Raw genomic sequence first — 54716 nt, 5'->3', positions numbered from 1 at the left:
CGACCAGCACCACGTGGGCGCCGAGGGCTGCCAGTTCGTGGGCGGTGCAACGGCCGATACCGCTGCCGCCGCCGGTGACGATGATGGTCTGGCCGTCGAACAGGCCGGGTTTGAAGATCGAGTCGTAGCTCATTGTTGTTCTGACTCCGAGGTATCTCATAGGGCGGATGAAGCGGAACGCTTCATCCGCCGTTTGCGATTGGCGGATAACGCTGGTGGCGTTATGCGCCCTACGTTTCTGTTCTTTGTAGGAATTGATCGGCGATGGCTTGCGGCACCGCCACCGGGAATTCCAGCAACTGCTGGGCGAAGGCCTTGCCCTGCGGGTCGATACGCAGGCTCGCCACACCGCCACCACCCAGGGCGTTTTCCAGCAGGAAGTTCAGGCTGTGGCTGCCCGGTAGGTGCCAGCGGCTGACGCGGCCAAGCTGCGGGTCGAGCACGTGCTGCATCCACTCGGCCACCGCGCCTTCGCTCAGCGCCTCGGCGATCCACGGCAGGTATTCGGGCCGGCGCGCCATCACGCCGATATTGCTGTGGTTGCCCTTGTCGCCGGAGCGCGCCACGGCCAGCTTCACCAGCGGCACGCTGGCCTGGGCCGGGCCTTTGGCGGTCGGCACGGGAATATCGTCGGCCAGCGCGGCCGGGTTGAAGTGGTCGATGGCGGGCAGGGCGACTGGCCGGCGCTGGCCGTCGATCTCCACGGCCAGCTCGCAGGCACCCTTGTCGATCAGGAAGGAGAACAGGCGGATTACCGGGTACACGGTGGGGCGGCCGCCGACGATGCCGGTCAGGCCCGGTGCCATACCGGTGGCGGCCTGGGCGATCTCGCGGGAGAACAGCACCAGGGCTTCCTTGCGGCTGTGGCGCACGGCGAGTTTCACCACGATTTCGCGGCTGTCGCCACGGCGCCCATGCGGGCCGTAGGTGGCTTCGCTGCCGAGCAGTTCCACGCTGACCTCGCGGTACGGGCCCCAGCCGCGTTCCATGAGGATTTCCTCGGTCTTGGCGATGATCGCCTGGCTGACCCGCTCGGCTTTCTTCACCGCGTCGATGCCGGCGATCAGGCAACTGGCGGTGCAGCGGAAGCCGTCCGGGTAGGTGGCGCTGACCTTGTATTGTCCGGTGGGTGGCAGGCCGCGCGCGCCGCTGACGGCCACACGGTTTTCGCCAACCTGGGTCAGCTGGACCTGGGTGAAATCGCAGATCACGTCCGGCAGCAGGTAGGCGTGCGGGTCGCCGATCTCGTAGAGCATCTGCTCGCCCACCGACAACGGCGAGACCAGACCGCCGGTGCCCTGCGGCTTGGTCACGAAAAATGCGCCATCAGCCTGCACTTCGACGATAGGGAAACCGATGTGCTCGTAGTCCGGCACGCTTTCCCAGTCGGTGAAGTTGCCGCCGGTGCACTGCGCGCCGCATTCGATGATGTGCCCGGCCAGGGCGGCCTGGGCCAGCTTGTCGTAGTCGTTCCAGGCCCAGCCGAACTCGTGGACCAGGGCCGCGCTGACCACCGCGCTGTCCACCACGCGGCCGGTGATGACGATATCGGCGCCGGCTTGCAGCGCTTCGACGATGCCGGGAGCACCGAGGTAGGCGTTGATCGAGACGCACATCGGCGGCATCGGCGCGTCGCTGAACATCTCGCGGACGCCGGCCTTGGTCAGCTCGCCCAGGCGCGGCTGCAGGTTGTCGCCGTGCACCACTGCAATTTTCAGCGCCACGCCGGCCTTCTCGCAGACGGCGGCCAGGGCGCTGGCGCAGGCATTGGGATTCACCCCGCCGGCGTTGCTGATCACGCGGACCTTCTTCGCTGCGATGTCGCCCAGCAGGGGTGTCATCACTTCGACGAAATCGGTGGCGTAGCCTGCCTCGGGGCTCTTCAGGCGGGCGCCGGCCATGATCGACATGGTGATTTCGGCCAGGTAGTCGAATACCAGGTAATCCAGTTCCGCGCCCCGCACCAGTTGGGCGGCGGCGGTGGAGGTGTCGCCCCAGAAGGCGGAGGCGCAGCCGATACGTACGGTTCTAGTCATTGTTCTGCCCGTGACGCTGAGTGATGGAATGACATTACCAAGCAAGCGCTTGGTTGAAAAGCCCCGGCAGAACGACAACCCCAACCATTGGATGGCCAAGCGCTTGCTTGGTTGGTCCTCGCGGGCTTACATTTCGTCAGACAACACAAGTACTTGCAGGGCGTTTCGATGAATCGCCCTGAGCAGATCGGCCGATGGGACCAATGGGGAGAGAACAGCGTGGATGACCGCAAAGCCCGCGAAGTAATGCTGGAGCTGGTCGGGACCGGGCAGATCACCGACCCGGAAAGCGCCCGCGGCAAGCTGCTGCAAACCGCCGCGCATCTGTTCCGCAGCAAGGGCTACGAACGCACGACGGTGCGCGACCTGGCCGGCGCGGTGGGGATTCAGTCCGGCAGCATCTTCCACCACTTCAAGAGCAAGGACGAAATCCTCCGCTCGGTGATGGAGGAAACCATCCTCTACAACACCGCCCTGATGCGCGCCGCCCTGGCCGATGCGACCACCCTGCGCGAGCGCCTGCTGGCGCTGATCCGCTGCGAGCTGCAGTCGATCACCGGTGGTACCGGCGAGGCGATGGCGGTGCTGGTCTATGAATGGCGCTCGCTGTCGGAAGAGGGCCAGGCCTACATCCTCAGCCTGCGCGACATCTACGAGCAGATGTGGCTGGAAGTGCTGGAAGAGGCGCGCCTGGCCGGCTTCAGCCAGGGCGACCCGTTCATCCTGCGGCGCTTCCTCACCGGGGCGTTGTCCTGGTCGATCACCTGGTTCCGCCCCGAGGGCAGCCTGACGCTGGACGAACTCGCCGAGCAGGCGTTGCTGCTGGTGATGCGCGAGTAGGTTCGGAGCGGGCGGGATGCCAATCGCGGACGGAGTCCGCTCCTACGCGCGCCGGAGATATTTGCATTGCGGCGCCCCCCGCACGGCGTTGAGCTCTGGGTAGGAGCGGACTCCGTCCGCGATCGCTCAACGCGGGCACCGAGCTAATCAGATAATCCGCAACGGATAACTGAACAGCAGCAGGTGCAGGCAGTTCACCGCGGCATGCAGCAGGACGGGGACTGCGAGGCGGCCGCTGAAGTGGAAAGCCAGGCCGTAGCCCAGGCCCGCAATACCCGCGACCACTGCGAACAACGGATTGATCGGCCAGTGCACCAGGCCGAACAGCACGCTGGCGGCCGTCACTCCGGCGAAGGCGCCGAAGCGGCGCACCAGTTCGCTTTGCAGCAGACCGCGGAAGAAAGCCTCTTCGGTCAGCGAGATCACGCAGACGTTGACCAGCATCCACAGCCAGAAGCCGGGCGGCCATTTCGGGTTCCACACCACCAGGCCGCCCGCTACGGCCACCAGCGGCACGGCGAACAGCGTGGTGACGATGACGATGGCGGCGAAGTCCGGGGAGCGTTTCTCCATCGGCACCGGATCGCGGCGCAGCCACCAGGCGAGCAGGGTGATACCCACCAGGGCCTTGTCCCAGGACAGGTGCAGGGCGTAGACCGGAGCGTCCGGGCTGAGCTGGCGCACTGGCCAGAGCGTCCACGAGGTAGTGCCCGGCAACAGGTGCGCGGCCAGGGCGATACTGAGCACCAGGCACACCAGCCACCAGAGCAGCCGCGGCAGGCGAGCCTCGCCGTAGAGGGTCCAGGCGATGTAGACAGCGCCGATCAGCAACCCCACTGGCTGGACGAATCCGAGCCCGAAACCGCAGAGCAACAACACGACTGGCAGCAGCGGCAGGAGTTTCCTGAGCATTCTTTCCTCCATCGAAGGAGGCGAGTCTAGGCAATTTCAACCGCTGCTGACCATCGTTACGGCCAGTTTTTGACTGAAGCGTCAGTCAGTTAGGCGATTATCAGCGCTTGTCTTCGGCTTCCTTGGCGTCCATCTCGGCGTTGCGCTCGTGGATGCGCTTGAGCTGCTCCTCGGTCAGCGGGAGCTTTTTCGCCGTATCGCGCAGCATCATCAGCGCGCCGACGATGGAGCCCATGGCTAGGGCGATGATCAACCAGGCATACCAGGGCATGGTCCCGTCTCCGACAGTGGCAGTGGAATATCACGATACGCTGTGATTCAGACCTTGTCAGGCGCACGCCGGTTCAGACTGATCGCTTCGGGCAGGTCGCTGTCATCCTTGAGTTTCACGCCGCTGACGCGCATGCGCAGCGACTGTTGCAGCAGATGGGCGAGCTTGTGGGCAGCCTGCGCGTAGGGCAGGCCCTCGGGGCGCACGTTGGAGATGCAGTTGCGCTCGCTGTCCATGCGCCCCACCTGCGGCTGCCAGGTGAGGTAGAGGCCCAGGCTGTCCGGTGAGCTGAGGCCGGGGCGTTCACCGATCAGCACCAGGGCGAGCTTCGCTCCCAGTGCCGCGCCGATGCCGTCGCCGATGGCCACGCGGCCCTGCTCGGCGAGTACCACGGGGGTGTGCTGCCAGTCAGTGGCGAAGCGCTCGCGCAGCGCGCTCAGCAGTGGCAGTGCGTGTTGCTGGACAGCGAAGGAGGAAAGCCCGTCGGCAATCACGACGACCAGTTCCGCGGCGATCTTCTCGCCCTTGAGTTGCCACAGGCTGTCCGGATGCAGGGCGCGACCCAGGTCCGGGCGCAGCAGGTAGGTCTGGCGGTCCGGCGCCTCGCTGCGCGCGCGCAGGACGCGGAAGCCCTCATCGACCAGCGATTGCTGCAGCACCGCGAAGTCCAGCGGATGGTGCACCGCGTCGCGGGCCTGGGCATGGGCCAGGCCGAACTTCAGTACCTCGCGGGTCGGCAGGCTGGAGCCGACGCGGCCCAGTGCGATGCGCGCGGAGGTGTGAGCGCGCAGTTCGTCCCACGGGTCGCTGTGGATCAGGTCCATGCTTTCAGTTCCTCAGAAGGCCCGTAGCAGGTCGTGGCCGCGGCCGATTGGCCGCAACTGGCCGGAGGCTTCGGTAATCGCCATTTTCACCAGCCAGGCGTCGAACTCCGGCGCACGCTGCAGGCCCAGGGTGCTGCGCAGGTAGAGGGCGTCGTGGAAGGAGGTGCTCTGGTAGTTGAGCATGATGTCGTCGGCGCCGGGGATGCCCATGATGAAGGTGACGCCCGCCGCGCCGAGCAGGGTCAGCAGGTTGTCCATGTCGTCCTGGTCGGCCTCGGCGTGGTTGGTGTAGCAGACGTCGCAGCCCATGGGCACGCCCAGCAGCTTGGCGCAGAAGTGATCCTCCAGCCCCGCGCGGATGATCTGCTTGCCGTCGTAGAGGTATTCCGGACCGATGAAGCCGACCACGGTGTTGGTCAGCAGCGGGCGGAACTCGCGGGCCACGGCATAGGCGCGGGCCTCGCAGGTCTGCTGGTCGACGCCATGGTGGCCGCCGGCGGACAGCGCGCTGCCCTGGCCGGTCTCGAAGTACATGACGTTGTCGCCCAGCGTGCCGCGCTTGAGCGACAGCGCCGCCTCGTGGGCCTCGCGCAGCAGGGCGAGGTTGATGCCGAAGCTGTCGTTGGTCGTCTGCGTGCCGGCGATGGACTGGAACACCAGGTCGATCGGCGCGCCGGCCTCGATGGCCTGGATCTGCGAGGTGACGTGGGTGAGCACGCAGCTCTGCAGGGGAATCTCGAAGCGCTGGCGCAACTCGTCCATCATTCGCCACAGCTGCATCAGGGTGGCTGGCGAGTCGCTCGCCGGGTTGATGCCCACCACCGCATCGCCGGAGCCGTAGAGCAGGCCGTCGAGCATGCTGGCGGCGATGCCGCGCACGTCGTCCGTGGGGTGGTTGGGCTGCAGGCGCACCGAAAGGTGGCCGGGCAGGCCGATGGTATTGCGGAAGCGGGTGACCACGCGGCACTTCTTCGCCGCCAGGATCAGGTCCTGGTTGCGCATCAGCTTGCTTACCGCGGCGGCCATCTCCGGCGTGATACCGCGCGCCGTGGCGGTCAGCGTGGCGCTGTCGGTGCTGTCCAGCAGCAGCCAGTCGCGGAAGTCGCCGACGGTGAGATGGCTGATCGGTGCGAAGGCGGCATCGTGGCTGTCGATGATCAGCCGGGTGACTTCGTCGGCTTCGTAGGGGATCAGCGCTTCATCGAGGAAGCGTTTGAGCGGCACCTCGGCGAGGGCGATCTTCGCCGCCATGCGTTCTTCGTAGCTGTCCGCGGCAAGGCCCGCCAGCGAGTCGCCGGAGCGCGCCGGGCTGGCCTTGGCGAGCAGCGTCTTCAGGTCGGCGAAGCGGTAGGTCAGGCTACCGACAGTGGTCTGGTAGGTCATGCGAACGTTCCGGTTGTTCCGCGCCCGGCCCAGGGGGCAGGGCGCGGATGGCGATCAGGCTCCCGTCAGCATAGCGTCCGCCGGGGCGCTGGCGCGATGGGCGGCGGTGAGCTGGAAGTAGACGAAGCCCGCCGCCATGAAGGCCAGGAAGATGCCGGCGATCTGCAGGTTGAACCAGACCATCGCCGCCAGGCACAGCACCGCCAGCGCCAGGGCGATGCCCGGCACCACCGGGAAGCCCGGCGCGCGGAAGCTGCGTTCCAGATTTGGTTCGCTGCGGCGCAGCTTGAACAGGCTGAGCATGCTCATGATGTACATGACGATGGCGCCGAACACGCTCATGGTGATCATCGCCGCGGTCAGGCTCATGCCCTGCAGGGCGATCAGGCCGTCGCTGTAGATCGCCGCGATGCCCACCAGGCCGCCGGCGATGATCGCCCGGTGCGGGGTCTGGAAGCGCGACAGCCTGGCCAGGCCGCGCGGCAGGTAGCCGGCGCGGGCGAGGGCGAAGAACTGTCGCGAGTAACCGAGGATGATGCCGTGGAAGCTGGCGACCAGGCCGAACAGGCCGATCCACACCAGCATGTGCAGCCAGCCGGAGTTCTCGCCGACCACCATCTTCATCGCCTGCGGCAGCGGGTCGTTGATCCCCGACAGCGCCTTCCAGTCGCCGGCGCCGCCGGCAAACAGCATCACGCCGATGGCCAGCACCACCAGGGTGAGGATGCCGCTGACGTAGGCCTTGGGAATCGTGCGCTTCGGGTCCTTGGCTTCCTCGGCAGCCATGGCCGCGCCCTCGATGGCGAGGAAGAACCAGATGGCAAAGGGAATCGCCGCGAAGATGCCGCTGATCGCTGCGCCGCCGAAGCTGTCGGAGCCGGCCCAGCCATTGAGCACGAAGTTGCTGAAGCTGAAGCCCGGCGCGACCACGCCCATGAACACTAGCAGTTCGCCCACTGCGAGGATGGTGACGATCAGCTCGAAGGTCGCCGCGATGCTGACCCCGAGGATATTCAGGGTCATGAAGATCAGGTACGCGCCAACCGCCGCGTGCTTCGGATCGAGCGAGGGGAACTGCACGTTGAGGTAGGCGCCGATGGCCATGGCGATGGCCGGCGGGGCGAAGACGAACTCGATCAGCGTGGCGAGGCCTGCCACCAGCCCGCCTTTTTCGCCAAAGGCACGGCGGCTGTAGGCGAAGGGCCCGCCGGCATGGGGAATGGCGGTGGTCAGTTCGGTGAAACTGAAGATGAAACAGGTGTACATGGTCGCCACCAGCAGCGTGGTGACCAGGAAGCCGAGGGTGCCGGCCACGCCCCAGCCGTAGCTCCAGCCGAAGTACTCACCGGAAATCACCAGGCCCACGGCGATGCCCCACAGGTGCAGGGTGCCGAGGGTGGGTTTGAGTTGCGTGCTCATGCGACGTCTCCTGAAGAGAAAGTCAGAGAAGAGAAAGTCCGAACGAGGATGAAAAACACGACCCGCTGATTCGTGCAGTGGCCGTGCCATGCCCGGAGATCAGGTCGCAAAGCGAGGTCTCGCGTCGTTTCGTGAACATTCGCGGCACATGGCGTGCCTCGATTGGGGGCGCAGCGATTCGTTCAGGTGCGCGTCGCGGCGCTTGTTGCACGGCGATGACCGCGGCGTGACGCTTCGCGGAGCCGCGACGGCTGTCACAGGATGGCAATCTGCCGCTGGTCTACTGGCGCCCATTCCAGCGACCGGAGATTCGCCGATGACCACCCGCGCCCTGCACGAGCTGTTGCGCCAGGTAGCGCCCTTGGCACCGGAACTGAGCATCAGCGATGTTGCCGATCGCTTCCTCGATGCCGAGCACCGCGCCTTCCTCTCACTGCCGGTGGTGGATGCCGCCGGGCTGCCGCTGGGGCTGGTCAGTCGCAATGGCCTGCAGGACATCTTCATGCAGCGCTTCGGCCGCGACCTCTGGGGCCGCCGTCCGGCCAGCGATGTGATGAATGCGCAGCCATTGAAGGTGCGCGCCGACCTGAGCCTCGAGGAGGCCTCGCAACAGGTAACCGCCCAACTGAGTTATCCGATCACCGAGGACTTCATCCTGGTGGACGAGCAGGGACGTTACCTCGGCCTGGGCACGGTGCTCGATCTGCTGAAAGCCATGGAGCAGCGCGTCGCCCAGCGCAACCGCGTGCTCAACAAGACGCTGCAGGACCTGCGCGAGTCCCAGGCGCAGTTGGTGCAGTCGGAGAAGATGGCCTCCCTCGGGCAGATGGTCGCCGGCGTCGCCCACGAGCTGAACACCCCGCTGGGCTATGTGAAGAATAACGTCGCGCTGCTGCGCGAACTGCTGGTGCCACTGCTCGGCCTTACCGAAGCGCAGACCCTGTTCAACGAATGCCTGGACGACCCGGCCTGCGACTCCGAGCAACTGGCTCGCGCCCGCTCAGCCTTCGAACAGGCACGCGAAGAAGCCGCGCTGGAGCAACTGGTGGGCGACCTCGACCAGCTGTTCGGCGACACCGATTTCGGCTTGGCGCAGATCGGCGAGCTGGTCGGCGGCCTGAAGGACTTCGCCCGCCTGGACCGCGCCCGCAGTGAAGAAGTCGACCTCAACGACTGCGTGCGCAGCGCACTGCTGATCGCCCGCAACAGCATCAAGGAAAAGGCCGAGGTCGCCACCCAGCTGGGCGCGCTGCCCAAGGTCGCCTGCGCCGCCAGCCAGATCAACCAGGTGCTGCTCAACCTGCTGACCAACGCCGCCCAGGCCATGGAGAAATTTGGCCTGATCCAGGTGAAATCCTGGGCGGACGAAACCCACGTGCACCTCTCGGTGCAGGACAACGGCAAGGGCATGGACGAGGAGGTGCGTGCGCGCATCTTCGACCCCTTCTTCACCACCAAGCCGGTGGGGCAGGGCACGGGCCTGGGCCTGTCGATCAGCTACAAGATCGTCCAGGACCACGGCGGCCGTATCCGCGTGGCGTCCGAACCGGGGCGCGGCACGCGATTCCTCATCAGCCTGCCACTCGTGCAGGCCAGCGAACTGAAACGGAGCGCCTGAACATGAGCCAGCAGCCTGTCCGCATCCTCTTCGTCGACGACGAGGAACGCATCCTGCGCAGCCTCGCGATGCAGTTCCGCCGTCACTATGACGTGCTGGTGGAAACCGATCCGCACAAGGCTCTGCAGCGCCTGCGCGAGGAGCGTATCGATATTCTCGTCAGCGACCAGCGCATGCCGCAGATGACCGGTGCCGAGTTGCTAGCCCAGGCCCAGGAGATCGCCCCGGACACCCTGCGCATCCTCCTGACTGGTTATTCGGACCTCGACGCCGCGGTGGATGCGCTCAACAGCGGCGGCATCTTCCGCTACCTGACCAAGCCCTGGGACCCGCAGGAAATGGCCTTCACTCTGCGCCAGGCGGCCGAGATCACCCAGCGCCAGGCGCCGGCCGAGCCCATCGATACCAAGGCGATCAGCCGCGTCGTTGCGCCACTCAACGTGCTGCTGCTGGACGAGGACGCCGAGACCCTGGCCTGTGTCGGCGAGTTCTGCAGCGCCGGCACCCACCAGTTGCACCGCGCGCGCAACCTGGCCGAGGCCATCGTGCGACTGAACAGCGAACCCATCGACATCCTGGTCAGCGACCTGAAGCTCGCCGGCGAGGACACCGCGCCGCTGCTCAAGTCCCTGGCCCAGGCTCATCCGCGCCTGCTGAGCATCGTCGTCACGCCGTTCCGCGACACCCAGGACCTGCTGGCGCTGATCAACCAGGCGCAGATCTTCCGCTACCTGCCCAAGCCGATCCGCCGCGGCCTGTTCGAGAAGGGCCTGAAGGCCGCCGCCGAGCAGGCGCTGCTCTGGCGCGCGCAGCCCGAGCAGAACGTCGCGCGCATCGCCGAGGTGCCGCGCGAGGATCGTGAGCGGGAAAAAGTGGGCAGCCTGCTGGGCATGCTCGGCCGTCTGCGCGAGCGGCTGAGTGCATGATCGCCGTCGGCGACGCAGCATTCCTGCCGGGCGGGCTACGGAAGTCGGCGCGTTTCTGCGACAATGCGCGCCGATTTTTTCGATACCCGCGAGAGAGCCCATGTCCGCCTGCCAGACCCCGATCATCGTCGCCCTGGATTTCCCCACCCGCGAAGCCGCGCTGGCGCTGGCTGACCAGCTCGATCCGACGCTGTGCCGGGTGAAGGTGGGCAAGGAACTGTTCACCAGCTGCGCCGCCGGTATCGTCGAGACCCTGAACAGCCGCGGCTTCGAAGTCTTCCTCGACCTGAAATTCCACGACATCCCCAACACCACCGCGATGGCCGTGCGCGCCGCCGCCGAGATGGGCGTGTGGATGGTCAACGTGCATTGCTCCGGCGGCCTGCGCATGATGAGTGCCTGCCGCGAGACCCTGGACGCCTTCAATGGCCCGTCGCCGCTGCTGATCGGCGTGACCGTGCTGACCAGCATGGAGCGCGAGGACCTGGCCGGAATCGGCCTGGACGTCGAGCCCCAGGAGCAGGTGCTGCGGCTGGCGGCCCTGGCTCAGAAGGCCGGCATGGACGGCCTGGTCTGCTCCGCCCAGGAAGCGCCGGCGCTGAAAGCTGCGCATCCGGCGCTGCAACTGGTCACCCCCGGCATCCGCCCGGCCGGCAGCGCCCAGGACGACCAGCGGCGCATCCTCACCCCGCGCCAGGCGCTGGACAATGGCTCCGACTACCTGGTGATCGGCCGCCCGATCAGCCAGGCCGCCGACCCGGCCAAGGCACTCGCCGAGATCGCCGCCAGCCTGGCCTGATCGCGCTCTTTCGGACATGAAAAAGCCCGCAGCGATGCGGGCTTTTTCATTGCTGCTTTTCGTAGGAGCGAGCTTGCTCGCGAACAGATTCCCCGGCAGCGAATGAGCTGGGCGGTTCGCGAGCAAGCTCGCTCCTACAGGGCTCAGCCGTGGACTTGAGCGGTTGACGTCGCCCGGCCGAACCAGCGCTCGCGCAGCACGTCGTACACCCAGTTGAACACCAGCGCGTAGGGCAGGAAGAACAGCACCAGGCCGATGTCGAGGATGAAGGCCTCCAGCAGGCTCACCGACAGCCACCAGGCGGCCAGCGGCACCAGCAGGATGATCAGGCCCAGCTCGAACAGCGAGGCGTGCAGCACCCGCACCGACAGGGTGCGGCTGAAGCCCATGCGGTTCTGCGCGCGGTCGAAGGCGGCGTTGAACAGCATGTTCCACACGGTGGCGATGGCCGAGAACATCAGGGTCATGGCGCCCATGTGGCCCAGCGGTTTGTCCATCAGCCAGGCCAGGGTCGGTGCGCAGATGACGACCGCCAGCAGTTCGAAAAGGCCGGCGTGGAACATCCGCTCTTTCAGGGTTTTAGTGGGTGTCATGGGGTATCTCCAGGCATGCAGCTCTCAATTCACGAGAAGGCCGACTCCGTCGGTCCGGCGCCATTATCATCGGTCGACCGGCTGGATATAAGTTGGATACCATCGGCTTAACCGATGGAAGAGGGCGCCATGATGCAATATTCCCCAGAATCCCTGCAGGCCTTCGCCGAGGCCGCCTGCCTGGGCTCGTTCAGCGCCGCCGCGCGCAAGCTGGGCAAGAGCCAGTCCACCGTCAGCGAGGCTATCGCCCGTCTGGAGATCGACTTCGGGCTGACCCTGTTCGACCGCAGCAGCCGCCAGCCACAGCTCACCGAGGCCGGTCATGCGCTGCTCGGACGGGTGGAGGAAGTGCTGATGGCCAATGATCGCCTCGGTCAACTCGCCCACCAGTTGGTCGGTGGGCTGGAGTCGCGGGTGACCCTGGCGATGTCGGACACCTATCAGTCGGCCGAATTCGAGGCGCGACTGGCGGAGATCGATGCGCGTTATCCGGACCTGGAGTTCGAATGGCTGATCGCCGAAGACAGCGACGTACTCGACCTGGTCGTTCAGGGCCGGGCCAGCCTCGGCCTGCTGGCAGCGCAGGCGGAGTACGCGCCGGACATCGGTTCGGCGACCCTGAGCGAGCAGGCCGAGTTCGGCCTCTTCGTCAGCCGCAACCATCCGCTGGCCAGCCGCGAGCGAATCGAACGCGAGGACCTGCTGGCCTACCGGGCGCTACGCCTGAACACCTACCTTGACGACGCCGCGCCGCTGCTCGGCGGCCGCTGCTGGAGCGCGCCAAACTACCTGTTGTTGCTGGACATGGCGGTATTAGGCTTCGGCTGGATCGAATTGCCCAGCTGGATGGTAGGACGCTTCGCCAGTGGGCGTATGCAGGAGCTGAAGGTCGCCGGCTGGCCGCGGCGAGTGGCGGTGGACGTGATCTGGTCGCGACAGCGCCGGCTGGGGCCCGCCGCAAGTTGGCTGGCGGAACGTCTGCTGGGGCGCTGAGGCGCTCTGGATCACAGCTCTACATCACAGTTTCCGGACTAAATGTGTCGAAGCCTTTGATGCTCTGTCGTGGACCAGTAGGATCGGAGTTTTCCTAGATTGTGAGGTCGGGATGCGCGCCAAGCTGGAGAATTGTCTGAAGGCAGTTGATGAAGTCCTGCTCGGCAAGGAGGTTCAGGTAAGGCTGGCGCTGACCTGCCTGCTCGCCCGCGGTCACCTGCTCATCGAAGACTTGCCCGGCATGGGCAAGACCACCCTCAGCCACGCCCTGGCGCGGGTGCTGGGCCTGGGCTTCCAGCGAATCCAGTTCACCTCCGACCTGTTGCCCGGCGACGTGCTGGGCACCTCGGTGTTCGACAAGGACACCGGGCAGTTCGTCTTCCATCCCGGGCCGATCTTCTCCGAACTGGTGCTGGCCGATGAGATCAACCGCGCCACGCCGAAGAGCCAGAGCGCGCTGCTCGAGGCCATGGAGGAAGGGCAGGTGACCATCGAGGGGGCGACCCGCCCGCTGCCCGAGCCGTTCTTCGTCATCGCCACGCAGAACCCGGTGACCCAGGGTGGCACCTTCGCGCTGCCCGAATCCCAGCTCGACCGTTTCCTCATGCGCCTGTCCCTGGGCTACCCCGGCCGTGCCGCCGAGAAGGCACTGCTGCTGGGCGAGGCGCGCCGCGATCTGTTGCCACGCCTGGAGCCGATGCTCGACCCACGGGAGCTGCAGGCGCTGCAGGGCGAGGTGCTGGCGGTGCGCGCCAGCGACGCCCTGGTGGATTACGTGCTGCGCCTGGTGGAAGCCACGCGCACGCAGCCGGCCTTCGCCCTCGGCCTGTCACCGCGCGGCAGCCTTGCACTGCTGGCGGCGGCCCGCGCCTGGGCGCTGCTGGCCGGGCGCGACTATGTGATCCCCGAGGATGTGCAGGCCGTGCTGCCTTCGGTGGCCGGCCACCGCCTGCGTGACCAGGCCGACCCGGCCGGCCATGGCGGCGGCGCGCTGGTGCAGTGGTTGCTGCGTGAAGTCCCGGCTCTCTGAGGAGTAGGCGATGCTCGTCAGGGTCAGGCCGTTGTGGCAGAGCTGGATAGCCCGGCGTATACCGCCGTCGCCATCGCTGCAGCTCAATCAGCGCCGCATCTTCATCATCCCGACCCGGCAGGGCATGGCCTTCGGCGTTGCCTTGCTGCTGATGCTGCTCACGGCAATCAACTATCAGAACAGCCTGGCCTACGGCCTGACCTTCCTCCTGTTGTCGCTGTTCATCGTCGCCATCCTGCACACCTACCGCAACCTGGGCGGCCTGCGCCTCACGGCGCTCGGCGCGGCGCCAGTGTTCGTCGGCGAACAGGCCTCGTTCCGCGTGCGCCTGGAAGGCGAGGGGCGTGCACGGCAGGCCATCGGCCTGGGCTGGGAGGCGGAGCGCATGCAGTTCGCCGATGTCGCGGCAGAGCACGCCGAGGAATTGCTGCTCAGCCTGAGCGCGGAGCGGCGAGGCTGGCTGCGGCCCGGCCGCCTGCGGGTGGAAAGCCGTTTCCCGCTGGGCCTGCTGGTGGCCTGGAGCTGGGTGGATCTGGCCCAGTCGGTGCTGGTCTATCCGCACCCGCAGCCGGGCGACTTGCCGCTGGAAGCCGCGCCGGCCGATAACGATGAAGAGGGCGTGAGCCCCAGCGGTCGCGGCGTCGACGATTATCAGGGGCTGCGCCCCTACCAGCCCGGCGATTCGCGCCGGCGCCTGCACTGGAAGGCCTATTCGCGGGGACAGGGGTTGCTGGTGAAGGACTTCTCCGCGCTGGCCGGGCGCAATGTCTGGCTGGATTTCGACAGCCTCGGAGGTGACACCGAAGGGCGTCTGTCACGGCTGTGTTTCTGGGTCCTGCAACTGTCGCTGCGCCAGCAGCCTTTCGGCCTGCGTCTGCCGGATGCGCAGCTTCCGGTTGGCCTGGATGAGGCCCATCGTGATGCCTGCCTGCGCGCCCTGGCGCTGCACGGGACGAAGCGATGAGCAGCCTGGCCGGCACTGCGGCCCAGCCGATTCCCCGGGTAGCGCTGACCTGGCTGCTGGTCGCCCAGGCGGTGGTGATCATTCCGCACCTGGAACACCTGCCGGCCTGGATCGTCGCGCTGTGGTTGGGCTGCGCGACGTGGCGCATCCAGGTGTTCCGCATGCGCGCCAACTACCCCAGCGGCATCGCCAAGCTGGCGCTCGTGGTGGCGGCAGGGCTGGGCGTCTGGTTTTCCCGCGGCTCGCTGATTGGCCTGGATGCCGGCGTGGTGCTGCTGATCGCGGCCTTCGTGGTGAAGCTGGTGGAGCTCAAGACTCGCCGCGACGCCTGGGTGCTCATCCTGCTGGGGTTCTTCGCGGTCACCACCAGTTACCTGTTCCAGGACGACATTCTCGCCGCCGCCTTCAGTCTGCTGCCGGTGCTGGCGCTGCTGGCCTCGGCCATCGGCCTGCAGCAGAGCGGCTTTGCCGCGCGCCCGATGCCGACCCTGCGCCTGGCTGCCGCTCTGCTGCTGCAAGCCTTGCCACTGATGCTGCTGATGTTCCTGCTGTTCCCGCGCATGGGGCCGCTGTGGTCGTTGCCGCTGCCGGGCGATAAGGCCATGACCGGGCTGAGCGACAGCATGGCGCCAGGGGACATGGTGGAGCTGAGCCAGTCTCCGGCGCTGGCCTTTCGCGCCAGTTTCGAGGGGCCGCCGCCGCCGCATTCGCAACTGTACTGGCGCGCCCTGACACTGGAACGATTCGACGGCGTACGCTGGACGACGGCGTTCCAGCGCGGTGATGTCGCGCCGCAATGGCGTGAGCGCGGCGAGGCAGTGGAGTACCAGGTGATCATGGAGCCCAACGGCCGCCCCTGGCTGTTCGCCCTCGACGTCGCGCGCAGCTCGTTGGGCGACGCACGGCTGATGAGTGATTTCCACCTGGAGCGTCGCACGCCGGTGCGCCAGGCACTCATGTACCGCGCCACGTCCTGGCCGCAGGCCCTGCTCGAACCCACCGATGGCAGCCGCGCGCTGCGGCTGAACCTGTCGCTGCCAAAGACCGGCAATCCACAGGCCCGCGCCTGGGCGCAGGAACTGCACGAGCGCTACCCCCAGCCCGATGATCTGGTTCAGGCGATGCTGCGGTATTTCCGCGAACAGCCCTTCAGCTACACCCTCAGGCCAGCGGATACCGGAGCGGAGCGCATCGACGGATTCCTCTTCAATACGCGCGCCGGCTTCTGCGAGCACTATGCCGGCGCCATGGCCTTCGTCTTGCGCTCGGCTGGCATCCCGGCACGGGTGGTTACCGGCTATCAGGGGGGCGAGGTGAGCTCGTCTGGCAGCTACCTGAGTGTGCGCCAGTTCGATGCCCATGCCTGGGTCGAGTACTGGCAGGATGGCGCAGGCTGGACACGGGTCGACCCCACCGGCGCGGTGTCACCCGAGCGCATCGAGCAGGGGCTGGAGGCGGCCATGAGCAGCGAGGGCAGTTTTCTCGAGCAGGACCCGTTTTCGCCGCTGCGTTATCGCAATATCTCGATCATCAACGAGCTGCGCGCCGCCTGGGACAACCTCAACTACAGTTGGCAGGCCTCGGTGCTCGGCTACCAGAGCGAACAGCAGGGCGACCTGCTGCGGCGCTGGTTCGGTGGGCTGGATCGAGAGTGGATCGGCGCACTGCTGGTGGGCGGCGGCGGATTGCTGCTGGGCCTGCTGGCGCTGCTGCTGTTCAAGCCCTGGCGGCGCACCGCTGATATGCAGTTGCGCAGCTTCCAGCGCTTCGAGCGAATGCTGGCGCCGCTGGGTGTGCACCGTGAAACCGGCGAGGGTGCGCGGGACTTCTGCCGGCGCGCCAGCAAGCTCCTGCCGGCCCACGCGCAAGCGATCCGCGGTTATCTGGAGGCCTTCGAGAGGCAGCGCTACGGTGGCAGGGCTGCGTCGCCGGCCGAGTTGCGCACGCACCTGGCACGGCTGCGCCGGGAGCTGCCCTGGCGGCTGCGAGCAGGGCGCGGAAAACCGACGTGACATCACGCCCCTTGCCGCTCCGCGGGCCAGGGCTAACCTGATATTTCCCCCACTGGAGTGGAGCCTGCCGTGACTTCCTTCTGCGATTACCTGGTGAGCCATCTGATCGAGCAGGAGGTTGCGCTGTTCTCCGCCGCTTCCCGCCTGAAGGCCCAATCCGATCCTGAGGCGCTGCACGATCTGCGCATCGCCGTGCGCCGGCTGCGCAGCCTGCTGCACCCGGTGCGCGGCATGCCCGGGATCGACGAGCTGGAGCAGGCCCTGGGCGACATGGGGCGGCTCAGCGGGCCGCTGCGTGACCTGGAGGTGCTGCTGCCGGTGCTCGAGGCCGAAGGCTACGAGCGCGCCGCGGCGCTGCGTCGGCCGGCGCTGCTGTCCGGCTATGCCACGCTGCTCGCCAGCCCACAGTGGGAACGTCTGATGATGCGCCTGGATGGCTGGCCGCAACTCTGGCGTACCTCCGAGCGCCACGGTGTGCTCAAGGGGCTGCACGGCAAGGTGGAGAAGCGCCTAGCCAGGGAATGGCAGAAGTTGCGCGACGCGCTCAAGGACCCGAGCCACGACCGCCATCGCCTGCGCCTGCTGATCAAGCGGGTGCGTTATTCGCTGGAGGCCTATCCGCAAGAATCCGCCGTGCCGCAGCGCCTGCTGACACCGCTGAAGGACGCGCAATCGGCGCTGGGCGAGTGGCATGACTACGAGCAGTGGCTGATCCGCAGCGAGCGCGAACTCGACCTGATGCCCCTGCAGCCGCACTGGAACGCTCGCCACGACCTTGCCGAGCGCCTCGCCGACGAAAGCCTGGACGCCCTGCAGAAGGCGCTGCATAGAGCCCGTTGATGGCGGGGCATTTCCTGCGCGGGACAAGGCTTTGGATGGTTTGCCGGAGCGGGTGGTGCCCCTAAGATCGCAGCCAGCTCCCTCTCTCCAGAAGCCCCAAGGAAGTCGATCATGTCCTTCAGCGAAATGCTCCGGGCGGTGCGCGCCGCGCCGCTGTCCATCGTCATCCCCGCCACCTGGGCCCAGGGCCGCGCCAGCTTCGGCGGCCTGGTAGCGGCTTTGGCCTATGAGGCCATGGCGGCGGTGGCCGAGGCCGGACGACCGGTGCGTTCGCTGGCGATCACTTTCGTCGGCCCCATCGAGGTGGAAGTGCCGGTGAGCTTCGAGGCCGAGGTGCTGCGGGAGGGCAAGTCGGTCAGCCAGGTATTCTGCCGCGCGGTGCAGAACGGCCAGGTGGTCCTGCTGGCGCAAGGCAGCTTCGGCGTGGGACGTGAATCCAGTGTGCAGATGGAGGGCCTGCCGCCGCCAGCATTCAAGGCCATCGAGGACTGCCAGGAGTTGCCCTACATCCGCAAGTTGATGCCGGCCTTCACCCAGAACATCGCCATGCGCTGGGCAGTCGGGCACATGCCGTTCTCGGCCAGCCGCGAGCGCGACATGGGTGGCTGGATGCGTTTTCGCGGCGACGACGTGGGCGAGGAGCCGATGGAGATCAGCCACCTGTTGGCGCTGATTGATGCCTGGCCGCCGGCCAACCTGCCGCACCTGAAATCCCCGGCGCCCTCCAGTTCGCTGACCTGGACCGTGGAGTTCGTCCAGCCACTGCCGTCGATGCCGGCCAACGGTTGGTGTCAGTACCTGGCAACCATCGAGCATGCCCGCGACGGCTACGGGCATATCGCGGCGCAGACCTGGTCGGCGGATGGCCAGTTGCTGGCGATCGGTCGGCAGACGGTGACCATCTTCGGTTAGCGGCGCTAGAGGCCGGGCGCGGTTTCCGTACGATTGCGCCCGCCGGCCTTGGCCCGGTACAGGGCCCGGTCGGCGCGGGCGAGCAGGTCTTCCAGACGCAGTTCGCCGGCGTGGCGGGCGGCCACGCCAATGCTCAGGGTCAGGCGCACGCGCTTGCCGTCTTCGCTGGTGAAGGACAGCGCCTGCACGCTGTTGCGCACCCGCTCGGCCACCTGCAAGGCCTGCTGCAGATCGGTTTCCGGAAGGATCGCGGCAAACTCCTCGCCCCCCAGACGGCCGAGCAGGTCCACTTCGCGCAGCCCGTGCATCAGTTCCTTCGCCACGGCTTGCAGCACGGCGTCGCCGAAAGCGTGGCCGTGGGTGTCGTTGATCGGCTTGAAGAAATCGATGTCCAGCATCAGCGCCGCGCACTGGCGGTCATAGCGCTGCGCGCTCTTGAGCAGGGCGACGCCGCGCTTGACGAAGGCGTGGCGGTTCTGCAGGCCGGTCAGCGGATCGGTGGTGGCCAGCAGGCGCAGCTCCTGCTCCATGGTCTTGCGCTGGTTGATGTCGAAGCTCCACACCAGTGAGGCGGGCCGGCCATCCACTTCCATCTTCCGTGCCCAGACAATCGCCCAGTAGGGTGGATTGCCCGCCAGGCGGGTTTCCCAGCTGTCCAGCTGACCGTTGTCGGCTAGGGACTGACGGAAGCGTGCTTCCTCGTCGGGATCGTCGAACAGCCGATGCAGGGTGAAGGGCTCGTGCGGGCGGATGCCGGTGCGCTGCAACAGGCGCGGGCTGACATAGTGGGCGCGGGAGTCTTCGTCGCTGAGCAGCGCCACGTCGCTGGGGCTGGTATCGAGGATGTAGCGCAGTAGCGACTTGCGTTCGCTCAATTCCTGGGTGCGCTGTTCGACGCGTTGCTCCAGCGACTGGTTGAGATCGTGCAGACGCTGGGTGAGCAGGAGCTTGCGCCGCGAGTTGGCGATCACCCGCAAGGCCAGCAGTACGCTGCACAGGCCCAGGCCGAAGAGCACCCAGGCCAGCAGGTTGAAGGCGCGCTGCAGGTCCAGGCGCTCGGCGTCCATGTAGTTGGTCAGGGCGATATTGGTGACCACCACCAGTTCGTGCGCGGGTTCGAGCAGGGGCGGCAGCTCGCGCAGCATCTCGCCGGCCACGAGTTTCGCCGCGGCTGGCTGGCCCCAGGGCGCGCGCTTGAGCCAGGCATCGCTGAGGCCCTGGATTGTCTCCAGGGTCGCCTGCACTTCCGGGCGCGGCTCGACCAGGTAACCGTAGACGGGCGTATTGCGCAGCGGCGGCAGGAGGCTGGCGAGCACTTCGATGCGTGTTGCCAGGGCATCGCTGCTGCTTTTGCCGGCGAGCACCTCGCGGGCACTGTGCAGCGAGCGGCCCAGTTCCGCACGCAACTGGTAGGCCTGCCACAGCTCGCTGTGGGCATCAGGCTGGGCCAGTTGGCGAACGTGCTGGTGCACCATCAGCAGCGCCGCGCCGGCACCGGCGGTCAGTGCCGCGATCAGGCTGCTGAGGATGATGATGGTCAGGCGGCGATAGCGCCGCCTGGGAGGCTGCGGGGGCACGGCGATCACTCCAGGGTAATGCGGCTGACCTGCCAGACGGTGCGGTTGAAGTAGACCTGGGTCCGCAACTCCGGGTGATCGAGCATCGGATAGATGACGAACAGCGGGCCGCGCTCGGCAATGCCGATGATCTGGCCATCGCGGCGGTAGGCGAGGATCGGGTCGAAGGCGTCGAGGTCGCTCAGCGGAATCAGGGCGGAATAGTCGTTCAGCGCCTCGATCCGCAGGCGTTGGGCCGCGCCGCGCTCGAAGCCGTCGAGTAGGGTGCTCAGGCGCACGCCCTGCCAGGTGTAGACATGGGTTTCGTCCGGGAGCATGGAGCGACGTTCGGTCTGCGGCAGCGCCTCGAGGTCGCGCAGGCTGAACTGGCGCAGGAGCTGCGGCTGGTCCTTCACTGTGATCGTCAGCACGTAGCGCTCGGCCACCGATTCCGGGGCCGAGTACGCGGGTGTGACAATAAACAGGCAGGCAAAGGTGCCAATAAAATGGCGAAAAGCCGACATCTCAACAGCTCGTGACGAAATCTCGTCGATTATATCGGCGAACCTGCCGGGTACTTGAATGGCCGAAATGCCGCGCCCTGCTGTTATGGCCGGCTCAGCGCCGGCGATTACGCCAGGCGCGCCACCAGGCGCCGCTCAGGACGAAGCGCGGGAAGGTGATGAACTGCTCGGTCAGCAGCCTGCCTACGGCGTCCTGGCGGTCGCTGAAGGGCTCGGGCGGCTGCTCCTCGAGCTTGTGCCCGCGGCCCTGGATGGCCAGCGAGGCGACCATGCCGATCACCCCCAGGAGAATGGCCGACAGGCTCAGGCTGAACAGCCCGCTGAGCAGCGTCAGGGCGCCGAGGATGAACAGCGGCACGGCGATGATGTGCAGCGCCAGGTTGGTCGGGTTGCGGTGGTTGGCGGCGTAGCCCTGCCACTGCCAGGCGATGAGGTTGGGATGACGTTTGCCCATGGTGCAGCTCCCGAGACTGAAAAGCCCGCGCAGGCGGGCGGAATGTCAGCAGTCTAGGTGCTGCCCCGAAGCCCGCGCCAATGGGCACAGGCTATGCAGGTGATAGGGATTACAGGCGCAACTGGCGGATGGCGCGACTGAGTTCGCCGGCGAGGTCGGCCAGTTGGTGGCTGGTGCCGGCCGACTCGACGGTCTGCTGCACGGTGTGCTCGGTGACGTCGCGAATGCCAACCACCGAACGGGTCATTTCCTCCGCCACCTGGCTCTGTTGCTCGGCGGCCACGGCAATCTGGGTATTGCTCTCGCGCATCAAGGCTACGGCGGAGGCGATGGCCGCCAGGGCTTCACCGGCTTCGCGGGCTTCCTCGACGCAGCCGTCGGCCTTGATCGAGCTCTCCTGCATGAACTCCACGGCGTCGCGGGTACCGGACTGCAACGCGTTGATCATCTGGGTGATCTCGTCGGTGGAGTCCTGCACGCGCTTGGCGAGATTGCGCACTTCATCGGCGACCACGGCAAAGCCGCGGCCCATCTCGCCGGCACGGGCGGCCTCGATGGCGGCGTTGAGGGCGAGCAGGTTGGTCTGCTCGGCGATGCCGTGGATGACGCTGACCACGCTGCTGATCTTGTGACTGTCCTGGGCCAGTTGCTGGATCATTTCGGCGGTCTGCTGCACGCCCTGGGACAGGCCGGCGATCGACTGGCCAACGCGGCCGACGACCTGCTGGCCATTGCCGGCGAGACGGTCGGCTTCCTGCGACTGGTCGCGGGTGTCGGCGGCGTGCTGGGCAATGTGGTGGACGGTGGTGGACATCTCGTTGATCGCGGTGGCGGCCTGATCCGTCTCGCTTTGCTGGCCGAGCATGCCCTGGCGCACCTGGCCCATGCTGCTGGCGAGGCTGCGCGCCCCTTCGTCGAGGCGCCCGGCGGCCTGGGCAACGGTGCCGACCACGCGCTGGTAGCCGGCCTGCATGGCATTGAAGGCGGTGGCCATCTGGCCGACTTCGTCGCGGCTTTCCAGCGGTACGCGGGCGGCCAGGTCGCCGCTCTTCTCCACGTGAAGCATGACGTCGCGCAGGGTCAGCAGGTGCGTGAGGATGAAGCGGATCAGCAGCTGCGAGGCGGCCAGCAGGGCCAGCATCAGCACCAGTACGGCGCCGGCGAAGGGCAGGGCGCGGTCTTCGAAGACGCTCCAGAAGTCGGCTCCGGGAGCCAGCACGGCAACCCGCTGGCCGTTGCCGAGGTCTTGCACATAGGCGCCGGCCAACGTGCCGGCACGCGTCTGGGCGCCTTGCAGATCGACCCAGCCATTGGCACGGGCGAGGATGGAAGCGTCGACTCCACTGATCTGCGGGGCGCTGCCGCTGGCGAAGCCGACGAGGGTCGGCGAGGTCGGTAGGGCCGAGCCTGCCGGCCAGCTCTTGAGTATCTGGGCCTGGGCTTCGGCACCCTGGCGTGCCTGCTGGTTGCGCCCATCGAGTTCCTGGTGCATGGCGAACAGCACCAGCAGCAGCGTGGTGATGAAGGCGACCGCATTGACGGCCCAGAATTTGTACTTGAGGGAAATATCGCGGATCCAGGCGGCCATAAATCTCTTCTTGTCGGTCGAATAGTGGCAAGGTGCCACTATTGTCGTGAAAAGGATGAAGGTGGCCATTGATGGGAATCAAGCCACCTTCCGCTCCCGACTTATCGGCCGACGAAGGGCAATCTTGAGAGCCGGTTCAAATTTCCGGCAGGTCAAAGAAGCGTCGCGCGCACGCGGTGGTATGGGCCGCCAACTGCTCTGCGCTCTCGCTCCGGTGCAGGGCCACACAGGCCAGCACCTCCGGCAGATAGGCCGGCTGGTTGCGGCCGCTCTTGGGCTTTGGCCGCAGGGTGCGCGGCAATAAATAGGGGGCGTCGCTTTCCAGCATCAGCCGGCCTTCGGGGATTTCCCGCACCAGTTCCTGCAGGTGAGTGCCACGACGTTCATCGCAGATCCAGCCGGTGATGCCGATATGCAGATCGAGGTCGAGGTAGGAATACAGTGTGCGGCGCTCACCGGTGAAGCAATGCACCACGGCCGCTGGCAACTGGTCGCGGAAGTCCTTGAGGATCGCCAGCAGGCGCTCAGCGGCGTCGCGCTCGTGGATGAACACCGGCAACTGCAGTTCCACTGCCAGGCCTAGCTGTTCTTCGAAAGCCTTCTCCTGCAGCGGGCGCGGCGAAAAGTCGCGGTTGAAGTCCAGCCCGCATTCGCCCACGGCCTTTACCCGATCCTCCGCCAGCAGGCCGCGCAGCACCCTGGCGCTGCTGCTGTCCCAGTGGCTGGCTTCATGCGGATGGACACCGGCGGTGCAGTAAAGACGCTGTTCTTCGTCCAGTTGCCGGCACAGTTCCAGGGCCTGTTCGCTGTCATCCAGGCTGGTTCCGGTAAGCACCATCTGCACGACGCCGGCCTCCACCGCGCGAGCGAGGACGGCTTCACGTTCCGGCAAAAAGCTCGGGTGGGTGAGGTTGACGCCGATGTCGATCAGTTGCATTTTTCTTCCTTTTGTCCGGAAGCGGAGCATAGCAAATGCCGCTTTTTTGGCGAAAATCCTTACATAACAGCAGGTTGCGGAGTATTCCGAAGAATTATCGGAAGTTTCGGGTTGGTATTGGCCCCCTCCTGTGAGAGTCTTGCGCGCCCTTGGCGGTCGGGAACTTCCGACCGAAACCGCACTCGAATCGGCCCACCGCCGAGTGCGAGCCCCCGGAGAGCTGGATGACCCGACTGTTGCTGCTACTGCTGTGCCTCGTGGCCCTGACGCCACTGCCAGCGGCTGCGCGCCTGACGGCCCAGCCGGAAAACTGGGAGCAGGAGAGCAGCGACGCCCGCGACCTCGCCAGCATTCGCTCCGGCGGTACCCTGCGGGTTCTGGTCAACCAGAGCCGCAACAGCTCCGGCGAAATCAAGGGCGAACCGATCGGCGTCGAATACCGTCGCCTGCGTGCCTTCGAGCAATACCTCAACGACAGCGCCCCCGGGCGCAAGCCGCTCACCATCAAGTTCATTCCCAAGGCCAAGGATCAATTGCTCGGCGCGCTGCAGCGCGGCGAAGGCGATCTGGTTGCGCCCGGGGAAGTCCTGCTGGCCCGCGACGGCCAGAACGTCAGCCCCAGCCTGCCGTGGAAGGCCGACGTGCCGCTGGTACTGGTGACCAGGCAGGGCAACCGCAAGTTCGTGCGCCTGGAGCAACTCGCCGGCCGCACCATCACACTGCCGGCCGGCAGCGCCGCTGGCGAGGCCGTGCGCAAGGTCAACGAGCGCCTGGCGCAGAAGCGCATGGCGCCACTGGTGCTGGAGTGGACCGACTCGTCCCTGGCCGTGGAAGACGTGCTGGAGATGGTCCAGGCCGGCATCTTCAACTACACCGTGGTCGAGCAGCCCATCGCCGAGCGCTGGAGCAAGGTCTTTACCAAGCTGCGTGTCGACCGTCATCTGGTGCTGGACAACAGCGAGCCGATGGCCTGGTACGTGCGCCGTGATGCGCCGATGCTGCGCGCCAGCGTCAACCGCTTCCTCAAGGACTATCGCGCCCCGGCGGACCAGGACGCAGCTTTCCAGCGCCTGTATCGCCGCGCCTACCAGGTGCGTAACCCGCTGCTGGTTCCTGACCGCAAGCGCCTGGAAGCGGTGCGCCCGACCCTGCAGCGCTACGGGGAGCAGAGCAAGGTCGACTGGCTGGCCCTGGCCGCCGTGGGCTTCAAGGAATCCAATCTCAATGCCAGCGCGCGCGGCGCTGGCGGCGCCACCGGGCTGATGCAGATCACCCCGGCGGCGGCCCGCGCCGTGGGCGTGGATACCGTGCACCAGAAGGAGAACAACGTGCAGGCCGCCAGCCGGTACATGGCGATGCTGCGCAAGCGCTTCTTCTCCAGCCCGCGGATCAACGAGCGGGACCGCATGGCCTTCGTTCTGGCTGCCTACAATGCCGGTCCCGAGCGGGTGCAAAGCCTGCGCGCGGAGGCCAAGCGCCAGGGCCTGAATCCCAACCAGTGGTTCTTCCAGGTCGAGCGCGTGGCGGCCGAGCAGCTGGGGATGGGCGTGGTGAACTACGTCAGTAGCGTCAACAAGTACTATCTTGCATATCAGCGGGAACGTGATGGCCTCGAGCCACGTGAGAGTGTGGCGGCAATCAAGAAGTAATCGGTTTATTCGATAGTTATAAGCGCGAATTTGCGCTTTTTATATCGTAAAAACTGGTTATATTGGTCGCCAAGCAACCACGGTTGTCACCAACTTCCTACGCAACCCTTCGCTCCCACCCGAGCTAGCATAAGGACGCACCATGAACTCGCTGATCAAATCCATCCTGACCACCAACGCTGGCGCCGGCATCGCCGTGCTGCGCATCACCACCGGCCTGACCTTCATGGCTCACGGCTCGCAGAAGCTCTTCGGCGCCTTTGGTGGCCCGGGTCTGCAAGGCATGGCGGGCTGGCTGGAATCTCTCGGCGTGACTCCTGGCTACCTGATGGCTGCCCTGGCCGGCAGCGCCGAATTCTTCGGCGGCCTGGCCCTGGTCCTCGGCCTGCTGGTGCGCCTGGCGAGCATTCCGTTGATCGTCGCCATGCTGGTCGCGGTATTCAGCGTGCACCTGGCCAATGGCTTCTTCATTACCGCCAACGGCTTCGAATACGCCTTCACCCTGATCATGATCAGCGTCGCGCTGCTGATCAGCGGCGCCGGCCCGTTCTCGCTGGACCGCAAGCTGTCCAGCTGAGTGCCGAGGCGGTAACAAAAAAGGGCGGACACCTCAGGTGTCCGCCCTTTTTGTTTGTCCGCGTGAATCAGTGGAAATCAGTGGAGCGCGATTCAGTGGAAGAGATATTGCACGCCGCCATTGATCAGGCCGCCGCCCACCAGCAGGAAGACAAACAACCCGGCGCCCAGCAGCAGCGGCTTGGGGCCTTCCTTGCGCAGGTCGCCCAGGCGGGTGGCCAGGCCCAGGGCGGCCATCGCCATGCCGAGCATCACGTCATCCAGTTGTTGCAGCGGCGCCAGCCAGCTTTCCGGTACCCAGCCCAGCGAGCGCAGGCCGGTCACCAGCAGGAAGAACACGGCGAAACCGGGAATGTGCAGTTTGCGGCGCGCGCCGGGCTCGGCGGCTTCGGCGCAGCCGACGCGACCGAGGATCAGCAGGGCCGGGGCCAGCAGCAGGACCCGCAACATCTTGCTGATCAGCGCGGCGTCCGCGGCGGCCGGGTCCATGGCGCGGCCGGCGGCGACCACCTGGGCGACCTCGTGGATGGTCGAGCCGGTGAACACGCCGAAGGCCTGCTCGCTGCCAAACAGATTGGGCAGCGCGGCGTAGATCATCGGGTGCAGGAGCATTGCCAGGGTGCCGAACAGCACTACGGTGGCCACTGCTACGGCAGTGTGCTCGGCACGTGCCTTGAGCACCGGGCTGCTGGCCATGACGGCTGCTGCGCCACAGATGGCGCTGCCGGCGCCGATCAGCAGGGCGCTTTCGCGGGGCAGCTTGAGCCAGCGTTCGCCGATCCACCAGGCGACAGTCAGGGTGCTGGCGACCATCAACACGTCGATGATCAGCGCGGCCGGGCCGAGCGCGGCAATGTCCTGGAAAGTCAGGCGCAGACCGTAGAGCACCACGCCCAGGCGCAGCAGTTGCTGACGAGAGAGGTCGATGCCGGGGCGAATGCTGCCGAAGCGGGCCAGGCCGAGGTTGCCAGCCAGCAGGCCGATGAGGATCGCCAGGGTCAGGCTGCCGAGCCCCAGATGCTGCAGCGCGGGGATTTCCATGAGCTGGCGCGAGCCGAAGGCGATGGCCAGGCAGAGCAGGGCGCCGGGGACGAAGTAAGGCAGGCGACGGAGGGCGTTCATTGCAGGCTCCTTGTGTAAGGTGAAGCCATGGTGCGGCGGCGTCGCTTAGTGTAAAAACGGATTGTTCTTATTGGGTTGACCGGTTTTATCGATATGGGGCCACGCATCACCCTTCGCCAGTTGGCGACCTTCACCGCCATCGCCGAACTGGGCAACGTCACTCAGGCGGCTGCGCGTATCGCGCTTTCACAGTCTGCCGCCAGCCAGGCGCTGCAGGAGCTGGAGCGCGCGCTCGGCACGCGGTTGTTCGACCGCAGTGGCAAGCGCCTGGCGCTGAATGACAACGGCCGTGCCTTCTACCCCAAGGCCAGTGCGCTGCTGGCACAGAGCGCCGAGCTGGAGAGCCTGTTCGAGGCGGCGCCAGTGCAGCTTAGCCTGGGCGCCAGCCGCAGTATCGGCGGCTACCTGCTGCCGCAGGTCATGGCGGGGTTTCTCGCCGAGTTGCCCGAGAGCCGTCTGGAGTTGCAGGTCGCCAACAGCGGCGGAGTGATCGAGGCGCTGGCCGAGTTCCGCCTGGACGTGGCTTTCATCGAAGCGCCGATCCAGCATCCACAGATCCAGCTCACCCCCTGGATGGCCGACGAGCTGTTACTGGTGGTGGCGCCGGATCATCCCCTGGCACTGGCCGGGCGCGTCAGCCTGAAGGATCTGGCAGCCGCACGCTGGGTGCTGCGCGAAGCCGGTTCGGGAACCCGGGTGACCTTCGAGCAGCAGGTATTGCCGCGCCTGGGGAGCGTCAATGCGCCCCTGGAGGTGAGCAACGCCGAAGCGATCAAGCATCTGGTGGGCAGCGGATTCGGCATCGGTTGCCTGTCGCAGCGCGTGGTACAGGCGGAGCTGGCGCGCGGCGAGCTGGTGAGCCTCGATAATCCGCTGGGGCCGCTGCGGCGCACTTTCTTCCGCGCGCTGCACGTCGACAAGTACCCCACGGCGGGCCTGCGTCGTTTCCTCGATTATGCCCAGGGCTGGGCGACCGCTTCAGACGCTGTCTAGTGGCCAATCACCGATGGCGCGGTAGCGCACGCCGGTGGGGCTGTTTTCCGAGCTGAACAGCGTCACGGCCTGGGCGGGCAGGCGAAAGGAAGGTGTGGCGGAGGGCGTGCTGCGGGCATGGCGGGCGAGGGTGATGTGCGGGTGGAACGGTCGGTGTTCGACCTCGAACCCTCCTGCTCGCAGCTCCTCGCGCAGGGCGTGCACCAGTTCGTGCAGGGCCGCCGGCACGCTGCTGGGCGCCAGGTGCAGGATGCCATTGCTCCAGCGCGCGAGGTGGTCCAGCTCCAGGTCGAAGCCCGGGCGCGGCAGGCGTTCGCCGATGGCGCGCAATTCCGCTTTGCGCCCGCGCGGCACGGCGCCAAGAAAAGCCAGTGTCAGATGCAGGTTGGCCTGGGCCACGGGCTGGCCATCGAGCTGCAGGCTGTCGCGCCAGAGGCAGATGCGTGCCGCCAGTTCGGGCGGGCAGGGCAGCGCGAAAAACAGCCGCAGGGGTGGCGTGGTCATCGACTGAAGTCTCCTTGACAGCTTTGCCGGGGCTTCTCTAGGATGCCGCACAGCGCCGATTTAAGTAGCAACTTGCGGGGCGCGGATGCAGCGATGGCTGACATCGAAATACCGCTAAAGCGCTGGTTCGGTGTGCCTCTCGCCGCGTCCAGCAGGACCCCTGAGGCGGAGACGTGACACCATGACCTGTCCCAACCCGCATGTGCGCCTGGCCCCGATCACCACGGGCCTGGTGCGACGCAATCCGAAGATTCTCCTGGGCGGCAATCACCAGCCCACCCTCGTCCGTTACCTCGATGGCTGGCCCAAGCGCTGGAACGGCTCGCGCACCTTCCTGATCCAGTTCGCCGCGACCTTTGCCGACCTCGCGCGTTTCCCTTCCGATAGTTTCGACTTTGCTGTCGTCCAGTCGCCGGTGGCCGAGCAGCTCGAGTCGGCCATCCACGAGCTGACCCGCGTCGCCCGCCAGGGTCTGATCACCCGGCGCCCGCCGTCGCTCTGAGGTCCAGGTTAAGCCTGTAGGAGCGAGCTTGCTCGCGAACGGATTTCCCGGCAGCTCCAGTGCCGGGCGGGTTCGCGAGCAAGCTCGCTCCTACAAGTGCAGTGCCTGCGTTGCTCAGGGGTACTCGATTTCCACCACGAACCACTGCTTCTCGCCGGATGGGCTGCGCACCATTACCTCGGCGTCGAGTTCCTTGCCCACCAGGGCGCGGGCCAGTGGCGAGTCGATGCTGATGTGGTTGTTGCGCAGGTCCAGTTCATCCGGGCCGACGATGCGGTAGCGGGCCTGCTCGCCGTCCTCGTCCTCCAGGGTGACCCAGGCGCCGAAGTAGACCTTGTTCGGATCGGCCGGGCGTTCGCTGACCACCTTGCAGTTCTCCAGGCGCTTGCGCAGGAAGCGCACGCGGCTGTCGATTTCCCGCAGCATCTTCTTGCCGTAGGTGTACTCGGCGTTTTCCGAGCGGTCGCCCTGTGCGGCAGCCTCGCTGACCGACTGGGTCACCTGCGGCCGGCGCACGTTCCACAACTCATGCAGTTCGGCACGCAGGCGCGCTTCGCCTTCGGGAGTGATCAGTGGGGTACCGGCGGGGCGGGGCGGACGATAGCGGCTCATGGCATCCAGTGCGACGAAAGTGATCGGGCCAGTCTACCCGATCAGCTCTCGCGCAGCAGGCGCAACGGGCTCACGTTGAGCGCGCGGCGGGTGCCGAGCAAGCCAGCGCCGCCCACCAGCAGCGCGCCCAGCACCGGCAGCAACAGCAGCCACGGATGCGGGCTCCACGGCAGGTCGAACACCAGCCGGTAGAGCAGGTAGCTGATCAGCTCGCAACCCAGCGCCGCCAACAGGCCGCTGACCGCGCCCAGCAAGGCGAACTCGCTGCGCCGCGTGCGCATCAGCAGGCTGCGCTCAGCGCCCAGTGCACGCAGCAGCGCGCCCTGGCGCAGGCGTTCATCGAGCGTCGCCTGCAGGCCGGCGAAGAGCACCACGAAGCCGGCGGCGAGGACGAACACCAGCACGTACTCCACCGCCAGTGTCACCTGGTCGAGGATGCTGCGCAGTTGCGCGAGCAGCGCGTCCACCGGCAGCAGGGTGACGGTGGGGTAGGCGCGGGCCAGTTCGATCAACTGGCGTTCCTGGCTGGTCGGCAGGTAGAAGCTGGTGAGGTAGGTCACCGGCAGGTCGGTCAGGGTGCCGGGTTCGAAGACCATGAAGAAGTTGGGCTGGAAGTTGTCCCATTTCACCGAGCGCAGGCTACGGACTTGTGCTTCACGGGTTTGCCCGGCGACGGTGAAGCTCAGGTGGTCGCCGACTTTCAGGCCGAGATTGCCGGCCAGCTTTTCTTCCACCGAGACGCCCGGCAGCTCGCTCTTGTCGCCGGCCTTCCACCAGTCGCCAGCGACAATCTGGTTGCCCGCTGGCAGGCGCGCTGACCAGGTCAGGCCGAGATCACGGTGCAGGGCGCGCTCGCTGCGGACGTCTTCGTTCATCGCGTGGACGGGCTTGCCGTTCACTGCCACCAGCCGGCCCGGCACCATCGGGTAGAGGTCTTCGGCGTTGGGCGACAAGGCCTTTACGCGCTGCTCGAAGCCGTCTTTCTCGGCCGGCAGGATGTTCAGCGCGAAGTGGTTCGGGGCGTTGGGTGGCAGTTGTGCATGCCAGGTGTCCAGTAGTTCGCCGCGCAGCAGGGCGATCAGCGCCATGGCCAGCAGGATCAGGCCGAAGGCCAGGCTCTGCCCGGCGGCCGCCAGTGGGTAGCGCAGCAGTTGGCCGAGGCCCAGGCGCCACGACAGGCTGGCGCCCTGCAATGCGCGGCGCAGGCCGCGCAGGGCGAGCAGCAGGATGAAGCCGAGGATCACCGCGGCGATGGCGCCGCCGCCAAGCAGGGCGAGGGTGAGTTTCAGGTCCAGGCTCAGCCGCCACATGATCAGGCCGAGGGCGAGCAGGGCGCAGCCATAGGCGGCCCAGGTACGCATCGGAACCGGCAGCAGGTCGCCGCGCAGCACCCGCAAGGGCGGTACGCGGCCGAGGGCGGCCAGTGGCGGCAGGGCGAAGCCGGCCAGCGCGACCAGTCCGGTCGCCATGCCGGCGAGTGCGGGGACGATACCGGCATTGGGAATTTCCGGCGGCAGCAGGTTGCCCAGCAGGTGCATCAATCCGAGCTGTGCCAGCCAGCCGAGGAAGGCGCCGCAGACGCTGGCGAGCAGGCCCAGCACGAGCAACTGGCTGCCATATAGCAATAGGGCTTCGCGACGCGACAGGCCGAGGCAGCGCAGCAGCGCGCTGGCATCGAAGCGGCGGGTGGCGAAGCGATTGGCCGATAGCGCTACGGCCACGCCGGCGAGCAGCACCGCGGCGAGACTGGCGAGATTCAGGTAGCGCTCGGCGCGGCCCAGGGCATCGCCGATCTGCCGGTTGCCGTGGCGGGCATCCTGCAGTTCCTGGTTGGCGGCAAGGTTGTCCCGGGTTGCCTGCCGGTAGGTTTGCAGCGCGTCGTGCGCACCGCCCCAGAGGTCGCGATAACGTACCCGGCTGCCGGGCTGCACCACGCCGGTGGCGTCCAGGTCATGCAGGCTCATCATCACGCGCGGGGTAAGGCTGTAGAAGTCGCCGGCGCGGTCCGGTTCATAGGTCAGTACGCGGGCAATGCGCAGGGGCTTGCGGCCGATATCGACGCTGTCGCCGATCTTCAGGTCGAGGCTCGCCAGCAGGCGCGACTCGACCCAGATGTCACCTGGGGTCGGGCGACCACCTTCGACTTCCGGCTGCAGCGGCGCCGGTGCGCTTTTCAGTTCGCCGCGCAATGGATAACTGTCGCCGACGGCCTTCACGCTGCTCAGCTGGATGCCGTTGTCGGTGGCGACCACGCTGGAAAACTCGACGCTCTGCGCGTGCTGCAGGCCGAGCTTGAGGCCGCTGTCGATCTGCTCCTGGCGCGCTGGCTGGGTGCCGCTGAGCACCAGGTCCGCGCCGAGAAACTCGGCGGCGCGCACCAGCATCGCGCCGTTCAGGCGTGCGCTGAAATAGCCGATCGCCGAGCTGGCCGCCACCGCCACCAGCAGGGCGAAGAACAGCACGCGCAGTTCGCCGCTGCGCCCTTCGCGCCACAGCTGGCGCAGGGACAGACGGAACAGGTTGGACAGCGACAGTGGCTTCATTGGCTCTCGTCCGTCAGGGTTCGACGTGGTCGATCAGGTGGCCGCTTTCCAGGCGGATCTGGCGTTGGCAGCGGTGGGCGAGGCGTTCGTCGTGGGTCACCAGTACCAGGGTGGTGCCGCGCTCGCGGTTCAGCTCGAAGAGCAGGTCGCTGATGCGCTCGCCCGTGTGGGTGTCGAGGTTGCCGGTGGGTTCGTCGGCGAACAGCACGTCCGGCTCGGCGGCGAAGGCGCGGGCGATGGCGACCCGCTGCTGTTCGCCACCGGAGAGTTGGCGCGGGTAGTGGGTCAGGCGCTGGCCGAGGCCGACGCGCTCCAGCAACTCGCGGGCGCGCTGGCCGGCATCCTTGCGGCCATCCAGCTCCAGCGGCAGCATGACGTTTTCCAGCGCATTGAGGCTGTCGAGCAACTGGAAGGACTGGAAGACGAAACCGACGTGGGCGGCGCGTACCCGTGCGCGCTGGTCTTCATCGAGGTTGCCCAGGGTGTGGCCGAGCAGGACGATTTCGCCGCCGCTGGGCAGGTCCAGCCCGGCGAGCAGGCCGAGCAGGGTGGACTTGCCCGAGCCGGAGCTGCCGACGATGGCGAGGCTGTCGCCGCGAGCGAGGTCGAGGGAAAGGTCGTGGAGGATGGTCAGCTTGCCTTCCGCGCTGGAAACAACCTTGCTAAGGTTCCGCGCGGTAAGAATGCGTTCGCTCATGGAGATTCCGATGCGTGCATGGCTAATGGGCGGCTGCCTGGCGTTGCTTCTGATCACGCAGCAGGCCGCGGCGCAGACGCTGTTGGTCGTCGGCGATAGTATCAGCGCCGGTTTGGGGCTGGATACCAGCCAGGGTTGGGTGAGCCTGCTGGACAAGCGTCTGAAGGAGCAGGGTTTCGGCTACAAGGTGGTGAATGCGTCGATCTCCGGCGACACCACGGCGGGAGGCCTCGCGCGGCTGCCGACGCTGCTTTCGGAGCAGAAACCGGCGCTGGTGGTGATCGAGCTGGGCGGCAACGATGGCCTGCGCGGGATGGCGCCGGCGCAATTGCAACAGAATCTTGCCTCGATGGTGGATCAGTCGCGTCAGGCGGGCGCCAAGGTGATTCTGCTGGGCATGCGTCTGCCACCCAACTACGGGCAGCGTTACACCGATGCTTTTGCCAAGGTCTTCGATAGCGTGGCGAGCGAGCAGAAGATTGCGCTGGTGCCGTTCTTCCTCGAAGGGGTAGGGGGCGTGCAGGATATGATGCAGGCCGACGGCATCCACCCGGCGCAGGTGGCGCAGGCGAAACTGCTCGACAACGTGTGGCCGACGCTCAAGCCGCTGCTGTGATGCGCTACTTCATTGATAAACCAGAGAATCGAGGCTTCCCCGCGCCCGGCCTTTCGGCTATGTTTGCGCACCCTTCTGGAACCCCCTATGTCGCGCCCCACCTGGACCCTTTTCGCCTACCAGTTGATCGAGCCTGATGAGCAGCTCGACCTGTTCGCTTGCCGCGAGGTCCGGGTGCATCTTGTCGCGCGCCAACTGGAGCTGGGCACCCCGGCCGACCGTACGCTCTGCGGCAGCCTGCTGCCGGCGCAGCCACTGTGGCGTGGCGCCGAGAAGCCGCTGCTGCGTGATCGGCGCATCTGCGCGGCCTGCCTGAAACAACTGGAAGAGGAAAAGCGCGGCGCGCGCAGCTCCTGGCTCGTCTGATATCTCCCGTTGACGGGGCTTGCGGTGGTAAACTGATCACCCTTTGCTCATTGCCCACGTCAAGGATCCTCGGATGTTGTCGCGCGTCATTGCCGCCTGCTCGCTGTCCCTCGCCGCGCTGCTCTCGGCCGGCCCCGTTTCCGCCATTGAATTGCCGCTGCCGGCGCCGGGTGACGATATCGTCGGCCAGGTCCAGGTGATCAAGGCCAAATACGAAGACACCTTCGCCGACCTCGGCGAGAAATACGGCCTCGGCTACTCCGAGATGATTGCCGCCAACCCGGGCGTGGATGCGTGGCTGCCGGGTGTGGGCACCGAGATCATCATTCCGACCCGCTTCGTGCTGCCGGCCGGTCCGCGTGAAGGCGTGGTGATCAACCTCGCCGAGTATCGCCTGTACTACTTCCCCAAGGACAAGAACGTCGTTTACACCTACGCCCTGGGCATCGGTCGTGAAGGCTGGGGTTCGCCGGTGGGCAGCACCAGTGTGATCGCCAAGACCAAGGACCCGGCCTGGTATCCGCCGGCGTCAATCCGTGCCGAGCACGCCGCCGATGGTGACCCGCTGCCGTCCGTGGTGCCGCCGGGCCCGGACAACCCGCTTGGCCCGTACAAGATGAGCCTGGGCTTCCACGGCTACCTGATCCATGGTTCGAACAAGAAGTTCGGTATCGGTACCCGTACCAGCCATGGTTGCTTCCGCATGTACAACTGGGACGTAACCCAGCTGTTCTCGATGATTCCGGTAGGCACCAAGGTGCGCATCATCAACGAGCCGTACAAGTTCGGTCGCAGTGAAGGCAAGATCTATCTCGAGGCTCACGCGCCGATCGATGACAACGGTGATCCGTCCGTGGTCGACAAGCACACCGCGGTGATCAACGCCCTGCTCAAGCGCGAAGACATCGCCAGCCAGATGCAGATGGACTGGAACGTGGTGCGTGAAGTGGTTGCCGCCGAAGATGGTCTGCCGGTTGCCATCGCCCAGCCGCAAGTGCAGGGCGCTCCGGTGGCCGCGACTGTCGACCAGGATGCGATGCCGCTGCAGTAACTTCTGCACCAGCGAAAGAGCCCGCCGCGAGCGGGCTTTTTCTTGCCTGTCACTTTCTTGCGGGCATAAAAAAACCGACCCCGAAGGGTCGGTTTTTCGAACAGATCCGAAGATCTATTACTTGCGGCTGGCTTTGTCCAGCATACGCAGGGCGCGCTCGTTAGCCTCGTCAGCGGTCTGCTGGGCTTTCTGAGCGGCGGCCAGAGCTTCGTCAGCCTTGCGATAGGCTTCATCGGCACGGGCTTGAGCGCGAGCAGCGGCGTCTTCAGTAGCGGTCAGACGTGCTTCGGTTTCTTTCGAGTGGCTGCTGCAACCGGTGGCCAGAACAGCAGCCAGAGCCAGAGCAGAGAATTTCAGAACGTTGTTCATCGTGTTCCCCTTAAGGTGGACATTTCCATTAAAAGCAATCTCCCATGACTGGGAAATTAGCCGGACTACATAGTACCCATTACTTGTAGTAAGTAAACTGACCAAGCGCAAGTACGGCACTTTTTTTTCATGTTACGTCGCTCTTCGCAGTTGTCCGAGGCTGATTTGGGCAAAAACTGTCCAATCTGGCAAAGGAGTGTTTCCAACAGGTGTCAGGCGGGGGCTGGGGCTGGTTTCCAGTCTGCGGAACCTGGCTGTCAGATGACTGTCGAGAATGGTCGAACAACTGTTTAATCGCCGTTGTGCATTTGTCCAACTGACAACTTGCAACTAGGGCGCAACAGGTGAAGAAAGTGTGAAGTGCAAAACGAAAAAGCCCGGCTAATTGCTTAGCCGGGCTTTTTCATGAATCTGGCGGTGAGGGAGGGATTCGAACCCTCGATACGATTTCTCGTATACACACTTTCCAGGCGTGCTCCTTCAACCGCTCGGACACCTCACCAGATTTCTCGACAGCGCTGTGTCTGTCGAGGCGCGCACTTTACTCAAAGGTTTCCTCCTTGGCAAATCTTTTTTGAAAATTTTTCTCAAGGGATTCATCGGCTTAAGGAGCATGGCCCGGATCATGGGTACACTGGCGCCTTCTGATCCGTGGGAATGCGCATGGCCAGCTGGGACATCTTCTGCAGCGTAGTCGACAACTATGGCGATATCGGCGTCACCTGGCGGTTGGCCCGTCAGTTGGCAGGTGAGCACAGGCAGCACGTGCGGCTGTGGGTCGACGATCTGGCGGCCTTCGTACGCATCTGCCCGGCAGCCGATGCCACGGCTGCGCTGCAGCAGCAATCCGGCGTGGAGGTTCGCCTGTGGGTGAAGCCCTGGCAGGACACTGCGGCGGCGGATGTGGTGATCGAAGCCTTCGCCTGCGAAATGCCGGCTGCCTATATAGATGCGATGAGTCGGCGCCAGACGCCAACCCTGTGGCTGAATCTGGAGTACCTCAGCGCCGAGAGTTGGGTGGAGTCCTGCCATGGCTTGCCGTCGATGCAGGCCAGCGGACTGCAGAAGTACTTCTATTTCCCCGGCTTCACCAGCGCCACCGGTGGGTTGCTGCGAGAAGCCGATCTGCTCGCGCGACGTGATGCCTTCCAGGCTGATCCGGCGGCCAGCCTGCGTTTCCTGGAAAGCCTCGGTGTGCAGCCGCATGCCCGTGAGCGGCGCATCTCGCTGTTCGCCTATGAGAATGCCGCGCTGGGTGGCTGGCTGGACTCGCTGGCCAGGGGGGGCGCCGCGACCTTGTTGCTGGTGCCCGAGGGCAGGGTGCTTGCCGATGTCGAGCGCTGGGCAGGACAGCGCCTGGCGGCAGGGGAGCAGTACCTGCGTGATGCGCTGCGTGTGCAGGTGCTGCCGTTCGTTCGCCAGGAAGACTATGACCTGCTGTTGTGGAGTTGCGACGTCAACGCTGTACGTGGCGAGGATTCCTTCGTCCGCGCGCAATGGGCCGGGCGGCCTTTCGTCTGGCATATCTATCAGCAGGAGGACGATGTTCACCTGGAGAAGCTGGAGGCTTTCCTGGCTCTGTTCGGCGCAGGGATGGACGAGGCGCTGCGGTCGGATCTGCGGGAGTTCTGGTTGGCCTGGAACGGTTGCGGTGATGCCGGCGATGCCTGGCAAAACCTTGAAAAGCGGCTGCCGGAGTGGTCGGCGTGGATTGGCGATTGGCAGCGGCGCCTGAGCGAACAAACCGATCTTGCCGCGGGGCTGGTGCGTTTTTATACAAATTGGCTATGATATGGCCCCTGATTTTTGTCTCCAATCCAATCGGATAATCGTATGAAAACCGCACAAGAGTTCCGCGCTGGCCAGGTTGCCAACATCAATGGCGCCCCCTGGGTCATCCAGAAGGCCGAGTTCAACAAGTCCGGCCGTAACTCCGCGGTCGTCAAGATGAAGCTGAAGAACCTGCTGACCGGTGCCGGCACCGAGACCGTGTTCAAGGCCGACGACAAGCTGGAGCCGATCATCCTCGATCGCAAGGAAGTGACCTACTCCTACTTCGCGGACCCGCTGTATGTCTTCATGGACACCGAGTTCAACCAGTACGAGATCGAGAAAGGCGATCTGGAAGGCGTGCTGACCTTCATCGAAGACGGCATGACCGACGTCTGCGAAGCAGTCTTCTACAACGAGAAAGTCATCTCCGTTGAACTGCCGACCACCATCGTTCGCGAAATCGTCTACACCGAGCCGGCTGTCCGTGGTGACACCTCCGGCAAGGTGATGAAGACCGCTCGCCTGAAGAACGGTGCTGAAGTCCAGGTTTCCGCCTTCTGCGAAATCGGCGACTCGATCGAAATCGATACCCGCACTGGCGAGTACAAGTCCCGCGTCAAGGCCTGAGCCTGATTCGAGATACAGAAAAGCCCGGCTGATGCCGGGCTTTTTCGTTTCTGCCGTTCTGATTTGTCGGCGCTGGAGTCAGACGCTGACGTTCAGGCGCACCTCGATGTTGCCGCGGGTGGCATTGGAGTAGGGGCAGACCTGGTGGGCCTTGGCGACCAGGTCCTCGGCCTCGGCCTGATCCAGGCCCGGCAGATTGATGTTCAGCTCCACTTCCAGGCCGAAGCCGCCGGGAATCTGGCCAATGCCGACCTTGCCGGTAATCGAGGCGTCTGCCGGGATCTGCTTCTTGCTCTGGCTGGCGACGAACTTGATGGCGCCGATGAAGCAGGCCGAGTAGCCGGCGGCGAACAGTTGTTCCGGGTTGGTGGCTTCGCCACCGGCGCCGCCCAGTTCACGCGGGGTGGTCAGTTTCACGTCGAGGATGCCGTCCGAGGAAACGGCACGGCCGTCGCGGCCTCCGGTGGCGGTAGCGGTGGCGGTGTAGAGGGCTTTGATGGTTTGCATGGTGGTCTCCGGTTCGCTGTCAGGTAAGTCTGGTTGAGAATGTCTTGCTGCTTAATATCTTGTGCGCTAAGCAGTTCGTAAGATGAAAGTTAGTTCTATTTAATTTAGTGCGCAAGATAATTATTGGAAGATTTCTGACTAAGCGACCTGCAGCTTGGGCATAAGCCCCGATTTACGGGGCCTGCAGATGCCCGCGCAGGTCCACGAGCTCCTCCTGGAGTCGCTTCAGACTGTCCAACGTTAGACCGCTGCTGGCCAGGATGCAGGCCGGAATGCGCTCTGCCTGTCGGCGCAGTTCCCGGCCCTTGTCGGTCAGGCGCAACTGCACGACGCGCTCGTCTGCCTGGCTGCGGGTGCGGGTGATCAGGCCTTCGGCTTCGAGCCGCTTGAGCAGCGGCGTGAGCGAGCCGGGGTCGGTGAGCATGCGCGAGCTGATCTCGCCCACGGTGATGCCGTCTTCCTCCCACAGCACCAGCATGGCGATGTACTGCGGGTAGGTGAGGCCCAACTGCTGCAGCAGCGGCTTGTACACCTTGGTCATCTGCAGGGACGTGGAGTAGAGGGCGAAGCACAGCTGGTTATCCAGCTTGAGGGCTTCGCAGGTCGGGTCTGGCTGGGTCATGGCGTGCTCCTGGCGGGGCGCTCGAAGCGGGGAAGTGATTGCGCCTTAATTTAGCGCGATGGTTAATTGCTGAACAGCGCTTCCTCCAGTGCCGCATCCCAGGGCGGTGGGAAGCCGAAGCGCTGCAGGAGAAAGGCCAGCAAGCGTTCGCTGCGCGGGTGAGTGCCGCGCTCCAGGCGCAATGCATGGATGACTCCGGGCTCCGGCTCGGGAAGGCCTGTCTCGCAGAACAGGGGCAGCAGTTGGCCGCTGATCAGGTACTCGCTGCACAGCCAGGTGGGCAGGTGGGCCAGTCCGATACCCTGCAGCGCCCCTTCCACCAGTGTTTCGGCGTTGTTGGCGGTCATGCGCAAGCGTCGCGGCCGCAGGTGCTGCAGTTTGCCGTCGATGAGGAAGCGCCAGGCCAGCGGCGGCGCGAGGCCTTCCCAGTCGAGACCGATGTGCTCCGGTAGCTCCAGTGGCGAGACGGGGCAGCCGTGCTGCTGCACGTAGGCCGCGCTGGCGCAGACGATCCGCCGCATGGGCGCCAGGCGGGTAGCCACCAGGCGGCTGTCGGGCAGCGTGCCGATGCGCAGCACCAGGTCGACCTGACCCAGGTTTTCCCCGCGGGTATCGGTGAAGCTGTCGATCAGCCGCAGTTGCACGTCCAGGCCTGGGTTGGCGGTGAGGAAGTCGGCCAGCGCCGGCGCAAGGTGGCGGCGACCGAAAGGGACGGGAGCGTCAATGCGGATCAGGCCTTCCGGCGCCGTACTCAGTGACACCGCTTCAGCTCGAGCCTGGCGCAGTTCGCCGGCTATCCGCCGTGCCCGCTCGGCGAAGGCCAGGCCGGCCGGTGTGGCCCGCACGTTGTGGGTGCTGCGTACCAGCAGGATCGAGCCCAACCCCTGCTCCAGTGCATCCATGCGCCGGGCCACGGCGGATGGGGTGAGCTGGCGCAGGCGGGCGGCCGCGGAGAAGCTGCCGAGGTCGAGGACGTCCAGGTAGAGGTCGAGCTGATCTTCGAGGCTGGAAGGGTTCATGGGCTGGCTGGCTATTGGCTGTTTTTGCGAAAAGAGCACAGCCATTGTGCTGCGCTTTGCGTTTCCCATCCAGCCGGGGTTTTCTAGCATGGGCGCACTGTTGTGGAGGTGCGTCATGTGGGATCTGGTCGTGGACTTTCTGCTCGGCATCGTGCTGGGCAGCCTGGGAGGGCTGTTCGGGATCGGTGGTGGCCTGCTGGCGATTCCGGCGCTGGGTGTGCTGTTCGGGCTGGATCAGCAGCTGGCGCAGGGCACTGCGCTGGTGATGGTGGTGCCGAACGTGTTGCTGGCGATCTGGCGTTATCACCAGCGCAATCGCATCGACTTTGCCCAGGCCGGCGTGCTCGCGCTGACCGGCCTGGTCTGCGCGTTCTTTGCCTCGAGCATCGCGGTGAACCTCGATGCCCGCAGCATGCGCACGGCTTTCGTGGTCTTCCTGGTGCTGCTGGCGCTGTATCTGCTGGTGCGCCTGTTCCAGCGTGTGCCGCAGGGTGGCAGCACGCCGCGCTATGGGCTGCCGTGGATGGGCGTGCTGGGGCTGGGAGCTGGTTCCCTGGGTGGCTTGTTCGGTGTTGGCGGAGGCGTACTGGCGACGCCCGTGCTGACCTCGGTGTTCGGCCTGACCCAGGTGATCGCCCAGGGCCTTGCGCTGGCGCTGGCGGCGCCCAGTACCGGTGTGGCGCTGGCCACCTACGCAGTGCATGGCCATGTGGACTGGCGCATGGGCAGCGCGCTGGCACTGGGCGGCCTGGTGAGCATTTCCTCGGGGGTGCGCCTGGCGCACGCGCTACCCGAGCGTCAGTTGCGGATGGCCTTCAGCGCTTTCCTGATCGTCTGTGCGGTGCTGTTGGCGGTGCGCTAGGGCTCAGGATTTGAAGCCTTCGACGATGTACTCCGCCAGCTTGTCGGTCACCGGCGTCATCTTCTGCCCGCGCAGCAGCACGATGCTGGCGTTGGGCAGTACCGGCAGTCCTTCATCCTCGCCGATGATGCGCAGGTTGCCAGTGAGCAGGCTGCGCAGTTGTGCGGTCACCGCCAGCCCGGCGTTGGCCACGGCAAACAGGGCGGAGAGGCTCGGGCTGCTGTAGGCGATACGGTAATCCACTTCCATTGCCTCCAGCGCGTTGCAGGCCCAGGCGCGGCAGAAGCAGGCCGTGTTGAACATCGCCAGCGGCAGCGGGCGCTGGTCCTGCGGGCAGAAGCTCTCGGCGGCCATCCAGACGAAGTCTTCCTGGCGCAGCAACTGGCCGATCTCGGTACCCGGCTCGCGGGTGACGATGGACAAGTCGAGGTCGTTGCGCATCAGCAATTGCGCGGACGAATCGCAGTGCACTTCCACCTGTACCAGCGGGTAGGCCTCGGCGAAGCGCGAGAGGATGCTGGGCAGGAAGCGCATCACATAGTCGTCCGGCGTGCCGATCTTCACCGAGCCGACCATGTGCGGCTGGCGGAAGGTATTGAACACCTCGCCCTGCAAACGCAGGATGCGCCGCGCATAGCCCAGCAATATCTGCCCCTCCGGCGTCAGGCGCACCTGGCGGCCGTCGCGCTCGAACAGACTGCGTTCCAGCACGTCTTCCTCCAGGCGTTTCATCTGCATGCTCACCGCCGACTGGGTGCGGTTGACCATCTCGGCCGCGCGTGTGAAGCCGCCGTGGTCGGCGATGGCGACGAAGGTGCGCAACAGTTCGCTGTCGATACTGGGGAAGCTGCTCATTCATCAATCTCCGAGATGGATCGCATAAGAATGATTCGTTGGATTGATCTTAGCGCGAGCAGGAAACTGCATCCAACCCCACAGGGAGGAAGCAAGATGAAAGGTCAACTCGGTTTCGTAGCAGCGTCCTACCATGTCCACAAAGTTGCGGCCGCACCGCTGTGGAAGCGCGCCGTGCAACGTGTCCTGCATTGGCACGAACTGGCCCGCCAGCGCCGTGAGCTGGCGACCATGAGCGATGAAGCGCTCAAGGACATCGGCCTGAGCCGCGCCGATATCCAGCAGGAAGTCGAGCGTCCGTTCTGGGCCGACTATGTTCGTCGTTGAGTTCGGTTCGCCGTTGAACCCGCCGGGCGGCACGGATCCTCACCGTGTCGCCCGCTCCTGCAAGTCTGATCAGCGTCATGACAAGGAAGCCCATGTCCACCCATTACCACCTCGCTCAGGTCAACATCGCCAAGGCCCGCGCACCACTGGATCAGCCCCTGATGAAGGGCTTCGTCGACCAGCTCGATCACATCAACGCCCTCGCCGAGCGCAGCCCCGGTTTCGTCTGGCGTCTACAGACGGAGGAGGGCGATGCCACGTCCATTCGCGTCTTCGATGACCCGCTGATCATCGTCAACCTGTCCGTCTGGGAGTCCGTCGAGGCGTTGAAGGAGTACGTCTACAGCGGCGAGCACCTGCAGGTGCTGCGCAGCAAGCGTGACTGGATGGAGCGCCTGAGTACGCCCAGCCTGGCGCTCTGGTGGCTGCCTGACGGCGAGTTGCCGGACGTGTCCATGGCCCGCGAGCGCCTGGAGCGCCTGCGGCTGGAGGGCCCCTCGGCGGATGTCTTCACCTTTGCACGCCCCTTCCCGATGCCCGAACGGCTTGGTGAATCCGTCTGATGCAGCCAGGCGCTGCGAATGGCGTTAGGCTCTAGGGCTCGCCCAGACCTGGAGCTCATGATGCCGAGCGTCGAATCCCTGTCCCTCAAGCAGGCCCGCAGACTGGCTTTGGCCGCCCAGGGCTTCACCCTGCGCAAGCCCGGCGGGGAGGTGCAGCGCCGGCATGTGCGCAGCCTGCTGGAGCGCCTGGGCGTGCTGCAGATCGACTCGGTGAACGCGCTGGTGCGCTCGCATTACCTGCCGCTGTTCTCGCGCCTGGGCAACTACTCGCCGACGCTGCTGGAAGAAGCGGCCTGGAGCGGCGGGCGGCATCGTCGTCTGTTCGAATACTGGGGGCACGAAGCCTCGCTGCTGCCACTGCAACTGTATCCGCTGATGCGCTGGCGCATGCGCCGCGCAGCCGAAGGGCGCGGCATCTACCAGCAACTGGCGCGCTTCGGGCGTGAGCGGCAGGCGGTGCTGCAGCGGGTGCTCGATGCCGTTCGCGAGCAGGGCGCGCTGGGCGCCGGCAGCCTGACCACCCGTGAAGAACGCGCCGGCCCCTGGTGGGACTGGAGCGATGAAAAGCACGCGCTGGAATGGTTGTTCGCCGCGGGCGAGGTGACGGTCGCCGGGCGGCGCGGCTTCGAGCGTCTGTACGACTTGCCGGAGCGTGTGCTGCCGTCCGACCTGCTGCGGCAGCCGGAGCCGGACGAGGCCGAAGCGCAGCGACAATTGCTGCTGCATTCGGCGCAGGCGCTGGGCGTGGCCACCGAGAAGGATCTGCGCGACTACTTCCGCCTGGACCCCGCCGACAGCAAGGCAAGGCTGGCCGAAGTGGTCGAGGCGGGTGACTTGTTGCCGGTGCAGGTCCAGGGCTGGCAGGCACCGGCGTATTGCCTGGCGGACTCGGTTATTCCGCGCAAGGTACGCGCCAGTGCCCTGCTGTCACCTTTCGATTCGCTGGTCTGGGAGCGCGCTCGCACAGAGCGGCTGTTCGACTTCCGCTATCGCCTGGAGATCTACACGCCGCAACACAAGCGCGTGTATGGCTACTACGTGCTGCCATTCCTGTTCGACGAGCGCCTGGCTGCGCGGGTCGACCTGCGTTCAGATCGTGCAGCAGGCAAGCTGGTGGTGCATGCCGTCCACGAAGAGGAAAAAGGCCTGGGCGAGGAGGGGCATGCCGCCTTGGCGCAGCAGTTGGGCGAGATGGCGAACTGGCTGGGGCTGGAGCGAGTGGCGGTGAATTGCCGGCGGCCGTCCGGCGAGCGACTGCAAGTGTTGCTGGCGCGGGCCTGAAAAAGAACGGGCCTGCGTAGAGGCCCGTCCGGGATCACTTGCCGCTGGCGATGCGTTTGCGGATGTGGTCCGCGCGCTGCTGCGAGCCGGGGTGCGAATCGAACATGCTGCTCTCCTTGCCGCCGCTGAGCTTGGCCAGCTTGTCGAAGGCGGTGGCCAGGCCCTCAAGCGGGATATTGCGCTTTTTCAGCAGGTCGAAGGAGTAGTCATCGGCGGCCGACTCCTGGGATTGGGAAAACTGCGCGTTGACCAGTGCCTCACCGATTTCACCCAGTTGCGATTGCGACAGGGCGGCGACAGTGGCATTGCCCGAGGCCGCGGCGGCACCACGGGCTGCGGCGGTTGCGTAGGCGGTCTGGGTGGCCTTCTTCACGTGGCCGAGGGCAACGTGGCCGATTTCGTGACCGAGCACGCCTTCCACTTCGTTGTCGTTCATCAGGTCCATCAGGCCCGAGTAGACGCGCACGCAGCCGTTGGCCATGGCGAAGGCATTGATGTCGTCGGTGAGGTAGACCTTGTAGTTGACCGCGGTGCCGGCAAGCGGGTTGCCCAGGGCGGCGGCGATCTTGTCCAGGCGCTGGACGTAGGGGCTGGAGGCCGGGGCGATCTGCGCTTCGGCGTCCTGCTTGGCGCAGGCTTCGTCGGCGACCTGCTTGATCTCGGCGTCGCTCAGGGTAGCGGCTTTCATGGCCATCATGCCGGACTGCACGAGGCTGTCGGTGTTCATGTTCTGGCAGCCGGAAAGGGCGGCGCTGGCGCCGATCAGCAGGGCGAGCAGGGAGCGGTGCAGTTGCATCGGAATCTTCCTTGGTTGACGGTTTCCATGGCGTGGCGGTTGCCGCGCGGGGCGCCACTCTAGGTAGGCGCCCCGGCATCGTCAATTATGCGAAGGGGGTTCTGGCGATCGCTGAGACGCTGGTCAGGTTCAGCGACGGACCTGCTTCAGGGTTTCAGCGATCAGGAAGGCCAGCTCCAGCGACTGGTCCGCATTCAGGCGCGGGTCGCAGTGGGTGTGGTAGCGGTCGCTCAGGCCGTCCTCGGTGATCGGGCGCGCACCGCCGATGCATTCGGTGACGTTCTGCCCGGTCATTTCGATGTGGATGCCGCCGGCGTAGCTGCCTTCTGCCTGGTGCACTTCGAAGAACTGCCGGACCTCGGCGAGGATGCGCGCGAAATCGCGGGTCTTGTAGCCGCTGGAGGCCTTGATGGTGTTGCCGTGCATGGGGTCGGAACTCCACAGCACCTGCTTGCCCTCGCGTTGCACGGTACGGATCAGTCGTGGCAGGCCGTCGCCGACCTTGTCTGCACCCATGCGCACGATGAGGTTGAGGCGGCCGGGATCGTTATCCGGGTTGAGGATGTCGATCAGGCGGATCAGCTCTTCGCTGTCCATGCTCGGGCCGACTTTCACACCGATGGGGTTGCCGACGCCGCGGAGCATTTCCACGTGGGCGCCGTCGAGTTGGCGAGTGCGATCGCCGATCCACAGCATGTGCGCCGAGCAGTCGTACCAGCCGCCGGTGAGACTGTCGCGGCGAATGAAAGCTTCTTCGTAGTTCAGCAACAGTGCTTCGTGGGCAGTGAAGAAACTGGTCTCGCGCAGTTGCGGCGCGCTATCCAGGCCGCAGGCGCGCATGAAGGCGAGGGTTTCATCGATGCGCGCGGCCAGTTGCTGGTAGCGCTCGGACAGCGCCGAGTTGGCGATGAAGTCCAGGTTCCACTGGTGCACCTGGTGCAGGTCGGCGAAGCCGCCGCCGGCAAACGCGCGCAGCAGGTTCAGCGAGGCGGTGGACTGGTGGTACGCCTGCAGCAGGCGTTCCGGGTCCGGCACGCGGCTCTTTTCGTCGAAGCCGATGCCGTTGACGATATCGCCGCGGTAGGCCGGCAGGGTCATCCCGTCGATGGTTTCATCAGTGGCGGAGCGTGGCTTGGCGAACTGCCCGGCCATGCGCCCGACTTTCACCACCGGGCAGCCGGCGGCAAAGGTCATTACCACGGCCATCTGCAGCAGGACCTTGAAGGTGTCGCGGATCTTTGCCGCGGAAAACTCGGCGAAGCTCTCGGCGCAGTCGCCGCCTTGCAGCAGGAAGGCGCGGCCGGCAGTGACCTCGGCGAACTGCCGACGCAGCTCGCGCGCCTCGCCGGCGAACACCAGCGGCGGGAAGCTGGCGAGGGTGCGCTCGACTTCGCTCACGCGGTTGGCGTCGGGGTAGGCGGGCTGTTGCTGGATCGGCTTGCTTCTCCAGCTATCGGGGCTCCAGGGCAGGCTCATCGGCGGGTCTTCACGGCTGTGGACGGTATCCGCCCATGGTATCAGCTCGGCATTTGCCCCGCGCGAGGTCGCCGTGGCGGTTTGCGCTGGAAAAGAAGGGACGTCCTTGTCCTGGGGAACACTGGTGGGCGATCAGCCGCGCGCGCAGCGCACAGGTGTGCGCTGACGCAGGAATACCGACGAAAGACAGTGACGGTTGGCGGACTCGCGAAGGGCGCTACGCTGGCGCATGCTCGGTTGTGCCTCTTGGGCTGTTATTCTTGCGGCTTTGCCGACCTGGCGGTCGCGGGTGGCCGTCTTGATTCGAAGGATTATTGCGTGCGCGAGCCCCTGTATTTCAATGGCAATCCGTGCCGTTCGCCGTCTCCGGCGAGCCGCATTGCCATGGCTGTTTCCTCCCGGAGCCAGTGATGAGCGAGGAACTGTTGAGCGAAGAGTTGCTGATCGTCGAGGAGCGCGATGACTTCGGCGTGATCCGCGTCGTCGAGAGCGGTGCGTTCCGTTACCTGGAGTTCGGCGACGAGGTCGAGCAGAGCTGCGTGCTGGTGAGTGACCCGAGCTGGCTGGAGTACGACTACTCGCGCGCCATGCTGGTCGGTGCGCTGTGCCATCCGCGCCCGCGCCGCGCGCTGTTTCTCGGCTTCGGCGCCGGTAGTCTGACCCAGGCCTGCCTGAAGTACCTGCCACTGGATGATGTGGAAGCCATCGAGCTGCGCCCGTCCATCCCGCGCCTGGCCCGCGAGCATCTCGGGCTGGTGGCTGACGAGCGCTTGAACCTGCGCATCGGCGATGCCGTGCAGGAACTGGCCGAGTGCGAGCCGGCGGACCTGATCTTTCTCGATCTGTATACCGACACCGGCCCCGCGCCGGCGCACATCGGCTGGGATTTCCTCGGCGCTTGCCGCGAGCGGCTGCGGCCGGGCGGTTGGCTGGTGATCAACCAGTGGAGCACCGACGATGGCCGGCCACTGGGGGCCGCGCTGCTGCGCGGGCGCTTCAACCGGCATTACTGGGAGTGCCCGGTGCCGGAGGGCAATGTGATCGTCTTCGTGCCGGCCGAACTGGATCAGGAGCTGAACCTGCGCGGCCTGAAAAAACGCGTTGGCCAGCTCGAACCCAAGCTGGGCTATTCGCTGCGCACCTACATCGAGTCACTGCGTCCGGCGCAGTGACTCGATGTAGTCGGCGTCAGGGGAACTGGTAGCTGAAGGCGAAGTTCAGCCGCGGGCTGCGTTCGTTGTTGTCCAGGGCGCGGTCGCCGAAGGGCTTGGCCACTTCCATCGATACCAGGTAGTGCTTGCGGTTGGAGAAGCGAACACCGAGTGCCGCCGAGCCGAGCTTGGCTTCCGTCAGTCCGTCCTGGTTGTAGTGGGTGCGGGCGGTATCGGCGACCACGTAGGGCTGGATCTGGCTGAGCAGCGCGCTTTGCCGCAGGAAGGAATAATTCACCTCGTAGGAAGCGCCCCAACCCTTGTCGCCGGTGGCCTGGTCGTCGGGGTAGCCGCGGCCGAAGTTGGCGCCGCCGTAGGTGACCTGCTCGGAGTCTGGCAGCACGTCATCGCTCCACTGGAATGCGGCGGTCACCACGCCCTGCCAGTTGGAGCCGAACTGGTCCTGTTGCGCTCCGTAGCCGAGCAGGCGGGTGAAGTCCTTTTTCACCGGTTCCGGCGTTTCTGCGCCCATGCCGCTGAGTCCCTGGTAGACCGCCATGCTGCCGGCGCGCACGCGCTTCTCGGCGAACTGCTGGACGACGGTTTCGACGCCGACCACCCGCAGCTTGCTCTTCTGCTCGATGCGGTAGGGGATATCCGGATACACCAGGTCGTATCGGCTGGAGTCGTTCACCGTATAGCCGCGCAGGGTGACGTCCCAGGTGAGGTCGCGACGCAGCATCAGCGGCAGGCCGAGGCCGGCGCTGACGCGCTCGTTCTGCCGGTGCCGCTCGAACTCCAGGCCGTTCGCCAGGCGCAGGTTGTCGCCCGGGCGCGAGTTGTACTTGGAGTAGCCGGCCTGCAGCTGAACACCGTTGTCCCCCAGCAGTTGGCTGTAGTTCCAGGCGCGGTAGTACTCGTGGTCGTCGCCCGGCGGATACAGGTAGCTGTACTGCAGTTGCTCGCCCCAGCCGAGCATCGACATCACCTCGGCGTTGAAGATGCCGCGCTGCTGGTTGCGCCGTGAGTCGAGGTTCATGCCGGTGTCGAAGCGCTTCTGCTTGCCGGCCAGCTCCAGCACGGCGCCGCCATCGCTGGTGGTGGGCGGGTTGAGCGCCATGGCCATCTGCAGGCCGGGCACCCGGCTCATCAGCACGCTGAAGCGCTCGAAACTTTCGCGGGTCAGCGGTTTCTCGGACTTGAGCCGGTCGATCCAGCGATCCACCCGCGCCTGGTGCACGCCAAGATCGCCATTGCTGCGGACCTGGGCGATGTGGCCTTCGACCAGAACGATGCGCGCAACGCCACCGCTGAAGTCCTGGTTCGGTACATAGGCGAAGGAAATGAAGTAACCATCGTCCTGATAACGCTGGGTGATGGCCTTGGCTGCCGCCACCAGTTCGCTGACCTGGATGGTGCGTCTGGTCAGCGGTTCCAGCAGTGGCTTCCAGGTCGCGACCGGGTAGTGCTTGCCGCCGGCCAGTTCAATGCGCTTGATGCGCACGTGTTGCTGGAGAATCTGTACCGGTTGGCTTGCTGCGGGCTGTGGAGTGGTGACCTTGGGAGCCTTGGGGCGAAGTTCGCCATCGGGAAGGTTGGGGCGGGGGAGGGTCTGTTCGATATCGGAGCCGGGAAGCTGGATCGGGCGCTCGGCCCAGGCGAAGGGTGCAGCCAACAACAGGGGAAGGACGGCGAGTCGGCGCATCTGGCTCCTCCATGAGACCGATCTTCTTATTAAAAGACCAGGAGCCGTGGGCGGCTCCTGGTTACTACAGTATGGGCGTAATTCGGATTATTGCTTGGGCGTACCGATCGCCAATCCACCGCCCAGTCCACCGGTCACACCTCCCAGCGCGCCACCCACGGCGCCCAGCGTGTTGCCCAGCAGGCCTCCCTGGCCGCTGGTACCGCCAGTCGTACCGGCACCGGCGGCGACTGCCACACCCGAACCCTGGGCGTTGCTGCCGATGCCCACGCCTGCCCCGGCGACCAGGCCGCCGCCACCGGTCAGGCCGCTGGTCACGCCGCCGAGGGTGCCAGCCACGCCGTTGACCAGGCCACCCACCGGATTGCTGCCACCGGCAGCGCCGCCGAGGGAGCCGGTGATGCCGCCGACTGCGCCGGTCACGCCGCTGACCAGGCCACCCACCGGATTGCTGCCGCCGGCAGCGCCACCGAGGGAGCCGGTGATACCGCCGACTGCACCGGTCACACCGCTGACCAGGCCACCCACTGGATTGCTGCCGCCAGCAGCGCCGCCGAGGGAGCCAGTGATGCCGCCGACTGCGCCGGTCACGCCGCCGACCAGGCCACCCACCGGATTACTGCCACCGGTAGCGCCACCCAGGGAGCCGGTTACACCGCCGAGCAGACCGCCGCCCGGGTTGCTGCCGTTGACCAGGCCGCCGGCGGCACTGACTGCCTGACCCGCATTGCTGACGATTCCGCCGACCGGGGCCAGCGCCGGATTCTGGCTGGCGACCTGGTTGCCTGTCTGGGTCACAACGCCGCCGACGGTGGTCAACAGGTTGTTCACCGGCGTTCCCAGTCCGGTGGCGGCGCCCACGCCGCGAGTGGTTCCTTCGATGTTGCCGACCAGGCCGGCGGTGGTGCCGCTGAGCTGGGTGGTCAGTTGGCTCAGCGGCCCGGTGGTGACCGCACCGCTGAGGGAGTCGCCGAGCATGGTGATCTTGCCGCCGACACCATCCACCAGGCCGCCCACCTGGCCGGTCAGGCCATTGAGCGGAGTGTTGGCCAGCACCGGTGCATCGCCGATGGCCGCCACGGTGTCGCCCAGGCTGCTTACGGCGCCGCCGGTATGGCTCACCAGGCCGGTTACGCCTGCCACGGTAGTGCCCACGGCGTTGGGGTTGTTGCCCAGTTGGCCGAGGCCATTGGTGACGCCGGTGCCGACGCTGTCCACCCCGGCGCCGACTTCCTGGACCAGGTTGCCGGCATTCTGCGTGACGCCGTTGCCCAGGACCGGCAGGTCGACGGTTTTCACTACCGCCCCTACGGTGCTGACGGTGTCGCCGACATTGGAGACCGCTTCGCCGGTGTTGGTCAGGATATTGCCGGTGGTGCTGGCCGGCGGAGTAGTGGTGCCGCCGCCATCAGTACCGCCGCCGCCGCCGTCCGTGCCGCCACCGCCCGTACCGCCCGTACCGCCCGTACCGCCCGTACCGCCGGTACCGCCAGTTCCTCCGGTGCCGTCGGTGCCACCGGTTCCTCCAGTACCACCAGTGCCGTCGGTACCGCCTGTGCCGCCGGAGCCACCGGAACCATCGCCGCCGGAACCGCTGTCCGCGGGTTGTTCCGAGCTGCTGCCGGAAGAGTGATGGCTGCTGCCGCCTTTGCTGCTGCAACCTTGCAGCGACAGGGCGACGACGAGAAGGGAAAGCGCGAAAACACGGATCGGGCCTGACATGAGAAGTTCCTCCATGAGAACGTCAGTCAGCGGGCTGTCCGGTCGGTATCCGGCGAGTCGCTGAGCTGCTCTGGAGTCAGTTCTAGAGGTTTGTTTCCAGGCGCGAAATTGGAACTTGTATATAGTCGTTTTGTGGCTGGCAAGCCGTTGATTATCAAGTAAAAACTAAAGGATTATGGCGACTTGCCAGGCATTTTTAATACCTTGGATATAGCGCTTTTCGCACGATGGTTCCGGTTTGGGTTTTTCAGGCGCACTCATTTGCCCTGGAATCGGCCTTCGCGACGTTCCAGCATGGCGTTCAAACCCTCCTTTGCGTCATCGGTGGAGAGCAATTCGCTGGCCATGGCCGGCAGCAGTCGCGCCGCCGCTTCCTCGCCTTCATCAAGGCTGCCGCGCGCCGACGCGAGGGTGGCGCGAATGCCCAGCGGCGCCTGGGCGGCCACTCGCTGTGCAAGCCACAGGGCACGCGGCATCAACTCCTCCGGCGCAGTGACTTCCTGAACCAGGCCGATGCGGTAGGCCTCGTGGGCATCGAAGGGGTCGCCAGTGAGCAGCCAGCGCATGGCGTTGCCCCAGCCCGCGACCTGATGCATGCGCAAGGTCGCGCCGCCGAACGGGAAGATGCCGCGTTGCACTTCGAGTTGGGCGAAACGCGCGTTGCTGGCGCACAGGTTGATGTCGGCGGCGAGCATCAGCTCGATGCCCAGGGTGAAACAGTAGCCTTGTGCCGCAACCAGCAAAGGCTTGGTCAGGCGCCGGCCGCCGAAAGTGCCCCACGGATCAGCGGAGCCTTCGGGCATGCTCCAGCCGGTGCGGAAGGTCTCGCCGAAATTGGCCAGGTCCAGCCCCGCGGTGAAATGGTCGCCATGGGCGTATACCAGGGCGCAGCGCAGATCGTCGTCGCGCTCGTATTCGCCGAACGCCAGAACCAGCTGGGTGAGCATGTCCAGGTCGAAGGCGTTGCGCTTTTCCACCCGGTTCAAGCCGAGCAGCAGGACGTGGTCATGGCGTTCGACGGTGATGCGGGGTTGGCTGCTGGCGGTCATCGGCGGGCTCCGGTGAGTAGGCTTGCTCGGTATAGCCGGCGTCACCGGCCTTGTCTATGGGGTGACCGTTCGCCGGTCGCGTTCCGAAAAGAAACACATCGGTCAGGAATTTCCGGTATGATACGCGCCGGCCAAACGATGGCCTCGTTTCGGATCCCGCATTTTTCCGCAGCTTTCACGCTCGGGCTGTGCGTCCGCTGTGCGGACTTCCTTGACGCATTCTTCCAATCTTCATTTCGCAAATCCCCGCTTCCAGCTGCCTGGGTGACTTTATCGTCGTACAGGGCATGCGCAGCTCGGCTATTGGGTCTTTGCGGATGTACTTAGAGGCAAAACCCATGACCCAGGAAACCGCCGGCTTCGCCGCGCTCGGTCTTCACCCCAATGTTCTCGCTGCCATTGCCGCTGTCGGTTATGAAGAGCCGTCGCCGATCCAGGCCCAGTCGATCCCGGTGATCCTCGAAGGCCACGACATGATCGGCCAGGCCCAGACCGGTACCGGCAAGACCGCTGCCTTTGCGCTGCCGATGCTGTCGCAGATCGAGCCGAGCCGCCGCGTACCGCAGGTACTGGTGCTGGTGCCGACCCGTGAGCTGGCCCTGCAGGTTGCTACCGCTTTCGAAACCTATTCCAAGCAGATGCCGGGCGTCGGTGTGATTGCCGTCTACGGCGGCGCGCCCATGGGCCCGCAGCTCAAGGCCCTGCGCCAGGGCGCCCAGGTCGTGGTCGCCACCCCGGGCCGCCTGTGCGACCACCTGCGCCGCGACGAAAATCTGCTGTCCACCGTCAAGAGCCTGGTCCTCGACGAAGCGGACGAAATGCTCAAGCTCGGCTTCATGGATGACCTCGAAGTGATCTTCGAAGCCATGCCGTCCAGCCGTCAGAGCGTGCTGTTCTCCGCGACCCTGCCGGCCTCGATCCGCAGCATCGCCGAACGCCACCTGAAAGAACCCAAGCACGTCCGCATCGCCGCCAAGACTCAGACTGTCGCCCGCATCGAGCAGGTGCACCTGATGGTTCACGCCGACCAGAAGCCGGCCTCGATCCTGCGTCTGCTGGAAGTCGAACAGTTCGACGCGCTGATCGGCTTCGTCCGCACCAAGCAGGCTACGCTGGACATCGCCGAGCTGCTTGAGCGCCAGGGCTATCGTGCTGCCGCGCTGAACGGCGACATGCCGCAGGCCCAGCGTGAGCGCGTGATCGAGTCCCTGAAGGACGGCTCGCTGGACATCGTCATCGCCACCGACGTCGCCGCCCGCGGCCTCGATGTGGCGCGCATCACCCACGTACTGAACGTGGACATGCCCTACGATCCGGAATCCTACGTACACCGTATCGGCCGTACCGGCCGCGCCGGCCGTGAAGGTCGCGCCCTGCTGCTGGTGACTCCGCGCGAGCGCCGCATGCTGCAGGTGATCGAGCGTGTGACCGGGCAGAAGGTCGGCGAAGTTCGCCTGCCGGACGCCGAGACCGTTCTCGAAGCGCGCCTGAACCGCCTGGCCACCGGCCTGCAACCGTTGCTGGCCAACGCCGTTGCCAGCCGCGGCGCCGTGCGTGACGAGCTGTGCCGTCGCCTGGGTACCGACATGGACACCCTGGCCGCCGTACTGCTGGCCAAGCTGACCGAAGGCAAGGCACTGGACCTGGAATCGGTCCGTCGCGAACAGCCGCTGACCCCGGCCGCCCCGCGCGAGCGCAGCGGTGAGCGTTACGAGCGCAGCGAACGCGGCGATCGCCCCGAGCGCGGTGACCGTCCGGAGCGCAGCGGCGAGCGCCGCCCGATGGCTCCGCCGTCGGAAGGCAAGGCCCGTTGCCGTACTGCCCTGGGCGCCCGTGACGGCGTACAGGCAAAGAACCTGCTGGGTGCCATCCTCAACGAAGGTGGCCTGTCCCGCGAGGCCATCGGTCGCATCCAGATTCGCGAGACCTTCAGCCTGATCGAGCTGCCGGAAGAGAACCTCGAGCGCCTGCTGACCAAGCTCAAGGACACCCGTGTCGCTGGCAAGGCCCTGCGCCTGCGCCGTTACCGCGAAGACTGATTCGTCAGTCTCCCGCGCATGAAAAAGCCCCGCCTTGGCGGGGCTTTTTCGTTTCCGGTATCGGTCGATGCATGCCCTGTAGGAGCGAGCTTGCTCGCGAACTTCTCGCGGCAGCGTCGCAGTCGGGCGGCTCGCGAGCAAGCTCGCTCCTGCAAAAGAGCAGTCAGCCGAAGCGATAGATATCCATCCCCAGCGCGCCAAGGGGGAAGCCGGCGTGCTCGACCGTCATTGCCGAGCCGCCAGCGCCACGGGCGAAGTACAGCGGCAGCAGGTGCTCGTCACGCGGATGGTTGCGCACCGCCTGGGGCGCCTGCCGGCGATAGTCGAGCAAGGCTGATTCGTCGTCGGCCTCCAGGCGCTCCACCATCCAGTCGCGGAAGGCCTTGGCCCAGGGCGTAATGACCTCGGGGCCGGCATGCCAGTCCAGTTCGCCGAGGTTGTGGGTGATGCTGCCCGAGCCGATCAGCAGGATGCCTTCCCCGCGCAACGCACCCAGGGCGTGGCCAATTCGCTGCTGCATGGGCGCGCCGAGGCGGCTGGGCAGGGACAGCTGCACGACGGGAATGTCGGCAGCCGGGTACATCAGGCTCAGGGGGACCCAGGCGCCGTGGTCCAGCGGGCGCTCCGGGTCGAGGATGGCCGGCAGGCCGTCCGCGGCCAGCAGTTCGGCGACGCGCTGCGCCAGCTCCGGCGAGCCATCGGCGGGGTACTGCACGGCGTAGAGTTCCGGCGGGAAGCCGTAGAAGTCGTGCCAGGTGTCCGGCTTCGGTGATGCAGTGATGCGCAGGTCGGGAGTTTCCCAGTGTGCGGAGACTACCAGGATGGCTTTGGGGCGCGGCAACTCGCGGGCCAGGCGCTTCAGCGGAGCATCGCTGGCGCCGGGGTCCAGGGCCAGCATGGGGGAGCCGTGGGAGATGAAAAGGGCAGGGAGCATGGCGAACCTCGCTACGTGATGGCTCTATGTTCCCGCGCGAACAAATCGAAAACCAGTATAGGTTTTTGAATGGAATGATCGATTTCAAAGATGTTTCCGTGCAGCTCTCGATGCCTGGACCGCCACCGATGGATTTGCGAACTCAGTTGCAGACTGCTGCAGATAATCGCCATAGGGCGCTTTCTGAAGTTGCGGGTAAACCAATGCGTTAAAGTTTGCGGAAAATTCCTATACGGATAACGAATTTAGCCATGCAGCAAGTCGATCAAGCCCTGGTGCTGGAAATCGGTGACTGTCTCCAGCTGGACGACGGCACCGAAATCTGCGTGCAACGCGTCCGTGGCGATCAGGTTCGTCTGAAGATTTTCGAAGCCGGT

Annotated in this window: 54 protein-coding genes, 1 tRNA gene and 1 pseudogene (2 of these 56 cut by a window edge); 26 read left to right on the top strand and 30 right to left on the bottom strand. The window is 65.8% G+C overall.

Annotated features, from left to right (window positions below; translation table 11 throughout):
- Both N5C91_RS19095 and N5C91_RS19090 read right to left on the bottom strand, forming a co-directional pair.
- On the bottom strand, nt 1–133 hold the start of the coding sequence (locus N5C91_RS19095) for an SDR family oxidoreductase (RefSeq protein ID WP_236170847.1). Its footprint begins 743 nt before the window's first position; only the first 133 of its 876 coding nucleotides appear in the window; it begins with the start codon at nt 131–133; the stop codon falls past the left edge of the window.
- Between the two features lie 97 nt (nt 134–230).
- On the bottom strand, nt 231–2036 hold the full coding sequence (locus tag N5C91_RS19090; protein WP_279831249.1) for a DUF1446 domain-containing protein: 1806 nt from the start codon (nt 2034–2036) through the stop codon (nt 231–233).
- Between the two features lie 219 nt (nt 2037–2255).
- On the opposite strand from N5C91_RS19090, the gene N5C91_RS19085 reads away from it, so the two are divergent.
- Nucleotides 2256–2876 (top strand): TetR/AcrR family transcriptional regulator, encoded by a 621-nt coding sequence (locus tag N5C91_RS19085; protein WP_279831246.1) that lies wholly within the window; start codon nt 2256–2258, stop codon nt 2874–2876.
- Nucleotides 2877–3023: 147 nt separating this feature from the next.
- Here the strand turns inward: N5C91_RS19085 and N5C91_RS19080 are convergent, their stop codons facing one another.
- From N5C91_RS19080 to eat, 5 genes are all read right to left on the bottom strand, one after another.
- Nucleotides 3024–3788 carry a CPBP family intramembrane glutamic endopeptidase gene (locus tag N5C91_RS19080; RefSeq protein WP_236170844.1) on the bottom strand — a complete coding sequence of 255 codons (765 nt, stop codon included), beginning with the start codon at nt 3786–3788 and terminating at the stop codon, nt 3024–3026.
- Nucleotides 3789–3888: 100 nt separating this feature from the next.
- Nucleotides 3889–4059 (bottom strand): DUF2897 family protein, encoded by a 171-nt coding sequence (locus N5C91_RS19075; RefSeq protein ID WP_236170843.1) that lies wholly within the window; start codon nt 4057–4059, stop codon nt 3889–3891.
- Nucleotides 4060–4106: 47 nt separating this feature from the next.
- The gene (eutC, locus tag N5C91_RS19070) at nt 4107–4883 is read right to left on the bottom strand and encodes an ethanolamine ammonia-lyase subunit EutC (RefSeq protein ID WP_279831237.1); all 777 of its coding nucleotides are present in this window, start codon (nt 4881–4883) and stop codon (nt 4107–4109) included.
- A gap of 12 nt (nt 4884–4895) precedes the next feature.
- Nucleotides 4896–6266, bottom strand: a complete 1371-nt coding sequence (locus N5C91_RS19065) for an ethanolamine ammonia-lyase subunit EutB (protein ID WP_279831234.1) — start codon at nt 6264–6266, stop codon at nt 4896–4898.
- Between the two features lie 54 nt (nt 6267–6320).
- Nucleotides 6321–7685 carry an ethanolamine permease gene (gene eat, locus N5C91_RS19060; RefSeq protein ID WP_236198652.1) on the bottom strand — a complete coding sequence of 455 codons (1365 nt, stop codon included), beginning with the start codon at nt 7683–7685 and terminating at the stop codon, nt 6321–6323.
- A 316-nt stretch (nt 7686–8001) separates the two neighbouring features.
- Between eat and N5C91_RS19055 the strand changes: the two genes are divergently transcribed.
- The 3 genes from N5C91_RS19055 to pyrF all read left to right on the top strand — a co-directional run bounded on the left by N5C91_RS19055 (nt 8002) and on the right by pyrF (nt 11028).
- The gene (locus N5C91_RS19055; protein ID WP_279831231.1) at nt 8002–9303 is read left to right on the top strand and encodes an ATP-binding protein; all 1302 of its coding nucleotides are present in this window, start codon (nt 8002–8004) and stop codon (nt 9301–9303) included.
- A gap of 2 nt (nt 9304–9305) precedes the next feature.
- Nucleotides 9306–10229 carry a response regulator gene (locus tag N5C91_RS19050; protein ID WP_279831228.1) on the top strand — a complete coding sequence of 308 codons (924 nt, stop codon included), beginning with the start codon at nt 9306–9308 and terminating at the stop codon, nt 10227–10229.
- A 100-nt stretch (nt 10230–10329) separates the two neighbouring features.
- Nucleotides 10330–11028, top strand: a complete 699-nt coding sequence (gene pyrF, locus N5C91_RS19045) for an orotidine-5'-phosphate decarboxylase (protein WP_279831226.1) — start codon at nt 10330–10332, stop codon at nt 11026–11028.
- Nucleotides 11029–11171: 143 nt separating this feature from the next.
- Here the strand turns inward: pyrF and N5C91_RS19040 are convergent, their stop codons facing one another.
- Nucleotides 11172–11621 (bottom strand): multidrug/biocide efflux PACE transporter, encoded by a 450-nt coding sequence (locus N5C91_RS19040; protein WP_279831223.1) that lies wholly within the window; start codon nt 11619–11621, stop codon nt 11172–11174.
- 132 nt (nt 11622–11753) lie between these two features.
- Between N5C91_RS19040 and N5C91_RS19035 the strand changes: the two genes are divergently transcribed.
- From N5C91_RS19035 to N5C91_RS19010, 6 genes are all read left to right on the top strand, one after another.
- Entirely contained in the window at nt 11754–12614 is an 861-nt protein-coding gene (locus N5C91_RS19035; RefSeq protein ID WP_279831286.1) for a LysR family transcriptional regulator, read from the top strand.
- 112 nt (nt 12615–12726) lie between these two features.
- Complete coding sequence (locus N5C91_RS19030) at nt 12727–13644, top strand: AAA family ATPase (RefSeq protein ID WP_279831220.1); 918 nt, start codon at nt 12727–12729, stop codon at nt 13642–13644.
- Nucleotides 13645–13654: 10 nt separating this feature from the next.
- Entirely contained in the window at nt 13655–14608 is a 954-nt protein-coding gene (locus N5C91_RS19025; RefSeq protein WP_279831218.1) for a DUF58 domain-containing protein, read from the top strand.
- Nucleotides 14605–16620 (top strand): DUF3488 and transglutaminase-like domain-containing protein, encoded by a 2016-nt coding sequence (locus N5C91_RS19020; RefSeq protein WP_279831216.1) that lies wholly within the window; start codon nt 14605–14607, stop codon nt 16618–16620. Before N5C91_RS19025 ends, N5C91_RS19020 begins: the two co-directional genes overlap by 4 nt.
- A gap of 69 nt (nt 16621–16689) precedes the next feature.
- Nucleotides 16690–17460, top strand: coding sequence for a CHAD domain-containing protein (locus tag N5C91_RS19015; protein ID WP_279831215.1), 771 nt, complete (start codon nt 16690–16692; stop codon nt 17458–17460).
- Nucleotides 17461–17571: 111 nt separating this feature from the next.
- Entirely contained in the window at nt 17572–18372 is an 801-nt protein-coding gene (locus N5C91_RS19010) for an acyl-CoA thioesterase domain-containing protein (RefSeq protein ID WP_279831214.1), read from the top strand.
- Nucleotides 18373–18377: 5 nt separating this feature from the next.
- Here the strand turns inward: N5C91_RS19010 and N5C91_RS19005 are convergent, their stop codons facing one another.
- From N5C91_RS19005 to N5C91_RS18985, 5 genes are all read right to left on the bottom strand, one after another.
- A complete protein-coding gene (locus tag N5C91_RS19005) occupies nt 18378–19949 on the bottom strand; it encodes a GGDEF domain-containing protein (protein WP_279831213.1) in 1572 nt (523 codons plus the stop codon).
- A 5-nt stretch (nt 19950–19954) separates the two neighbouring features.
- Complete coding sequence (locus N5C91_RS19000) at nt 19955–20359, bottom strand: oxidoreductase (protein ID WP_279831212.1); 405 nt, start codon at nt 20357–20359, stop codon at nt 19955–19957.
- Nucleotides 20360–20546: 187 nt separating this feature from the next.
- Nucleotides 20547–20906 (bottom strand): Mpo1-like protein, encoded by a 360-nt coding sequence (locus N5C91_RS18995; protein ID WP_236198663.1) that lies wholly within the window; start codon nt 20904–20906, stop codon nt 20547–20549.
- A gap of 109 nt (nt 20907–21015) precedes the next feature.
- Entirely contained in the window at nt 21016–22494 is a 1479-nt protein-coding gene (locus N5C91_RS18990) for a methyl-accepting chemotaxis protein (protein WP_236170826.1), read from the bottom strand.
- 136 nt (nt 22495–22630) lie between these two features.
- Complete coding sequence (locus N5C91_RS18985; protein WP_236198665.1) at nt 22631–23431, bottom strand: TatD family hydrolase; 801 nt, start codon at nt 23429–23431, stop codon at nt 22631–22633.
- 224 nt (nt 23432–23655) lie between these two features.
- Between N5C91_RS18985 and N5C91_RS18980 the strand changes: the two genes are divergently transcribed.
- Both N5C91_RS18980 and N5C91_RS18975 read left to right on the top strand, forming a co-directional pair.
- Nucleotides 23656–25080, top strand: a complete 1425-nt coding sequence (locus N5C91_RS18980) for a transglycosylase SLT domain-containing protein (protein ID WP_279831208.1) — start codon at nt 23656–23658, stop codon at nt 25078–25080.
- A 142-nt stretch (nt 25081–25222) separates the two neighbouring features.
- The gene (locus N5C91_RS18975; RefSeq protein WP_017517576.1) at nt 25223–25657 is read left to right on the top strand and encodes a DoxX family protein; all 435 of its coding nucleotides are present in this window, start codon (nt 25223–25225) and stop codon (nt 25655–25657) included.
- A gap of 92 nt (nt 25658–25749) precedes the next feature.
- Here the strand turns inward: N5C91_RS18975 and N5C91_RS18970 are convergent, their stop codons facing one another.
- Nucleotides 25750–26778 (bottom strand): YeiH family protein, encoded by a 1029-nt coding sequence (locus tag N5C91_RS18970; RefSeq protein WP_236198667.1) that lies wholly within the window; start codon nt 26776–26778, stop codon nt 25750–25752.
- Nucleotides 26779–26871: 93 nt separating this feature from the next.
- Between N5C91_RS18970 and N5C91_RS18965 the strand changes: the two genes are divergently transcribed.
- On the top strand, nt 26872–27771 hold the full coding sequence (locus tag N5C91_RS18965) for a LysR family transcriptional regulator (protein WP_279831205.1): 900 nt from the start codon (nt 26872–26874) through the stop codon (nt 27769–27771).
- Here N5C91_RS18965 and thpR read toward each other — a convergent pair.
- Nucleotides 27757–28275 carry an RNA 2',3'-cyclic phosphodiesterase gene (gene thpR / locus N5C91_RS18960; RefSeq protein ID WP_279831202.1) on the bottom strand — a complete coding sequence of 173 codons (519 nt, stop codon included), beginning with the start codon at nt 28273–28275 and terminating at the stop codon, nt 27757–27759. The genes N5C91_RS18965 and thpR overlap by 15 nt on opposite strands.
- Before the next feature lie 181 nt (nt 28276–28456).
- Between thpR and N5C91_RS18955 the strand changes: the two genes are divergently transcribed.
- Nucleotides 28457–28777 (top strand): hypothetical protein, encoded by a 321-nt coding sequence (locus tag N5C91_RS18955; protein WP_275094670.1) that lies wholly within the window; start codon nt 28457–28459, stop codon nt 28775–28777.
- A 114-nt stretch (nt 28778–28891) separates the two neighbouring features.
- Here N5C91_RS18955 and greB read toward each other — a convergent pair whose 3' ends face one another.
- The 3 genes from greB to N5C91_RS18940 are packed head-to-tail and all read right to left on the bottom strand — an operon-like array spanning nt 28892 to nt 32629.
- On the bottom strand, nt 28892–29389 hold the full coding sequence (gene greB / locus N5C91_RS18950; protein WP_279831199.1) for a transcription elongation factor GreB: 498 nt from the start codon (nt 29387–29389) through the stop codon (nt 28892–28894).
- Nucleotides 29390–29430: 41 nt separating this feature from the next.
- A complete protein-coding gene (locus tag N5C91_RS18945; protein WP_279831284.1) occupies nt 29431–31923 on the bottom strand; it encodes an ABC transporter permease in 2493 nt (830 codons plus the stop codon).
- Between the two features lie 22 nt (nt 31924–31945).
- Nucleotides 31946–32629, bottom strand: a complete 684-nt coding sequence (locus N5C91_RS18940; protein WP_236170819.1) for an ABC transporter ATP-binding protein — start codon at nt 32627–32629, stop codon at nt 31946–31948.
- A gap of 10 nt (nt 32630–32639) precedes the next feature.
- On the opposite strand from N5C91_RS18940, the gene N5C91_RS18935 reads away from it, so the two are divergent.
- From N5C91_RS18935 to N5C91_RS18925, 3 genes are all read left to right on the top strand, one after another.
- Entirely contained in the window at nt 32640–33245 is a 606-nt protein-coding gene (locus N5C91_RS18935; protein WP_279831195.1) for an arylesterase, read from the top strand.
- Between the two features lie 87 nt (nt 33246–33332).
- Nucleotides 33333–33611, top strand: a complete 279-nt coding sequence (locus N5C91_RS18930) for a hypothetical protein (protein ID WP_236170817.1) — start codon at nt 33333–33335, stop codon at nt 33609–33611.
- Nucleotides 33612–33684: 73 nt separating this feature from the next.
- Nucleotides 33685–34662: a L,D-transpeptidase family protein gene (locus N5C91_RS18925; RefSeq protein ID WP_236170816.1), complete on the top strand. Its 978-nt coding sequence runs from the start codon at nt 33685–33687 to the stop codon at nt 34660–34662.
- A 117-nt stretch (nt 34663–34779) separates the two neighbouring features.
- Here the strand turns inward: N5C91_RS18925 and oprI are convergent, their stop codons facing one another.
- Entirely contained in the window at nt 34780–35031 is a 252-nt protein-coding gene (gene oprI / locus N5C91_RS18920) for an outer membrane lipoprotei OprI (RefSeq protein ID WP_017517003.1), read from the bottom strand.
- A gap of 412 nt (nt 35032–35443) precedes the next feature.
- Nucleotides 35444–35533: transfer RNA gene (locus N5C91_RS18915), tRNA-Ser, on the bottom strand.
- Nucleotides 35534–35694: 161 nt separating this feature from the next.
- Between N5C91_RS18915 and earP the strand changes: the two genes are divergently transcribed.
- Together earP and efp are read left to right on the top strand one after the other, a co-directional pair.
- Nucleotides 35695–36822, top strand: a complete 1128-nt coding sequence (gene earP, locus N5C91_RS18910) for an elongation factor P maturation arginine rhamnosyltransferase EarP (protein WP_279831188.1) — start codon at nt 35695–35697, stop codon at nt 36820–36822.
- A 42-nt stretch (nt 36823–36864) separates the two neighbouring features.
- Nucleotides 36865–37431: an elongation factor P gene (gene efp / locus N5C91_RS18905; protein ID WP_045211459.1), complete on the top strand. Its 567-nt coding sequence runs from the start codon at nt 36865–36867 to the stop codon at nt 37429–37431.
- A 78-nt stretch (nt 37432–37509) separates the two neighbouring features.
- Here efp and N5C91_RS18900 read toward each other — a convergent pair whose 3' ends face one another.
- The 3 genes from N5C91_RS18900 to N5C91_RS18890 form a co-directional block, all read right to left on the bottom strand.
- Nucleotides 37510–37938 (bottom strand): organic hydroperoxide resistance protein, encoded by a 429-nt coding sequence (locus N5C91_RS18900; protein ID WP_279831184.1) that lies wholly within the window; start codon nt 37936–37938, stop codon nt 37510–37512.
- Nucleotides 37939–38110: 172 nt separating this feature from the next.
- Complete coding sequence (locus N5C91_RS18895) at nt 38111–38560, bottom strand: MarR family transcriptional regulator (protein WP_279831182.1); 450 nt, start codon at nt 38558–38560, stop codon at nt 38111–38113.
- A gap of 62 nt (nt 38561–38622) precedes the next feature.
- A complete protein-coding gene (locus N5C91_RS18890; RefSeq protein ID WP_279831180.1) occupies nt 38623–39579 on the bottom strand; it encodes a LysR family transcriptional regulator in 957 nt (318 codons plus the stop codon).
- Nucleotides 39580–39694: 115 nt separating this feature from the next.
- Between N5C91_RS18890 and N5C91_RS18885 the strand changes: the two genes are divergently transcribed.
- Nucleotides 39695–40441 carry a sulfite exporter TauE/SafE family protein gene (locus N5C91_RS18885; RefSeq protein ID WP_236170811.1) on the top strand — a complete coding sequence of 249 codons (747 nt, stop codon included), beginning with the start codon at nt 39695–39697 and terminating at the stop codon, nt 40439–40441.
- A gap of 3 nt (nt 40442–40444) precedes the next feature.
- On the opposite strand, the gene N5C91_RS18880 is transcribed toward N5C91_RS18885, so the two are convergent.
- A complete protein-coding gene (locus N5C91_RS18880; protein WP_024764539.1) occupies nt 40445–41296 on the bottom strand; it encodes a LysR family transcriptional regulator in 852 nt (283 codons plus the stop codon).
- Between the two features lie 96 nt (nt 41297–41392).
- Between N5C91_RS18880 and N5C91_RS18875 the strand changes: the two genes are divergently transcribed.
- The 3 genes from N5C91_RS18875 to N5C91_RS18865 all read left to right on the top strand — a co-directional run bounded on the left by N5C91_RS18875 (nt 41393) and on the right by N5C91_RS18865 (nt 43467).
- Entirely contained in the window at nt 41393–41623 is a 231-nt protein-coding gene (locus N5C91_RS18875; protein ID WP_236198675.1) for a DUF1127 domain-containing protein, read from the top strand.
- A 92-nt stretch (nt 41624–41715) separates the two neighbouring features.
- Nucleotides 41716–42186, top strand: a complete 471-nt coding sequence (locus tag N5C91_RS18870; RefSeq protein WP_236198676.1) for a DUF3291 domain-containing protein — start codon at nt 41716–41718, stop codon at nt 42184–42186.
- Nucleotides 42187–42246: 60 nt separating this feature from the next.
- On the top strand, nt 42247–43467 hold the full coding sequence (locus tag N5C91_RS18865) for a winged helix-turn-helix domain-containing protein (RefSeq protein WP_279831176.1): 1221 nt from the start codon (nt 42247–42249) through the stop codon (nt 43465–43467).
- Nucleotides 43468–43501: 34 nt separating this feature from the next.
- Here the strand turns inward: N5C91_RS18865 and N5C91_RS18860 are convergent, their stop codons facing one another.
- Complete coding sequence (locus N5C91_RS18860) at nt 43502–44263, bottom strand: M48 family metalloprotease (RefSeq protein ID WP_279831175.1); 762 nt, start codon at nt 44261–44263, stop codon at nt 43502–43504.
- A gap of 129 nt (nt 44264–44392) precedes the next feature.
- Nucleotides 44393–45739 carry a 3-deoxy-7-phosphoheptulonate synthase class II gene (locus N5C91_RS18855; protein WP_236170807.1) on the bottom strand — a complete coding sequence of 449 codons (1347 nt, stop codon included), beginning with the start codon at nt 45737–45739 and terminating at the stop codon, nt 44393–44395.
- Nucleotides 45740–46149: 410 nt separating this feature from the next.
- On the opposite strand from N5C91_RS18855, the gene N5C91_RS18850 reads away from it, so the two are divergent.
- On the top strand, nt 46150–46911 hold the full coding sequence (locus N5C91_RS18850) for a spermidine synthase (protein WP_279831174.1): 762 nt from the start codon (nt 46150–46152) through the stop codon (nt 46909–46911).
- A gap of 16 nt (nt 46912–46927) precedes the next feature.
- Here the strand turns inward: N5C91_RS18850 and N5C91_RS18845 are convergent, their stop codons facing one another.
- From N5C91_RS18845 to N5C91_RS18835, 3 genes are all read right to left on the bottom strand, one after another.
- Entirely contained in the window at nt 46928–48595 is a 1668-nt protein-coding gene (locus N5C91_RS18845) for a POTRA domain-containing protein (RefSeq protein ID WP_279831172.1), read from the bottom strand.
- 87 nt (nt 48596–48682) lie between these two features.
- Entirely contained in the window at nt 48683–50317 is a 1635-nt protein-coding gene (locus N5C91_RS18840) for a collagen-like triple helix repeat-containing protein (RefSeq protein WP_279831171.1), read from the bottom strand.
- Nucleotides 50318–50574: 257 nt separating this feature from the next.
- The gene (locus N5C91_RS18835; RefSeq protein ID WP_279831170.1) at nt 50575–51366 is read right to left on the bottom strand and encodes a crotonase/enoyl-CoA hydratase family protein; all 792 of its coding nucleotides are present in this window, start codon (nt 51364–51366) and stop codon (nt 50575–50577) included.
- 303 nt (nt 51367–51669) lie between these two features.
- On the opposite strand from N5C91_RS18835, the pseudogene N5C91_RS18830 reads away from it, so the two are divergent.
- A pseudogene (locus N5C91_RS18830) lies at nt 51670–53405 on the top strand (DEAD/DEAH box helicase).
- A gap of 163 nt (nt 53406–53568) precedes the next feature.
- On the opposite strand, the gene N5C91_RS18825 reads toward N5C91_RS18830, so the two are convergent.
- A complete protein-coding gene (locus N5C91_RS18825) occupies nt 53569–54339 on the bottom strand; it encodes a class III extradiol ring-cleavage dioxygenase (protein ID WP_279831169.1) in 771 nt (256 codons plus the stop codon).
- Nucleotides 54340–54590: 251 nt separating this feature from the next.
- Between N5C91_RS18825 and N5C91_RS18820 the strand changes: the two genes are divergently transcribed.
- Nucleotides 54591–54716 carry the 5' portion of a hypothetical protein gene (locus N5C91_RS18820; RefSeq protein ID WP_279831168.1) on the top strand. 69 nt of this gene lie beyond the right edge of the window, so 126 of the gene's 195 nt are visible here — the first part of the coding sequence; it begins with the start codon at nt 54591–54593; its stop codon lies off the right edge, out of view.

This window comes from Pseudomonas sp. GD03903 (assembly GCF_029840045.1).
Lineage (GTDB): Bacteria > Pseudomonadota > Gammaproteobacteria > Pseudomonadales > Pseudomonadaceae > Pseudomonas > Pseudomonas pseudonitroreducens.
This window is presented reverse-complemented; position numbering and strand designations above follow the sequence as displayed.

Coding starts and splice junctions, on each gene's coding strand:
- N5C91_RS19090 (WP_279831249.1), bottom strand. CDS start 2,036: ATGACTAGAACCGTACGTATCGGCTGCGCCTCCGCCTTCTGGGGCGAC.
- N5C91_RS19080 (WP_236170844.1), bottom strand. CDS start 3,788: ATGCTCAGGAAACTCCTGCCGCTGCTGCCAGTCGTGTTGTTGCTCTGC.
- N5C91_RS19075 (WP_236170843.1), bottom strand. CDS start 4,059: ATGCCCTGGTATGCCTGGTTGATCATCGCCCTAGCCATGGGCTCCATC.
- eutC (WP_279831237.1), bottom strand. CDS start 4,883: ATGGACCTGATCCACAGCGACCCGTGGGACGAACTGCGCGCTCACACC.
- N5C91_RS19065 (WP_279831234.1), bottom strand. CDS start 6,266: ATGACCTACCAGACCACTGTCGGTAGCCTGACCTACCGCTTCGCCGAC.
- eat (WP_236198652.1), bottom strand. CDS start 7,685: ATGAGCACGCAACTCAAACCCACCCTCGGCACCCTGCACCTGTGGGGC.
- N5C91_RS19055 (WP_279831231.1), top strand. CDS start 8,002: ATGACCACCCGCGCCCTGCACGAGCTGTTGCGCCAGGTAGCGCCCTTG.
- N5C91_RS19050 (WP_279831228.1), top strand. CDS start 9,306: ATGAGCCAGCAGCCTGTCCGCATCCTCTTCGTCGACGACGAGGAACGC.
- pyrF (WP_279831226.1), top strand. CDS start 10,330: ATGTCCGCCTGCCAGACCCCGATCATCGTCGCCCTGGATTTCCCCACC.
- N5C91_RS19040 (WP_279831223.1), bottom strand. CDS start 11,621: ATGACACCCACTAAAACCCTGAAAGAGCGGATGTTCCACGCCGGCCTT.
- N5C91_RS19035 (WP_279831286.1), top strand. CDS start 11,754: ATGCAATATTCCCCAGAATCCCTGCAGGCCTTCGCCGAGGCCGCCTGC.
- N5C91_RS19030 (WP_279831220.1), top strand. CDS start 12,727: ATGCGCGCCAAGCTGGAGAATTGTCTGAAGGCAGTTGATGAAGTCCTG.
- N5C91_RS19025 (WP_279831218.1), top strand. CDS start 13,655: ATGCTCGTCAGGGTCAGGCCGTTGTGGCAGAGCTGGATAGCCCGGCGT.
- N5C91_RS19020 (WP_279831216.1), top strand. CDS start 14,605: ATGAGCAGCCTGGCCGGCACTGCGGCCCAGCCGATTCCCCGGGTAGCG.
- N5C91_RS19010 (WP_279831214.1), top strand. CDS start 17,572: ATGTCCTTCAGCGAAATGCTCCGGGCGGTGCGCGCCGCGCCGCTGTCC.
- N5C91_RS18995 (WP_236198663.1), bottom strand. CDS start 20,906: ATGGGCAAACGTCATCCCAACCTCATCGCCTGGCAGTGGCAGGGCTAC.
- N5C91_RS18990 (WP_236170826.1), bottom strand. CDS start 22,494: ATGGCCGCCTGGATCCGCGATATTTCCCTCAAGTACAAATTCTGGGCC.
- N5C91_RS18985 (WP_236198665.1), bottom strand. CDS start 23,431: ATGCAACTGATCGACATCGGCGTCAACCTCACCCACCCGAGCTTTTTG.
- N5C91_RS18980 (WP_279831208.1), top strand. CDS start 23,656: ATGACCCGACTGTTGCTGCTACTGCTGTGCCTCGTGGCCCTGACGCCA.
- N5C91_RS18975 (WP_017517576.1), top strand. CDS start 25,223: ATGAACTCGCTGATCAAATCCATCCTGACCACCAACGCTGGCGCCGGC.
- N5C91_RS18970 (WP_236198667.1), bottom strand. CDS start 26,778: ATGAACGCCCTCCGTCGCCTGCCTTACTTCGTCCCCGGCGCCCTGCTC.
- N5C91_RS18965 (WP_279831205.1), top strand. CDS start 26,872: ATGGGGCCACGCATCACCCTTCGCCAGTTGGCGACCTTCACCGCCATC.
- thpR (WP_279831202.1), bottom strand. CDS start 28,275: ATGACCACGCCACCCCTGCGGCTGTTTTTCGCGCTGCCCTGCCCGCCC.
- N5C91_RS18955 (WP_275094670.1), top strand. CDS start 28,457: ATGACCTGTCCCAACCCGCATGTGCGCCTGGCCCCGATCACCACGGGC.
- greB (WP_279831199.1), bottom strand. CDS start 29,389: ATGAGCCGCTATCGTCCGCCCCGCCCCGCCGGTACCCCACTGATCACT.
- N5C91_RS18940 (WP_236170819.1), bottom strand. CDS start 32,629: ATGAGCGAACGCATTCTTACCGCGCGGAACCTTAGCAAGGTTGTTTCC.
- N5C91_RS18935 (WP_279831195.1), top strand. CDS start 32,640: ATGCGTGCATGGCTAATGGGCGGCTGCCTGGCGTTGCTTCTGATCACG.
- N5C91_RS18930 (WP_236170817.1), top strand. CDS start 33,333: ATGTCGCGCCCCACCTGGACCCTTTTCGCCTACCAGTTGATCGAGCCT.
- N5C91_RS18925 (WP_236170816.1), top strand. CDS start 33,685: ATGTTGTCGCGCGTCATTGCCGCCTGCTCGCTGTCCCTCGCCGCGCTG.
- oprI (WP_017517003.1), bottom strand. CDS start 35,031: ATGAACAACGTTCTGAAATTCTCTGCTCTGGCTCTGGCTGCTGTTCTG.
- earP (WP_279831188.1), top strand. CDS start 35,695: ATGGCCAGCTGGGACATCTTCTGCAGCGTAGTCGACAACTATGGCGAT.
- efp (WP_045211459.1), top strand. CDS start 36,865: ATGAAAACCGCACAAGAGTTCCGCGCTGGCCAGGTTGCCAACATCAAT.
- N5C91_RS18900 (WP_279831184.1), bottom strand. CDS start 37,938: ATGCAAACCATCAAAGCCCTCTACACCGCCACCGCTACCGCCACCGGA.
- N5C91_RS18895 (WP_279831182.1), bottom strand. CDS start 38,560: ATGACCCAGCCAGACCCGACCTGCGAAGCCCTCAAGCTGGATAACCAG.
- N5C91_RS18890 (WP_279831180.1), bottom strand. CDS start 39,579: ATGAACCCTTCCAGCCTCGAAGATCAGCTCGACCTCTACCTGGACGTC.
- N5C91_RS18885 (WP_236170811.1), top strand. CDS start 39,695: ATGTGGGATCTGGTCGTGGACTTTCTGCTCGGCATCGTGCTGGGCAGC.
- N5C91_RS18880 (WP_024764539.1), bottom strand. CDS start 41,296: ATGAGCAGCTTCCCCAGTATCGACAGCGAACTGTTGCGCACCTTCGTC.
- N5C91_RS18875 (WP_236198675.1), top strand. CDS start 41,393: ATGAAAGGTCAACTCGGTTTCGTAGCAGCGTCCTACCATGTCCACAAA.
- N5C91_RS18870 (WP_236198676.1), top strand. CDS start 41,716: ATGTCCACCCATTACCACCTCGCTCAGGTCAACATCGCCAAGGCCCGC.
- N5C91_RS18865 (WP_279831176.1), top strand. CDS start 42,247: ATGCCGAGCGTCGAATCCCTGTCCCTCAAGCAGGCCCGCAGACTGGCT.
- N5C91_RS18860 (WP_279831175.1), bottom strand. CDS start 44,263: ATGCAACTGCACCGCTCCCTGCTCGCCCTGCTGATCGGCGCCAGCGCC.
- N5C91_RS18855 (WP_236170807.1), bottom strand. CDS start 45,739: ATGAGCCTGCCCTGGAGCCCCGATAGCTGGAGAAGCAAGCCGATCCAG.
- N5C91_RS18850 (WP_279831174.1), top strand. CDS start 46,150: ATGAGCGAGGAACTGTTGAGCGAAGAGTTGCTGATCGTCGAGGAGCGC.
- N5C91_RS18845 (WP_279831172.1), bottom strand. CDS start 48,595: ATGCGCCGACTCGCCGTCCTTCCCCTGTTGTTGGCTGCACCCTTCGCC.
- N5C91_RS18840 (WP_279831171.1), bottom strand. CDS start 50,317: ATGTCAGGCCCGATCCGTGTTTTCGCGCTTTCCCTTCTCGTCGTCGCC.
- N5C91_RS18835 (WP_279831170.1), bottom strand. CDS start 51,366: ATGACCGCCAGCAGCCAACCCCGCATCACCGTCGAACGCCATGACCAC.
- N5C91_RS18825 (WP_279831169.1), bottom strand. CDS start 54,339: ATGCTCCCTGCCCTTTTCATCTCCCACGGCTCCCCCATGCTGGCCCTG.